The following is a 57,671-nucleotide window of genomic DNA, read 5'->3' on the forward strand; positions in this document are numbered from 1 at the left end:
AACTCGGTGGTCGCCACCGATTCTGCGCCGGCAGCCAGCACGCGGGCTGTCTCGTCGTCCAGGTCCGACGACCGGCGCGCAGCCAGCACGACATGTCTGCCGGGTGCCATCCGTACCGCGATCTCGAGACCGATGTCGCTGCGGCCGCCGAGGAGGAGAAGGGTTCCTGGCGCGGAAGGTTCGACCGAGTGGCGAGTCACGTGGTCAAGTGTCCTCGATTATCGTGACGGTCATGCCCGCTACCCCCTCCTCGCTCAATGCCGACGCCGGCACGTTCCTCACCGAGCGTCATCTCGCGACCCTGGCGACGAAGCGGCCGGACGGTACGCCGCACGTCGTCGCGGTGGGATTCACGTGGGACGCCGAGGCCGGACTGGCTCGGGTGATCACGCGGGAGGGGTCGCAGAAGGTTCGTAACGCCGAGCGCGGCGCGTACGGGGCCGTCACCCAGGTGGACGGCGCCCGGTGGCTGACGTTGGAGGGTCCGGCACGGATCCTGCGGGATGCCGACAGCGTGCGGGACGCCGAGAACCGCTACGCACAGCGGTACCGGACACCGCGGGAGAACCCGGAGCGAGTGGTCATCGAGATCACCGTGACCCGCGTGCTCGGGTCCCAGTCCCTGCGGGACTGAGTCAGTCCAGCAAGCGCGCCGCGGCGTCCTTGGCAGCTCGCGCCGTCTCGCCCGACCGGGTGATGGCCGCGGTGGTCTGCGCGCCCTCGGCGAGCAGCGCGATCTGCAGGCCCACGCCCGGTGGATGCCCCGATGCCACGGCCAGTTCGGTGACGTGGTCGATGAAGGCCAGCTTGTGCGTGCGTGCGGCGTCGGACACCGCGGGCATCGTCGCCCCCAGTTCACCGAACGAGTTGATGAACGCGCATCCGCGGAAGTCGTCCTCGGCGAACCAGTCGTCGAGGAAGTCGAAGATGGCAAGAATTTTCTCCCGCGGTGACTCGTGTGCCGCCTCTGCCTGGTCGATGCGGGTATTCCACACAGCGGTGCGGCCGTCCAGGACGCCGGCCACGATCGCCGCCTTGGACGGGAACTGGGCGTAGAGACGCTTCAGCGGCACGCCGGCGGCAGAGCGCAGTTCGTCCATGCCGACGCTCTGGATGCCGCGGGCATAGAACAACCTGTCGGCCGCCGTCAGGATGCGGGCGCGGTCGTCGGGTTCCATCGCTCCTCCGTTCGGTCGAACACTTGCGGTGAGAACCATCGTTCTCTACTGTAGGCGACACGAGCCGAGAACGATCGTTCTCGATTCGTGTCCCGTTCGATCACATCAGTCGAAAGGCGCCATAAGGCCATGGCTCACATCACAGTCGGTACCGAGAACAGCACACCCGTCGAGGTCTACTACGAGGACCACGGCACCGGACAACCCGTCGTCCTGATCCACGGCTACCCGCTCGACGGACACTCCTGGGAACGGCAGTCGGCCGCCCTTCTGGACGCCGGCTATCGCGTCGTCACCTACGACCGGCGCGGGTTCGGACAGTCGAGCAAGACCACCGAGGGGTACGACTACGACACCTTCGCCTCGGACCTGAACGAAGTCCTGGAAGCACTCGACCTCCGCGACGTCATCCTCGTCGGCTTCTCCATGGGCACAGGGGAACTGGCGCGCTACGCCGGCCGCTACGGCACCGATCGCGTCGCCAAGTTCGCCTTCCTCGCGTCGCTCGAACCGTTCCTGCTGCAGACCGACGACAACCCCACGGGCGTCCCGCAGTCCGTGTTCGACGGCATCGAGGAGGCTGCCAGGGGCGACCGCTTCGCATGGTTCGACGCGTTCTACAAGGACTTCTACAACTTGGACGACACTCTCGGCACGCGCATCAGCGAGGCCGCCGTCCGCAACAGCTGGAACGTCGCCGCATCGAGCGCCCCCGTCGCGGCATACGCGGTGGTCCCGACATGGCTCACCGACTTCCGCGCCGATGTGCAGACCGTCCGGGAGTCGGGCAAGCCGACGCTGATCCTGCACGGCACCGCGGACAACATCCTGCCGATCGACTCGACCGGTCGCCCGTTCCACGACGCCTTCCCCGAGGCGACCTACGTCGAGGTCGACGGTGCACCGCACGGCCTCCTGTGGACCCACTACCAGGAGGTCAACGCGGCGCTTCTCGACTTCGTGAAGTGAGGTCAGAAGCGGGACGCGTCGAGCAGTGACTCCGCGACCGAGGTGTCACCGAAGACGGTGACCACGTCGAGAGGTCGACGACGGCAGAGCACCAGCAACAGGTGCTCTGCCGTACCCCTCAGTGCCACATCGGCTTTCCCGTGCCCGCGTGTACTGGTGAGGCCGTCGGCGCCGAGGGTGAACGTCCATTCGAGGTCGTCGACATCCGTGCCGTGCACGTGCACGGTGCGCCCGATCGACGCGGGCGTCAGACGGTCGAGAAGCAACCGGTGCGGATACTGCACCTCCGTCAGCTCGGCCACGGCGTCCGCGGCCGCCTCGGGATCGATCGCGTCGGGCGCCGGTCCCCCGGCGGCGTGTACGGCGTCGGCGGCGTCGATCCGATGCACCGCGACCTCGTGTGCCTGCCGCCGGAGCCACCAGGCGGCCGTCCGGGCGCCCACGAAAGTCTCCACGGTCGACTCCGGATCGACCTGCTCGAACGTGGCGACGACAGCGTCCAGCGCCGCCCGATAGGCGGGAAGGCAGTCGGGGCCCTTCGGCAACGACTCGACCTGACTCTTCGCCACCGCGCCGGTGTCCGCGCCCGGCCCCGCCAGGATTACCGCGTTCGCCCACCGATGGACCTTGCCCGTGTGACGGACCACGTGCTCGACCGTCCATCCCGGCACGGTCGGCACGGGCGACGACAAGGCGTCCACCGGCATCGACGCCAGGCGGTCACCCTCGCGCCGCAGCGCGGCGAGCAGGTCGAGGCTCATCGGACCGGCAGCACGGTCAGACCGTGCGGACGCGTGTTGACCGACTCGCAGCCCTCCGGCGTCACGACGACGATGTCCTCGATGCGAGCGCCCCACTCGCCGGTGAAGTAGACCCCCGGCTCGATGCTGAAGGCCATCCCCACCTCGAGCGGAATGTCGTTGCCCGCCACAATGTATGGCTCCTCGTGCACCGACAGGCCGATGCCGTGCCCGGTGCGGTGCACGAAGACGTCGCCGTACCCGGCGTCCACCAGGATGTCGCGCGCCGCGGCGTCGATCGCCTCCGCGGTGACCCCGGGACGAACTGCATCGACGGCTGCCTGCTGTGCGCGTTCGAGGACCGCAACGGTCGCTGCGACGGCGTCCGTCGGCTCGCCGATGCTGTAGGTCCGCGTGGAGTCCGAGTTGTAGCCGGGCTCGACCGGACCGCCGATGTCGATGACCACCACGTCGCCCTCCTCGATGACGCGTTCGGACACCTCGTGGTGCGGATCGGCCCCGTGTGGGCCGGAGCCGACGATCACGAACGCCGCCTCGGTATGCCCCTCCTCGAGGATGGCGGCCGAGATGTCCGCTGCCACCTCGGCTTCCGTCCGTCCGGCCGCGAGGAACTCCCCCATCCGCGCGTGCACGCGATCGATCGCCGCACCCGCGGTGCGGAGTGCGCCGATCTCCGCGTCGTCCTTCGTCATACGCAGCTCGCGCAGAACCGGTGTCGCGAGGACGGGCAGTGCGCTCAGGGCGTCGGCGAGCGGGATCAGATGCAGCGCCGGCATCGCGTCCGTGACGGCTGTGCGTGCGGGGCTCGGAAGCAGCGAGGCCACCAGGCCGTGCGGGTTCACCCCGTCCACCCAGTCGCGCAGCTCGATCCCCAGTTCGGCGGCTGCCGAGTCCTTCAGCGCGGCCAGTTCGATGCGGGGCACGACGACAGACGCCGGCGTCCCATCGGCGGGAATCACCAGGCACGTCAACCGCTCGAACGACTCCGCGCGAGACCCGAGGAGGTAGCGCAGGTCCGGCCCGGGCGTGATGAGAAGGGCGTCGAGACCGGCCTCGGCGGCGAGAGCGGCCGCCCGGTCGAGTCGAGTGCGATACACGGAAGAGGGGAACCGAGAGGTCATACCGCCAGGCTATCGACCGGTGGCGACATCCGATGCGGCAGGATGTGGCGCATGACGGCCGAGAACAGCGACACGGTACTTCTCCTCGACGCGGCAAGCCTGTGGTTCCGCGCCTTTCACGGAGTGCCCGAGTCGATGACCTCGCCCGACGGCAGGCCTGTGAACGCCGTGCGCGGCTTCACCGACATGGTCGCCTCGTTGATCACCCGCACCGGAGCGACCCGACTCGCCGTCTGCCTCGACCTGGACTGGCGCCCGACGTTCCGTGTGGACCTGGTCCCGTCGTACAAGGCGCACCGCGTACTCGAGGTGTCCGACTCCGGTCCCGATGCCGAGGAGGCGCCCGACGCCCTCGGACCGCAGGTGACCCTGATCCTCGAGATTCTCGAGGCGGCGGGCATCGCGACAGCCGGAGCCGAGGGGCTCGAGGCGGACGACGTCCTGGGCACGCTCGCCGCCACGGAGCGGACCGACCCGGTGGTCGTGGTCAGCGGCGATCGCGATTTGCTGCAGGTGGTCTCGGACGACCCGGTGCCGGTGCGCGTCCTGTACGCAGGCCGGGGACTGGCCAAGGCCGAACTGTTCGGGCCCGCCGAAGTGGCGGAGCGCTACGGAGTACCGACCGACCGACCGGGCCCCGGTTATGCGGAACTGGCTCTCCTCCGCGGAGATTCGTCCGACGGTCTGCCTGGAGTCAAGGGAATCGGCGAGAAGACCGCGTCGTCACTCATGACGCGATTCGGCTCGCTCGAGGCGATCCTGGCAGCGGCGGACTCGGGCGACAAGGAGATGGCCGCCGGAGTACGCGCCAAGATCATGGCCTCACGCGACTACATCGAGGCGGCGCTCCCCGTCGTACGCGTGGTCACCGACGCGGACATCATGTTCTCGCGATCCGACGCCATCCCGCGCGAACCCGTCGACCTGCCTCGGCTGACTGCCATCGCCGAGGACCTCGGTGCGCAGAATTCGATCGGTCGACTGATCAAGGCCATGGCCCGATAGGACTTACTGGGGACGACCGACCTCGTACGTGCCCTGGTCGTCCTTCACTGTCACGGTGACTGACCGCGATTCGCCGTCGACCGTCAGGTCGCACGTGAAGGTGGCGCCGGTCTCGACCTTCTGGCCGGACGGGCACGACACGTCGGACACGTCGATCGCGCCGAACGACTGGGTGACGATCCTCGCGACGCCGTCCTGCACGGCCGAGTTGTCGAACGTGTCCCCGCCCAGTGTCGTCACGCCGTAGACCACACCCGCCGCGACGATGACCGCGATCACGACCCCGCCGACGATGAACGGCACCTTCGACGACTTGGCCGGCGGCGTGGCGTTCCACTGCTGATTGCCCTGCGGGTACCCCTGCTGCGGCTGCTGATATCCGTAGGGTTGCTGGCCGTACGGCTGTTGCCCGTACTGGGGCTGCTGGCCGTAGGGCTGTTGCCCGTACTGGGGCTGGCCGTACGGCTGTTGTCCGTACTGAGGCTGGCCGTACTGGGGTTGCTGACCCTGGGGTTGCTGACCCTGGGGTTGCTGACCATAGGCCTGCTGGCCGTAGGGATCCTGCCCGTACGCGTTCTGGCCACTGGGGTACTGACCGGCGGGGTACTGGCCACCGGGATACTGGCCAGCGGGGTACTGGCTGGTCTGGTCGGGGTCAGGGGACGAGGACCGTTCGTCGGGGTTGTACGGGCCGCTCATCGTCGCCTCCGGTGGTATCGGGTTGTCGAACTGGTTGTCGTGCAGGGTGTCGGAGACACGGTAGCCGCGTCGGACATGTTCATCATGCGGCATCCACGGCGACGACTCCGCGCCGTATGGCCGAGATCGCCTTCGTCGCTGTCGCAGTCACCTCGTCGTCGGGCGACGCCGACCGGATCTGGTCCAGCAGATCGATGACCTGGCGGCACCACCGGACGAAGTCGCCTCCCGACAACGCGCGGCCTTGCTGACCGGCAGCGAACAGCACGTCCTCGAGAGATTCCTTACGGGCCCACTTGTAGACGGCGAGCGCGAAGCCGGTGTCGGGCTCACGCGTGGGAGGCAGTTTCAACCGCATCTCGTCGGCGCGCAGGTCGTGCCACGCGGCCACCGTGCGGGAGAGCGCATGTCGGATGTTGCCGGTCGGGCCCTGTTCTGAACTCTCACCGTCCTGACGCGATTCGTACACCACCGTGGACACCACGGCGGCCAACTCCGCCGGTCCGAGTCCCCGCCAGATGCCCTCGGCCAGGCACTCGGCGACGAGCAGGTCCGACTCGGAGTAGATGCGACCGAGCTTCGAGCCCCGCTCGGTGACGGCGACGTCGCCGTCCGCCCCGGCCGCGAGATAGCCGCGTTCGGTCAGCAGTTCCAGGATGCGGTCGAACGTCCGCGCCAACGAGTTGGTCGTCGAGGCGACCTTCTGGCGCATCGACTCGGTGTCGCGTTCGACTCTGCTGTACTTCTCGGCCAGCCGTGCGAGGTGCTCTCGGTCCGGCCAGGTGTGGCACGGATGCGAGCGGACGGCGCGGCGTAGGACACCGAGTTCGCGATCGTCTCCGGCAGACGATTGGTGCCGACGGCCGCGTCCCGGCGGGGTGATGCCGGTTCCCCGCAGCGCCGACGCCAGATCGCGACGGGTGCGCGCGGTCCGGTGGTCGACGTGTCGTGGCAGACGCATGTGCCCCAACGCGGACACGGGTGTCGGGAAGTCCGCGGACGACACACGACCTGCCCACTTGTCCTCCGTGAGCACCAACGGTCGCGGGTCGACCGCATTCGCGTCCGTCTCCAACACGACCGCCAGGCCCGAACGGCGACCGGACGGTATCGAGATGACGTCGCCGCGGCGGAGCGAGACCAGTGAGGTGACCGCGTCGTTGCGACGGTCGCTACGGCCCTGACGTTCCAGTTCGCGTTCGCGGTCCTTCAATCGCGCACGCAGGTTCGTGTACTCCACGTACGGCGAGTCGGCGCCGCCGAGCTTGCTCAGCAGTTGCGTCCTGGTGGCCTCGTTCTTCTCGATACCTCGCACCAGACTCACGACCGACGCATCGGCCTGGTACTGGGCGAACGATCGCTCGAGCAACATGCGGGACGCGTCGACACCCATCCGATCGACCAGGTTGACCGCCATGTTGTAGGACGGCCGGAACGAACTGCGGAGCGGAAAGGTGCGAGTGGACGCCAGGCCGGCCACTTCGGTGGGCTCGACACCGGACTGCCACAGGACGACGGCGTGACCCTCGATGTCGATTCCTCGGCGGCCCGCCCTGCCGGTGAGCTGGGTGTACTCCCCCGCCGACAGGTTGGCGTGCGTCTCCCCGTTGAACTTGACCAGTCGTTCCAACACGACGGTGCGGGCAGGCATGTTGATGCCGAGGGCCAGCGTCTCGGTCGCGAACACCGCTCGCACGAGTCCTCGCACGAACAGTTCCTCGACGGTGTGGCGGAAGACGGGCAGCATGCCGGCGTGGTGTGCGGCAATGCCGCGCTCGAGCGCGTCCCGCCACTCCCAGTACCCCAGGACCTCGAGGTCACTGCGAGGAATCTCGGCGGTGTGTCGGTCGATCACCTCGCCGATCACCTGCGCCTGCTCCTCGGACGTCAGTCGCAGTCCCGATCGCAGACACTGGTTGACGGCACCGTCGCAGCCCGCGCGGCTGAAGATGAACGTGATGGCCGGAAGCAGGCCTTCCTCGTCCAGCAGCTTGATCACGTCGGGTCGAGGGATGGGTCGACTCTCGGGCCGGCCGGGTCGCCCGCCCCCACGCCCCGATCGGGGACCCCGCCCTCGCGGTGCCTCCCACGACCCCATCCGCTCGGCCTGGACGCGTTCCTTGACGTGGCGGACCAGATTCTTGTCCACGACGACTCCGCCGGGGGCCCCGTTGTTCGCCTCGACGTCGAACAGGTCGAATAGTCGGCGTCCGACGAGGATGTGCTGCCAGAGGGGAACGGGACGGGTCTCGTCGACCACCACGGTGGTGTTGCCGCGCACCGTCTCCATCCAGGCGCCGAACTCCTCGGCATTGCTCACGGTGGCCGACAGGCTCACCAACCGCACGTCCTCGGACAGATGCAGGATCACCTCTTCCCACACGGCCCCGCGGAACCGGTCGGCGAGATAGTGCACCTCGTCCATCACCACGTGCGAAAGACCGCGCAGCGCAGGCGATTCCGCGTACAGCATGTTGCGCAGCACCTCGGTCGTCATGATGACGATCGGGGCGTCGGAATTGATGCTCTGATCACCTGTCAACAAACCGACGTAGCCCTTGCCGTAGCGGGCGACCAGCTCGGCGTACTTCTGGTTGCTCAGGGCCTTGATGGGCGTCGTGTAGAAACACTTGGCGCCGCTGGTCAGCGCGAGATGGACGGCGAACTCACCGACGACGGTCTTGCCCGCGCCCGTGGGCGCGCACACCAGCACTCCGTGTCCGTCCTCGAGGGCGGTGCAGGCGCGTATCTGGAATGGGTCGAGCGGGAACGGCAGCGTCGACGCGAACTCCGCCAACTTGGGCCCGGTCGGTTCACGATGCCCGGAAATAGTGGCCACGTCTCCAGGTTAGTGCGTATCCCGGAGTTGCCGCCGCCAGGTCAGAGAGTGTCGGAGTAGTCGGTGCCCGCGTCGTGGCTGCCGACGGGTGCGGGACGCGCGACGGGGGTGGTCGTCGTGTCCAGCGGGGTGGCCTCGTCGTCGTCGACGTCGTCCCACTTCTCCGGGTCGCGCTTCGCGCGTCGGCGGTCGTTGACGCGGGCGACCTGGATGGCGACCTCGACCAGGATGCTCAGTGCCACGGCGAGCGCGGTCATCGAGAAGGGGTCACCGCCCGGAGTGACGACTGCCGCGAACGCGAACATCGCGAAGATGAGTCCGCGCCGCCACCCCCGCAGCTTCTCGTAGCGCAGCACTCCGACGGCGTTGAGAGCGACGATCAGCAAGGGAATCTCGAAGCTGACGCCGAAGATGATCAACAGATTGATGACGAAGCCGAAGTACTCGGCACCGCTGAGGGCGGTGATCTGGACGTTGTCACCGATGGTGAGAAGGAAGTGCAGCGCCTTCGCGACCACCACGTAGGCGAGAATCGCGCCGGCCACGAACAGGACGGCCGCGGCTGTCACGAACGCCACCGCGTATCGACGCTCGTTGCGGTACAGACCGGGGGTGATGAACGCCCAGATCTGGTACAGCCAGATGGGGCACGCCAACACCACACCGGCCGTGATGGCCACCTTGAACCGCAGCATGAACTGCTCGAACGGACCCGTTGCCAGCAATCGGCAGGAATCGTCCTGGGTCAGGTTCGCGCGGCTTTCCTGCGGAAGCGAGCAGTACGGACCGCGCAGCAGATCGCCGAGCGACTCGATCCCGAGAATCGAGTGCGAGTACCAGAAGAAGCCCACGACAGTGGTCAGCACGATGGCGAGCATCGACCAGAGCAACCGCGTGCGGAGCTCGTACAGATGGTCGATGAGCGACATGGTGCCGTCGGGGTTGACGCGACGCTTGCGCTGACGCGGATCGAACGGAATGCGCACGGTCACTCTCTGTGTAGATCAGCAGGAACGATCAGGCAGAGCGCGGGTGCTGCTCCTGCGTCGGATCGGCGACAGTCGGGTTCACGACGCCGGGGTTCGCGACAGTCGGGTTGGCGACAGTCGGGTTCGCGGGCAGCTGCGTCTGAGGTGCAGGCGCGGCCGAGGTTCCCTCGGACTTCTTGCCGTCGTTCTGCATCTCCTGCACCTCACTCTTGAAGATGCGCATGGAACGACCGAGACCGCGAGCTGCCTCGGGCAACTTCTTCGATCCGAACAGCAGCACGAGCACCACGATCAAGACGATCCAGTGCCAGGGTTGTAACGCACCCATTGAAAAACCTCCCAGTTTCGTTGGACCCGATGCTACCGGACCTACTGTCGTTCGCCGGGCTCCCGCAGCCGCTCGGAGCTGACGGTTTCCCGTCTGTTCACCCTCCGCTTCCCGAGGGTGTCCGTCAGATTTCCGCCGCTGCGCGGTAGACGTCCAGAGCATCACGCGCTCGAACGGTGACTTCCCGGACCAGCGCCGGCGGACCCAGCACCCGGACACCCGAGCCGAGGCCCAGCGCCAGACGGGACATCCAGTCGAGGGTGGCGAACCGCATCGACACCTCGATCGATCCGTCGGCCAGCTCCGACGTGCGATTCATCGGGTAGTAGTCCAGGATCCACACGTGATCGGGCGCAACGACCAACCGCGCGAGCGGAAGCGACGGATCGTCGTGGAACAGGTCGAGCGCGTCGCCGTCGTTCATGGCCCCGGCCGGAGGTGACGACGCATCCTCCCGTTCGGTGGCGGCGTCGATCCGGTCCAGTCGGAACAACCGCACACCTTCCGCGGCCCGACACCACGCCTGCAGATAACTCTGGTCGTCGACGAGCACGATGCGGATCGGATCCACCGTCCGCTCGGACACGACGTCGCGCGATGCGGAGTAGTACGTGATGTCCAGGGCGTGGCTGCGGGCGAGCGCGCCGCGCACCGTCGACACCGTGGGGCTTTCCGACGGCGGATCGACTGTCTCGTCCGACGGATCTCCGGATGCTGCGACACCGGCTGCCGCCTCGATCTTCGCGATAGCACGGTGCGCGGCCGACGGGTCCACCATGCCCGGCATCTCGACGAGAGAACGTAAGGCGATGAGAAGCGCGGTGGCCTCGGTCGACGTCAGACGCAGCGGACGGTCGATGCCCGCGGAGAACGTGACCTCGATGCTGTCCTCGGAGAAGGACAGGTCGATCAGGTCACCCGGCCCGTATCCGGGAAGGCCGCAGAGCCACAGCTGATTGAGATCGTCCATCAATTGCTTGGTGGTGACGCCCAGCTCCGCGGAGGCGTCGGCGGCACTGATGCCGGGATTGGCGATGAAGTAGGGCACGAGATTGAGCAGCCGCGCCAATCGCGACGACAGTCTGACGCTCATGCGAGTCCCCCCGTCGACAGCGAGCCGGCATCTGCCGGGGCACGGTGCGCCGTCACCGACAAGGTCGCGATCACGTCGTCGCGCAGTTCCTTCGGCGACAGGACGATGGCATCGGCGCCGTGTCCGGCCACCACACGGGCGATCCAGTCCCAGGAGCGGACGGGAATCCTGACGACCGAGCCACGCCGACCGGCCAGCAGCCGCGAGTCGACCTCGTCGCCCAGGCGTCGCAGTTCGAGCCCGCGGCTCTCCGACACCCAGACGTCCGCGGTGCCCGCCACGTCGCCGCGGTCTGCGGCGCGGGCGACGATGACCGCGAGATCCACGTCGTCGGGCTTCTTCACCGACCCGACGGGACCGAAAGCCGCCACGTCGTCACCGATGCGCGACAACCGGAAGGTACGCACGGCGTCGCGGTCGGTGTCGTGGCCGACGAGGTACCACCGTCCCGAGTAGGTCACGACGCCCCACGGCTCGACCGTCCGTTCACGGAACTGCGCCGTCGGACTCGCGCGGTGCGCGAAGCGGACCGATCGGCCGGCGTCGATGGCGGCGAGCAGCTTGCCCAGAGCGGGCTCCGACCCTCGGCTCCGCGACGGGATCGCGGTGACCGCGGCCGGCGAATTGTCGGTGTCGACCTGAACTCCCGCGGCCCGCAGCTTGAGCATCGCGCTCTGCGCAGCCGACGTCAGTTCCGGGGACTCCCACAACTGGACGGCGACCGCGACGGCGGCAGCCTCGTCGCTGGCCAGATCGATGTCCGGGAGTTCGTACCGATCACGGTTGATGCGGTAGCCCTCGACGGTGGAGAACCGCGAGATCTGTCCGGTCTCGAGCGGGACGCCCAGATCACGGAGCTCGTTCTTGTCGCGTTCGAACATGCGACTGAACGCTTCGTCGCTCGCCGAGTCCTCATAACCCGCCACGGACTCACGGATGCGTTCGGCGGTCAGGTATTGCCGCGTCGAGAGCAGGCAGATGACCAGATTCATCAACCGCTCGACTTTGGAGATCGCCACCGCACCAGCCTAGTGGCTCGCGGCGGTCGCTCCCCTGCGCATCGCCGGGCTGTGGACGAACGGCTCGACTGCGCCGGCCTGTGGACGGACCGGCGCTACATGGAGGCGATCAGTCGCTCCACGCGCTCGTCGACGGACCGGAAGGGGTCCTTGCACAGCACGGTCCGCTGCGCCTGGTCGTTCAACTTCAAGTGCACCCAGTCGACCGTGAAGTCACGACCCGCTGCCTGCGCCGCGGAGATGAACTCGCCGCGCAACTTCGCGCGTGTCGTCTGCGGCGGCGTCTCGACGGCCTCGTCGATCTGCTCATCCTCGGTAATCCTCTTGGCGAGTCCCTTGCGCTGCAGGATGTCGAACACGCCGCGGCCGCGCTTGATGTCGTGGTACGCCAGGTCCAGCTGGGCGATCTTCGGGTCCGACAGGTCCATCGAGTACTTGTCCTGGTACCGGTCGAACAGTTTCCGCTTGATCACCCAGTCGATCTCGGTGTCGACCTTTGCGAAGTCCTGAGCCTCGACGGCGTCGAGCGTGCGACCCCACAGGTCCACCACCTGCTCGACCTGAGGATCGGGCTCCCGGTTGCGCAGATGCTCGACTGCCCGCGAGTAGTACTCGCGCTGGATCTCGAGCGCACTGGCCTGGCGACCACCTGCGAGACGCACGGGACGTCGACCGGTCGAGTCGTGCGAGACCTCCCGGATGGCTCGAATGGGGTTGTCCAGAGCGAAGTCCCGGAACGAGACGCCCGCTTCGATCATCTCGAGGACCAGGGCCGCGGTGCCGACCTTGAGCATCGTGGTGGGTTCGGCCATGTTGGAGTCGCCCACGATCACGTGCAGGCGCCGGAACTTCTCGGCGTCGGCATGGGGCTCGTCGCGGGTGTTGATGATGGGCCTCGAGCGCGTGGTGGCCGAGGAGACACCTTCCCAGATGTGCTCGGCGCGCTGGGACAGGCAGAAGGTCGCAGCCTTCGGGGTCTGCAGAATCTTGCCGGCGCCGCAGATCAACTGGCGGGTGACCAGGAACGGGAGCAGGACGTCGGAAATGCGCGAGAACTCCCCTGCGCGGACCACGAGGTAGTTCTCATGGCAGCCGTAGGAGTTGCCCGCGGAGTCGGTGTTGTTCTTGAACAGGTAGATGTCCCCGCCGATACCTTCCTCGGCGAGGCGCTGCTCGGCGTCGATCAGAAGATCCTCGAGGACACGCTCGCCTGCCCGATCGTGGGTGACGAGCTGCAGGAGACTGTCGCACTCCGCGGTGGCGTACTCGGGGTGGGACCCGACGTCGAGGTACAGCCGTGCGCCGTTCCGCAGGAAGACGTTCGAGCTACGGCCCCAGGACACGACTCGCCGGAAGAGGTACCTGGCCACCTCGTCGGGGCTCAGTCGGCGATGTCCGTGGAACGTGCACGTCACACCGAACTCGGTCTCGATCCCCATGATTCGTCGCTGCACACTTCGACAGTACAACGGCTTCGAGTGCAGCATCGGCTGTCGCCCGTAGTGTTGCGCGGGTGAACCCCCGATCGCTGCGCGGCCGTACCCGTTCTCTCGATCTGGCGCTGGTGGACGCCAGTTTCGCGCGGCGGCCGTCGGTGGTCGATCCCGTTCTGCGCACCCTCACCGGGCTGGCCGACCACAGTGTTCTGTGGGCACTCGTCGGGGGCGCCCTGGCGGCGTCCGGTGGTCCGCGTCGACGCGGCGCGGTGCGCGGTCTCCTCGCCGTCGTCGGTGCCAGCTCGCTCGCCAACGGTGTTCTGAAGCCGCTGCTTCCCCGTGCTCGCCCCCTGGCGGCCGACGTCCCCGCGTTGCGACGGCTCCTCGCACCTCCCGTGTCGTCGTCCTTCCCGTCCGGGCACGCCGCGTCGGCGGCAGCGTTCGCCACCGGAGTCGCACTGGAGGCCCCGGTCGCGGGGCTCGTCGTCGCACCGTTGGCCGTCGCGGTGGCGTACTCGCGTGTGCACGTCGGCGTGCACTGGCCGTCGGACGTCGTCGCCGGTGCGGCGCTCGGCGCAGCGGTGGCCGTGTCCACCCGTCGCTGGTGGGCGGTGCGGTCGGCGGCGTCCGCCGAACTGGGCGCACCCGGATCGGCGCCCGCACTGCCCGCGGGTCGCGGCTTGCTGGTCATGGTCAATCCCGGTGCCGGAACGCACAATTCGGACGTGGTCGCGGACGTCGCGACAGCCCTGCCGGACGCCGAGTTCTTCGAGCCGGATCCGGATCGGGACTTCACCGAGCAGCTGACCGAGGCCGCCGAGCGGACGGGGAGCGTCGCGCTGGGAGCGTGCGGCGGAGACGGAACCGTCGCGGCCACCGTCGCCGCGGCGGTCCGGACCGGACTCCCGCTCGCGGTCTTCCCCGGCGGAACCCTCAACCACTTCGCCCGAGACGTCGGCGCGGTCGACGTGACCGTCACAGCCGACGCCGTCACTCACGGTGCGTCGTATCGCGTCGACGTCGGGAGTGTCAGCGTCGACGGCGCGGACGCCACCCTCTTCGTCAACACCGCCAGCATCGGCGGGTATCCGGATTCGGTGCGGCTGAGGGACAAGTGGAGCCCTCGCATCGGCAAGTGGCCCGCCGCCGCCGCGGCGATGATCGCGGTTCTGGCGGTCGCCGAACCGATGGATGTCGACATCGACGGCAGCCCGGATTCGGTGTGGATGCTGTTCGTCGGAAACGGTACGTACACCCCCGGCGACCAGATCCCCATGTCGCGACCGTCGATCGCGGGCGGTGTCCTGGACGTCCGCTATCTTCGCGCCCGGATGCGCTTCTCCCGCACTCGCTTGGCCATCGCTGCCCTGACGGGAACCCTGGGGTCGTCGCCGACCTACCGTCACCTGCGCGTGCCCGCCCTGTCGGTCGCCAACAAGGGCACGCCTGTCGCCGTCGCGGTCGACGGGGAGGTAGCGAGCGAAGGCCGGACCTTCGACTACCAGGCCCGGCCTTCGCTGCTCACGCTCTACGGTCCCGGTACGCCAGTCGTCGCCCGGGGCTGATCTCGTCGTTCTACTCGGCGCTCGGGAGCAACGCGTCGAGTGCACCGCCGGAGATGCGTCGGAAAGCACGCCGGGGGCGGGTCTGTTCCAGCACGGCCACTTCCAGGCTCGCCACTTCGAGAACCCGCTTCTCCGCAGGTTCCGCCGCTGCCCCGTTCGCCGGTGTCGCGGAGGTGGTGTCCTGCAGAGCGTCGACCGCCAACGCCACCGCTGCCTCGAGGCCGAGACCCGGCTGGTACTTCTCCTTCAGCGCCGTCGAGATGGGCTCCGTGGCCCCACCCATGACGACGAAATCACGTTCGTCGACGATCGAGCCGTCGTACGTGATCCGGTACAGCTGCGCCCCGGGGGCCTCACCGTAGTTCCCGACCTCGGCGACGCAGATCTCCACTTCGTACGGCTTGAGCTGCTCGGTGAAGATCGTGCCCAGCGTCTGCGCATATGCCTTGGCCAGCGAACGACCGGTGACGTCCGCCCGGTCGTAGGTGTAGCCCTTGGTGTCGGCGTGGACGATGCCGGCACGGCGGAGATTCTCGAACTCGTTGTACTTGCCCACCGCGGCGAAGCCGAGACGGTCGTACAGCTCGCTCACCTTGTGCAACGCGGACGACCGGTTCTCCGCGACGAAGAGCACACCGTCGGCGTAGGTCAGGACGACGACGCTGCGTCCGCGCGCGATGCCCTTACGGGCGAGTTCCGAACGGTCGCGCATGATCTGTTCGGCTGACGCGTAGTACGGTATGGTCATCGGCGCGGTCCCCCTTCTTCCGAACGGTCCTGCAGGACCGCGCGTGCCAGTGCCTCCGAGCGCTCGGAGGTGACGAAGTTCGCTCCCCCGGCACCGATGACGACCGCCGTCGGGTAGATCCCACGAGTCACGTCGGGACCGCCGGTGGCCGAGTCGTCGTCCGCGGCGTCGTACAGAGATTCGACGGCGACACGCAGCGCCTCGTCCTCGGTCATGCCGTCGCGGTAGAGCTTCTTCATCGCCGACTTCGCGAACAGCGAGCCCGATCCCACCGCGTGGTACCCGGCCCGTTCCTCGTACCGTCCGCCCACCACGTCGTACGAGACGATGCGGCCGGCCCGACGAGCATCCGCTGCATCGAGGTCGTATCCCACCAGGAGGGGAACGACGGCGAGACCTTGCATGGCCGCACCGAGATTGGCGCGCACCATCGACGAGAGCTTGTTCGCCTTGCCGTTGAACGTCAGCGAGACGCCCTCGATCTTCTCGTAGTGCTCGAGCTCGACGGCGAACAGCCGGACCAGCTCGATAGCCATCCCGGCCGTGCCGGCGATACCAGCGGCCGAGTAGTCGTCGGTGATGTAGACCTTGTCCACGTCACGGCTCGCGATCAGGTTGCCCATCGTCGCGCGTCGATCACCGGCGAGAATCACCCCGCCGTCGAAGGCGACAGCGACGATCGTCGTGCCGTGCGGTGCGATGTCGGACTGCATGGCGGCCTCCGCCGTCAGGGCGAGGTCCGAGCGGAATCTGTTCTCCGGCAACAGATGCGGCGCGTACGCACGCAGGTGGTCACTGAAGGACGAGAAGGGAGACCCGTACCGGAGGGACGTCTCGCTCTCGTAGGGACGGGAACCGGAATTGCCGTCCGTCACTGGCCACCCTTTTGCACGTAGGCGCGGACGAAGTCCTCCGCGTTCTCCTCGAGCACGTCGTCGATCTCGTCGAGAAGATCGTCCGTCTCCTCGGCAAGCTTCTCGCGGCGTTCCTGGCCGGATGCACCTTCGGCCGAACCTTCGTCGTCGTCTCCACCGCCGGAGCGTGTGGTCTGCTCTTGTGCCATAGCCGACCTCCTCGTACGTGCCGCGTGTTCTCTCGACACGCGGCGAAACTTCAGCCTACCGAGCGTGCGACCGTAGAGGGTGACAACCCACCGTGCGGTCGCTGAAGCGTCGGGTCAGGTGGTCAGCTGATCCACCAGTTCCGCTGCGGAGTCCACCGACTCGAGCAGCGCGCCGACGTGCGCCTTGCTGCCACGCAACGGCTCCAGCGTCGGGATGCGAACGAGGGAGTCACCTCCCAGATCGAAGATCACCGAATCCCAACTGGCGGCCGCGATGTCCCGACCGAACTTGCGCAGGCATTCGCCCCGGAAGTACGCGCGTGTGTCCGTCGGCGGGTTCGAGACGGCGTCGAGCACCTCCTGCTCGGACACCAACCGCTCCATCGAGCCGCGGGCGACGAGTCGGTTGTACAGACCCTTGTCCAGCCGGACGTCGGAATACTGGAGGTCGACCAGGTGCAGACGGGGCGCCGACCATCCCAGGTTCTCGCGGTTACGGAAACCCTCGAGCAGACGCAGCTTGGCGGGCCAGTCGAGCAGGTTGGCGCAGTCCATGGGGTCGCGCTCGAGCTTGTCCAGGATCATCGCCCACTTCTCGACGACGTCCGCGGCGCGCGGATCCTGCTCGCCCTGTCGATCGAGATGCGCCGACACCCGCTCGAGGTAGATGCGCTGCAAGGCCAGAGCCGTGAGCTCACGACCGTCGGCCAACGCCACGGTCCGTCGCAGCGTCGGATCGTGACTGATCTGATGGACGGCGGTGACGGGGCGAGCCAACTGCAGATCCGACAGATCCACTCCCGCTTCGACGATGTCGAGGACCAGCGCGGTGGTGCCCACCTTGAGGTACGTCGCCATCTCGGCCAGGTTCGCGTCACCGATGATCACGTGCAGCCGGCGGTACTTGTCGGCGTCGGCGTGGGGTTCGTCGCGGGTGTTGATGATGCCGCGCTTGAGGGTGGTCTCGAGACCGACCTCGACCTCGATGTAGTCCGCCCGCTGTGACAGCTGGAAGCCGGGCTCGTCTCCCGACTGACCGATGCCCACGCGCCCGGAACCGGTGAAGACCTGGCGGGACGCGAAGAACGGGGACAGCCCGGCGATGATCGCCGAGAACGGCGTTTCCCGCGACATCAGATAGTTCTCGTGCGTGCCGTACGACGCGCCCTTGCCGTCCACGTTGTTCTTGTACAACTGCAACTTCGGCGCACCGGGCACGCTGGAGGCGTGGCGTGCAGCGGCTTCCATGACGCGCTCGCCGGCCTTGTCCCAGATGACGGCATCCAACGGGTCCCGCACTTCGGGAGCCGAGTACTCCGGATGCGCATGGTCGACGTAGAGCCGCGCACCGTTGGTCAGGATCATGTTGGCCGCGCCGACCTCGTCGGCGTCGATGATGGGGGCGGGCCCGCTGAACCGGCCGAGGTCGAAACCTCGGGCGTCGCGCAGCGGCGACTCCACCTCGTAGTCCCACCGGGTCCGCTTCGCCCGAGGCACACCGGCAGCGGCGGCATAGGCCAGCACCGCCTGGGTGGACGTCAGGATCGGATTGGCGGAAGGTTCGGTCGGGGAGGAAATTCCGTACTCGACCTCGATGCCGATGATGCGCTGCATGATTTCGAGCCTATGCTATCGGCCCTGTGTGCCCCGATCGAGTGCGAACGCCGACGACTGCCTCCGACGACGAGATGGTCACCTTCTTCGACGAGAACGCGATCGTCGTCGGCTCCGCCCCACGCTCCACGGTCTATCGCGATGGGCTGTGGCACGCAAGTGCGGGAGTTCTGGTGCGGTCCACCGACGGTCGCCGCGTCTACGTGCATCGACGGACGGAGACCAAATCGGTGTTCGCCGGCATGCACGACTGTCTGGCGGGAGGCGTGGTCGACGCCGGCGAGACACCACACGACGCCGCGGTGCGGGAACTGTCGGAAGAGCTCGGCATCACCGGCGACGTCGTCGGTCCGCCCGTCGTCGGACGGTGGACGGGACGGTCGGGGTCCGCTTGCATCCGCTGCCATCTCTTCGCCTACGTGATTCACCACGACGGCCCGATGCACCACCAGCCGTCCGAGATCTCGGACGGCTGGTGGTGGACGGACTCTCGACTTCGAGAACATCTCGACGATCTCGAGTGGCCCTTCGTTCCGGACACTCGGGCGATCGTCGAGGAGCTACTGCGTCGGTGACACGGTCGACTACAGGTACTGACCCGTATTCGACTCGGTGTCGATGGAACGACTGGCGCTCGCGTTCTTCCCGGTGACGAGCGTGCGGATGTAGACGATCCGCTCGCCCTTTTTGCCCGAGATGCGTGCCCAGTCATCGGGATTGGTGGTGTTGGGCAGGTCCTCGTTCTCGGCGAACTCGTCGACGATGGAGTCGAAGAGGTGTCCGACGCGCAGACCCTTCGTGCCCGTGTCCAGAACGGCCTTGATCGCGTACTTCTTGGCGCGGTCGACGATGTTCTGGATCATGGCGCCCGAGTTGAAGTCCTTGAAGTAGAGAACTTCCTTGTCGCCGTTGGCGTACGTGACCTCGAGGAAACGGTTGTCGTCGCTCTCTGCGTACATGCGCTCGACGACCCGCTCGATCATCCCGCGGATGCACGCTGCACGGTCGCCGCCGAATTCGGCGAGATCGTCCGCGTTCACGGGCAACGAGTCGTCCAGGTACTTCGAGAAGATGTCCAGGGCGGACTCCGCATCCGGACGCTCGATCTTGATCTTCACGTCGAGACGTCCCGGCCGCAGGATCGCGGGGTCGATCATGTCCTCGCGATTGGATGCGCCGATGACGATGACGTTCTCGAGGCCCTCGACGCCGTCGATCTCCGCGAGGAGCTGCGGAACCACGGTGGTCTCGACGTCGGACGACACACCCGATCCACGTGTACGGAAGATCGAGTCCATCTCGTCGAAGAACACGATCACCGGGGTGCCCTCGGAGGCCTTCTCGCGCGCCCGCTGGAAGATCAGGCGGATGTGACGCTCGGTCTCACCGACGAACTTGTTCAGCAGTTCCGGGCCCTTGATGTTCAGGAAGTAGGACTTGGCGTCGCGAGCATCCTGACCGCGTGCCTCGGCGATCTTCTTCGCCAACGAGTTGGCCACGGCCTTGGCGATGAGCGTCTTGCCGCACCCGGGAGGACCGTAGAGCAGCACGCCTTTCGGAGGCCGCAACGAGTACTCGCGGAACAGATCCTTGTGCAGGAACGGCAGTTCCACGGCGTCGCGGATCTGCTCGATCTGCCGGCCCAGTCCGCCGATGTCCTCGTAGCCCACATCCGGGACCTCTTCGAGAACCAGGTCCTCGACCTCGGCCTTGGGGATGCGCTCGAAGGCGTAACCGGCCTTGGTGTCGACCAGAAGCGAGTCGCCGGGACGCAGACGACGGGACGGGCCGTCCGGATCCTCCGGTGCCTCGTCGTCGGCCATCTCCTGCAGGGGCTTGGCCAACCACACGACGCGTTCCTCGTCGGCGTGTCCGACCACCAGTGCGCGGCGACCGTCCTCCAAGATCTCACGCAGCGAGCTGATCTCACCGACGCGCTCGAACTCGCACGCCTCGACGATGGTCAGCGCTTCGTTGAGGCGCACCGTCTGACCCGGACGCAGAGCGCTCGAATCGACGTTCGGCGAGGACGTCAGTCGCATCTTGCGGCCGGAGGTGAAGACGTCGACGGTCTCGTCCTCGTAGACGTGGACCAGGACGCCGTAGCCGCTGGGCGGCGCACCGAGCCGGTCGACCTCCTCGCGGAGTGCGATCAGCTGTTGGCGTGCTTCCTTCAGCGTCTCCATGAGCTTGGTGTTGCGGATGGACAGCGTGTCGACCCGCGTCTCCAGATCACGGACGTCCGATGTTCCGGACGATCCGCTGCGCGCGGCGTCGAGCTTGCGGCGAAGTGCAGTCGCCTCGGCGCGTACCGCGTCGAGTTCTGCCAGTAGCGACGTGCGGTCGGTGTCGGCAGTGTTGTCCGGCGTGTCTGTAGGGCTCATGTAGGACTCCTCCCAAAGCGATTTCTCAACGCTACCGGGCGAAACGCAAACGTGTGTGACGTCCGTGCTCAGAGGCTACGAGGAGGGTCCGACAACGTCCGGATGAACGGCCGGTGTCAGGCGGGTTCCACCGGCGTCTTGCCCGCTCGGCGCTGGGGTTTGGGCGTGACCGTTCCCTCCGCGAGCCGCCGCGCGCTGACGAGGAAAGCGGTGTGACCTTGCATCCGGTGCTCCGGGCGCACCGCGAGACCGACGACGTGCCAGCCGCGGACGATCGATTCCCATGACCGCGGCTCGGTCCAGCACTCCTGCGCACGCAGAGCCTCGACCACCTTGGAGAGCTGAGTGACCGTCGCCACATAGACGATCAGAACGCCACCCGGGACGAGCGCCCCTGCAATGGACTCGAGCGCGTCCCACGGTGCGAGCATGTCCAGGACCACCCGGTCGACCATTCCCTCGTGGCGTGCGACGTCGAAGTTCGCGACGTCGCCGATCACCAGATCCCAGTTGTCGGGTCGCCCGCCGAAAAAGGTCTCCACGTTGCGCACCGCGTGCTCGGCATGGTCGTCGCGCACCTCGTACGAGATGACGCGCCCCTCCGGGCCCACCGCCCGCAGCAGCGAACAGGTCAGAGCGCCCGACCCCGCGCCGGCCTCGAGGACCCGTGCGCCGGGGAAGACGTCGCCTTCGTGCACGATCTGCGCGGCGTCCTTGGGGTAGATGACCTGCGCCCCACGGGGCATCGACAGCACGTAGTCCACCAGCAACGGCCGCAGAGCGAGGTACGGAGTGCCGTTGACCGACTTCACCACGCTGCCCTCGTCGACACCGATGAGGTCGTCGTGACGGATGCCGCCGCGGTGGGTGTGGAACTCTTTCGCCGCGTCCAGGACCACCGTGTAGTGACGGCCCTTGCCGTCGGTCAGCTGGACGCGATCGCCGACGCGGAACGGTCCGCTCGCACGGGGCGACGGGTCGGAATCGGTCGGTTCCACGGTGGTCCTCGTTCCTGCACAGGTGTGTGCACGCCACGCGACGTGCCCAGGGAACTGTAGGGCAGATGCAGGCGCGTCCCGGAATTCGGGCATGTCGCGAATCCGGAATGTCGGGGGGCGGGCATAGTGTCGCCGACGTGAGCATCTCCACCGAACACCGTCCCTCCGTCGAACCCGCTGCTGCGACCGGCGACTCACGTCCGCGTCGACGCCCGGCACTGTCTCCGTCCCGTGCCGCCGACTACAAGCAGTGCCCGCTGCTCTACCGCTTCCGGGCGATCGATCGGCTGCCGGCACCACCGTCGAAGGCGCAGTTGCGGGGCACACTGGTCCATTCCGCTCTGGAGAATCTGTACGGCCTGCCCGCAGCGGATCGGGTCACGGCCCGCGCGCTCGCCCTGGTGGACGATGCGTGGGCCGAGATGCTCTCGACGCACGAGTTCGCGTCGGGGCTGGTCGCGGACGAGGACCGCGCCGGCTTCCTCGCCGAGGCGCAGGCTCTCGTCGCGTCCTACTACACGCTGGAGGATCCGACGCGCTTCGATCCGGAGTCCTGCGAGCAACTCGTCGAGACCGAACTGGACGACGGGGTGCTGCTGCGCGGCTACATCGACCGCATCGATGTCGCGCCGACAGGACAGGTCCGCGTCGTCGACTACAAGACGGGGCGTGCTCCGCGCGAGATCGCCGAGGCCAAGTCGCTGTTCCAGATGAAGTTCTACGCGGTGGTCCTGCGCCGCACGCGCGGGATCGTGCCCGCCCAGCTCAGGCTTCTGTTCCTGAAGGACGGTCAGATTCTGACGTACTCGCCGGACGAGGACGAGTTGCGCCGCTTCGAGCGCACTCTCTCCGCCATCTGGACAGCCATCCGCGCAGCCGGGGAGACGGGCGACTTCCGGCCCAAGCCCGGAAAGCTGTGCGGGTGGTGCGACTTCCAGGCTTTGTGCCCGTCGTTCGGCGGCACCCCGCCCGAGTACCCGGGGTGGCCGAGCGAGCCGGTGGAGGTCACCGCGTGAACGAGGACGCACTCTTCGTCCGTGTCGTCGACGGCGCGGAGCGCTTCCGCGCCACCCGGCTCACCACCAGCGTGTGGGCGGAGACGATGCAGCACGGCGCTCCCCCGTCGGCACTGCTGGCGCGTGCGCTCGAGCAGTGCTCGCCGACGCCGGGCACGCGTCTGGCGCGGGTCACCATGGAAATTCTCGGACCGGTTCCTGTCGGCGAGATAACCGTGTCCGCCCGCGTCGAACGCCCCGGTCGTCGGGTCAGCATGCTGTCGGCCGAGCTGGTCGCGGACCTGCCGGACGGGTCCACACGGGCGGTCGCGCGCGCCACAGCCTGGCGAGTGGCCATGACCGACACGTCCGCGGCGGGACAGACCCTCGACCCGCCGCTGGTTCCCGGCCCGGACAAGTCCGAGGCGGGCTGGGCCTTCCCGGATCATTGGCACGGCGGTTTCCTCGACAGCCTGGAGTTCCGGGGTGCCCAGCCGGTGACGGACACCGAACCCGGGCGTGTGTGGGCACGCCCGAAGTACCCCGTGGTGGCGGGAGAGTCGACGTCGCCGATCGTGAGACTTTTCGCCGTGGCCGACATCGCCAACGGCGTCGCAGCGCTCCTCGACCCGACCGAATGGACGTTCCTCAACACCGACCTGACGGTGCAGATCGTGCGGGAGCCCGTCGGCGAATGGGTGGGCGTGCAGGCCCGTACGGCGATCGGCGACGACGGTATCGGTCTGTGCACCTCGACCTTGTACGACGCGACGGGAGCGGTGGGCCGCACGTTCCAGACGCTCGAGGTGCGCGCCCGACGCTGAGCGGAACTAGAACGCTCGGCAGGACCTGATGTCGGACGCCAGGATCGCCTTGGCACCGAGGTCGGCGAGTTCGTCCATGACGGCGTTGTGGCCCTTGCGGGGAACCATCGCGCGGATCGCGACCCAGGCTTCGTCGGCCAACGGCGACAGCGTCGGCGACTCGAGGCCGGGCGTGATCTTGACGGCATCGTCGAGAATCGTTCGCGGGCAGTCGTAGTCGAGCATCAAGTACTGCTGAGCGAAGACCACGCCCTGAACACGTGCGATCAGTTGGTTGCGTGCCTTGTCGTCGGTGGGCGAACCCTCCCGTTCGATCAACACACCTTCCGAGTCGCACAGCGACTCACCGAAGGCCACCAGATTGTGCTGTCGCAGAGTGCGTCCCGAACCCACCACGTCGGCTATCGCGTCGGCGACACCGAGCTGGATCGAGATCTCGACGGCGCCGTCCAAACGGATCACGGTGGCCTCGAGGCCACGCGCTGCGAGGTCACGACGAACCAGGTTGGGGTACGAGGTGGCGATGCGGAGGCCCGCCAGATCCTCCGGCGTCCATTCCTTGCCCGCGGGCGCGGCGTAGCGGAACGAGCTGTTGCCGAAGCCCAGAGCGAGGCGTTCCGCCACGGGGGCGCCGGAATCGAGCGCGAGATCCCGACCGGTGATGCCGAGATCGAGTTCACCCGACCCGACATAGATCGCGATGTCCTTGGGGCGGAGGAAGAAGAATTCGACGTTGTTCGACGGGTCGAGCACGGTGAGGTCCCGCGAATCCGCACGGCGGCGGTAGCCGGCTTCGCTCAGGATTTCACCGGCGAGTTCGGACAGGGAACCTTTGTTGGGCACTGCTACGCGAAGCATGATCTACATCCTGTGGTGAGAGAGGTGGGTGAGGAACGCGGACGTGCTCACAGATGTCGGTAGACATCCTCGAGCGACAGGTTCTTGCCCACCATCAACACCTGGACCCAGTACAGGAGCTGCGAGATCTCCTCGGCGAGAGCGTCGTCGCTCTCGTGCTCGGCGGCGATCCACACTTCGCCGGCCTCTTCGAGGATCTTCTTGCCCTGCTGATGCACTCCCGCGTCCAGCGCGGCGACGGTGCCGGAGCCCTCAGGCCTGGTGGCAGCGCGATCGGTGAGCTCGGCGAACAGGGACTCGAAGTTCTTCACGGGTCATGATTGTTCCACGGCGGCGCCGACCCACCGCCATCAGTGTCCTCGAGCGCGCGCAGACCTCAGGTCGTCCAGGGTCAGCCCTTCGAGCGTCGTCCGGAAGGTCCTACCCGGACCCTCGGGCACCCGGACCTCCGACGGCACTACCACGACCGCGCACCCGGCAGCGATCGCCGATTCGGTACCCGTCGGCGAGTCCTCGACGGCCACGCACGACCCCGCGTCCACGCCCAGCATGTGGGCACCCCGCCGATACGGATCCGGAGCGGGCTTCGCATGCTCGACCTCGTCGCCGCACACCGTGGCGTCGAAGCGGTGCCGCCCGAGCGTCTCGAGTGCGATCTCCGTCAGCATGCGCTCGGTGTTGGTCACCAACGCGCACCCCAGACCGGCCGACTTCACCAGATCCAGCGCTGCCTCGGCACCCGGGCGCCACGGCAGCCCCTCACCGAACAGCTCGACCACACGAGTGTTCAGCCACTGCGCCGCCTCCGCCAGATTCTCCGGCGTCGCCTCACGACCGACATGGGCGAACACCTTCGCCAGGGCACCCATCATGGAGTTGCCCAGAGTGGATTCGCGCACCTCCGGCGTCAGCTCACGGCCGAACGACGCCGACAGCTCGTACACCGCGATGTCCCAGAGGCGCTCCGAGTCCAACAGCGTCCCGTCCATGTCGAACAAGACGGCCTTGAGCTCAGACATTGAAGTACTTCGCCTCCGGGTGGTGCAGAACGAAGGCATCCGTGGACTGCTCCGGATGCAACTGCAACTCGTCGGACAGGTCCACTCCGATGCGCTGCGGCTCCAGCATCGCGACCAGCTTGATGCGGTCCTCGAGGTCGGGGCACGCACCGTAGCCGAACGAGTAGCGGGCACCGCGATACTCGAGCTTGAAGTACCCCTCGACGTTCGACGGATCCTGGTCCACCAGCGACCGGCCGTCGGGAAGGACGAGCTCTTCACGCACGCGACGGTGCCAGTACTCGGCCAGGGCTTCCGTGAGCTGGACGCCGATGCCGTGCACCTCCAGGTAGTCGCGGTACGCATCCGCCTTGAACAGCTCGTTGGCGAAGTCCGCGATGGGCTGACCCATCGTCACCAGGTTCATCGGGAGCACGTCGACGACGCCGGTCTCCCGAGCGAGGTCGCGGGAGCGCACGAAGTCGGCGATGCACAGGAACCTGCCGCGGTCCTGACGCGGGAAGGTGAAGCGGAAACGTTCCGCCGCATCGGGTTCGGGAGATTCCAGCACGACGACGTCGTCACCTTCGGACACCGCCGGGAAGTACCCGTAGACCAACGCGGCGTGCGCCAGGATGCCGTCCGTGCTCAGACGGTCCAGCCAGTACCGCAGCCGCGGCCGGCCTTCGGTCTCCACCAGATCCTCGTACGTGGCGCCCTCCCCCGCGCGGGCTCCGCGCAGTCCCCACTGGCCGAGGAAGAGTGCACGCTCGTCGAGCAGACCCGAGTACTCGGACAGCGAGATCCCCTTGACGATGCGGCTGCCCCAGAACGGCGGCGACGGCAGTTCCTTCTCGACGGAGACGTCGGACCGCTCGGGGATGACCACGGGTGCTTCGGCGGCCTTGCGCTTCTCCGCGATGCGACGCGAACGCTCGTGCCGTTCCTTACGCTCGGCGGTCTTCTGCTTCGCGGCGAGCGCTTCCTCGCTGTTCTCCGCCGGTGCCACACCACGCTTGGTGTTCATGATGGTGTCCATCAGGCGCAGACCCTCGAAGGCGTCACGTGCATACGACACGTCGCCGTCGTAGACCTCGGCCAGGTCGTTCTCGACGTACGAGCGCGTGAGTGCTGCGCCTCCCAGCATCACCGGGAACTGCTCCGAGACGCCCTTGGCGTTCATCTCGAGCAGGTTCTCCTTCATGACCACCGTCGACTTCACCAGCAGACCGGACATCCCGATGACGTCCGCTCGCTTGTCGACGGCGGCGTCGAGGATCGCCGAGATGGGCTGCTTGATGCCGAGGTTGACCACCTCGTAACCGTTGTTGCTCAGAATGATGTCGACGAGGTTCTTGCCGATGTCGTGGACGTCGCCCTTGACGGTGGCCAGGACGATGCGCCCCTTGCCGTCCTCGTCCGACGCTTCCATGTGCGGCTCGAGGTGTGCCACAGCAGCTTTCATGACCTCGGCGGACTGCAGGACGAACGGCAACTGCATCTGTCCGGATCCGAACAGCTCACCGACGGTCTTCATACCGGACAGCAGGGTCTCGTTGATGATCGCGAGCGGCGGCTTCTCCGTCATCGCCTCGTCGAGATCGTCGCCGAGGCCGGCGCGCTCGCCGTCCACGATGCGACGCTCGAGCCGGTCGAACAGCGGCAGTCCGGCCAGTTCCTGCGCACGTGTCTCGCGAGCCGATGCCGCCGAGACACCCTCGAACAGTGCCATCAGCGCCTGCAGCGGGTCGTATCCCTCGCGGCGGCGGTCGTAGACGAGGTCGAGGGCGACCTGGCGCTGCTCCTCGGGGATGCGTGCCATCGGCAGAATCTTCGAGGCGTGGACGATGGCCGTGTCCAGACCGGCCTGCGTGCACTCGTGCAGGAACACCGAGTTGAGCACCTGCCGTGCCGCAGGGTTGAGCCCGAACGAGATGTTCGAGATGCCCAGGGTGAAGTGGACCTCGGGATGACTCTCGTGCAGCCGGCGGATGGCTTCGATGGTCTCGATGCCGTCGCGGCGGACCTCCTCCTGACCGGTGGAGATGGGGAAGGTGAGCGTGTCCAGGATGATGTCCGACTCCGGGAGTCCCCAGTTGTCCCGGATGTCGGCGATGAGGCGCTCGGCGATGCGCACCTTCCAGTCGGCGGTGCGGGCCTGGCCCTCCTCGTCGATGGTCAAGGCCACGACAGCGGCACCGTGCCGCTTGACCAGTGTCATGATGCGCTGGAACCGCGACTCCGGGCCGTCGCCGTCCTCGTAGTTGACGGAGTTGACCGCGCTACGGCCGCCGAGATGTTCGAGGCCTGCTTCGAGCACGGCCGGCTCGGTGGAGTCGAGCATGATCGGCAGTGTCGAGGACGTGGCCAACCGTGATGCCAGGGCGGACATGTCCGCGGCGCCGTCGCGGCCGACGTAGTCGACGTTGAGGTCGAGCATGTGGGCGCCGTCGCGTGTCTGGTCCTTCGCGATGTCGAGGCACTTCTGATAGTCCTCGGACAGCATGGCGTCGCGGAACGCCTTGGAGCCGTTGGAGTTGGTGCGCTCACCGATCATCATGATGCTGGCGTCCTGCTCGAACGGCACGGCCGCGTAGAGGGACGACACGCCTCGCTCGGGCTTCGGGTTGCGCACACCCTTGCGCGCATCGTGCACGGCGTCGGCGACCTGGCGGATGTGCTCCGGCGTGGTGCCGCAGCAGCCGCCGACGAGCGCGAGCCCGAATTCGGTAACGAAGCCGCTCAGTGCCTCAGCCAGCTCTTCCGGACCCAGCGGGTACTCCGCGCCGTGAGCTCCGAGCTGCGGCAGTCCTGCATTGGGCATGACCGAGATCGGCAGTGTGGAGTGCTTGCTCAGATGGCGGAGGTGCTCGCTCATCTCGGCAGGACCCGTGGCGCAGTTCAGGCCGATCAGGTCCACCCCGAGCGGCTCGATCGCCGTCAGAGCTGCGCCGATCTCGCTTCCCAGGAGCATGGTGCCCGTGGTCTCGACCGTGACGTGGGTGATGATCGGGATCCGGATGCCGAGCTGCTCCATCGCGGCCTGGCTGCCGAGGATGGCTGCCTTGACCTGCAGCAGGTCCTGGCACGTCTCGATCAACACCGCGTCGGCGCCGCCGTCGATCATCCCGAGCGCTGCCTCGGCATACGCGTCGCGCAGTGCGCGGAACGGTGCGTGCCCGAGCGTCGGGAGCTTGGTTCCGGGGCCCATGGATCCGAGAACGAAACGGCCCATGCCGTCGCGACCGGGTCCCATCTCGTCGGCGACCTCACGGGCCAGAACAGTGCCTTTGTACGACAGTTCACGGATGCGGTCCGAGATGTCGTAGTCCGCCAGGTTGGGCAGGTTGCAGCCGAACGTGTTGGTCTCGACCGCGTCGGCGCCCGCCTCGAAATATGCGCGATGTATGTGACGGAGCACATCGGGGCGGGTGTCGTTGAGAATTTCGTTGCAGCCCTCGAGACCGTTGAAGTCGTCCAAGGTCAGGTCCGCTGCCTGCAGCATTGTTCCCATGGCACCGTCTCCGATGACAACGCGCTGAGAGAGCGCATCGAGCAGGCGTGAACGGAATTCGACTGGCATGTGCTCAACAGTAGTGGTCGGTCCCGACACCTCTGGTCGTAGGCTGGGTGGGTGAGTGCGCCAGAAACGCCCCAGGGCGATTCCCCCGTGGTTCGAGACCCCAGTGAGATCGAGGAAACGGTCGATTCCGAGCTGGGCGAGATCCTCCCTACCCTGCGCGCCCCGATTCTCGTCGCCGCCTTCGAAGGGTGGAACGACGCGGGTGACGCCGCGAGCGGTGCCGTCGAGCATCTCGAGCTCATCTGGGACGCGACACCTCTGGCGGAGCTGGACTCCGAGGACTACTACGACTACCAGGTGAACCGGCCCACCGTGCGCCAGGTCGACGGTGTCACCCGCGAGATCGAGTGGCCGTCGACGCGGTTGTCGGTGTGCTCCCCTCCCGGCAGCGACCGCGACGTGGTTCTCCTGCGCGGTATCGAGCCCAACATGCGCTGGCGGAGCTTCTGCGACGACCTGCTCGAGTTCATCGACCAGCTCGGCGTCGAAACGGTCGTCATTCTCGGCGCGCTGCTCGCCGACACACCGCACACCAGGCCCGTTCCGGTGACCGGCACCGCGTACAGCACCGAGTCGGCGGAGCAGTTCAACCTCGAGCAGACCCGGTACGAGGGGCCGACCGGCATCACCGGAGTGCTTCAGGACGAATGCGTCAAGGCAGGCATCCCGGCCGTGTCTCTGTGGGCAGCGGTTCCGCACTACGTCTCGCAGCCGCCCAACCCGAAGGCCACCGTCGCCCTGCTGCAGCGCGTCGAGGACGTCCTCGACATCGAGGTGCCTCTCGGCGAACTTCCTTCCTTGGCCGAGGACTGGGAGGAGTCGGTCACCGAGATGACCAAGGACGACGACGAGATCGCCGAGTACGTCCGCACTCTCGAAGAGCGCGGCGACGCCGAGGTCGACATGTCCGAGGCCGTCTCCAAGGTGGACGGTGACGCGCTGGCCGCCGAGTTCGAGCGCTACCTGCGCCGACGGGGTCCCGGAAGCTTCGGGTTGTGACGCGCGCTCGTCACCGGTGAGCTCGCGACTAGCACGGCTCCGCATCGGCGCTCTGTACGCCGGCGGCTTCCTCGGCCCGTTCGGCGGCGGAGTGGTGTCGTCGATGCTGCCCGAGATGGGGGCAGACCTGGGTGTGTCCACCGGGTCGGCGGCATCCACCCTCAGTGCGTACCTGTTCCCGTTCGCGCTGGCCATGCTCGTGTCGGGCACCCTCGGCGCGCGGTGGGGCCGCGTGCGCACCGTGCGCCTCGCCTACCTTCTCTACGTCGTCTCCTCGCTCCTGTGCGCGGTCGCGCCCACGCTCGACCTGCTGCTGGGTGCGCGCGCTCTGCAAGGCATCGGCAATTCCTTCACGACGCCGTTGCTCCTCGCGTCACTGGCGGCCGTGACTCCGCGCGAGCGCCTGGGACGGGTTCTCGGCACGTTCGGCGCCCTGCAGGCAGCAGGTCAGACCAGCGCTCCGCTGGTCGGTGGCCTCGCCGCGGAGTTCGACTGGCGGTACGCGTTCGTCGTGCTGGCCGTCGTCGCTGCGATCCTCGGATTCGTCGGACTTCCCCCGGCGACATCGCCGTCCACCCCCGGCGGTCGTCCCGAACGCCTCCGCGACGCCCTCACCGTCCCGGTCCTGCGCGTGGCGGTGGTCGCGCTCCTCGGCTGGGGCGCCCTGGGAGGCCTCAACTTCCTCGTCGCCTTCCGCGCCGAGGACACGTTCGGCCTGTCCTCCACCCAGCGCGGACTGCTGCTGACCGTGTTCGGCGTCGCCGGAATCCTGGTGGCACGGCGCGTCGGTGGACTGATCGACCGCATCGGGCCACGTCGGGCGATCGTGGGTGCCGCTCCGGTCGGCGCGGTCCTCGTCGCCCTCGCCGGCACCATGCCCAGCCTGGTGGTCGTCGGCCTCGTCTGGGCGGCAGCGGGTGTCGCGAGCCAGTTCATCCTGGTCGGCGTCAACGCCGCTGTCCTCGGCTCGTCGGGGGCGAACCGCGGCGGCGCCGTCTCGGTCGTCCAGTCGTTCCGGTTCTCGGGGGCGGCCTTCGCTCCGCTCGCGCTGACCCCGCTGTACGGGGTGCACCCGACGCTGGCGTTCGTCATCCCCGCCGTCCTGTTGGCAGTCGTCGCGCCGCTGGTGATGACCGGGCCGAAGACCTGACAGCGCGCCGGTCGCGCTCGAGAGTGAATGATGACGCCGCCGTAACACGAGCGCAGCAGTGCCGTCACCGCGTGCACGGACAGTCGTCCCATGGCCAGCACTCCGAAGTTCATCCAAGGCGTCTTTCCCTTCGTCGGGCACGGCCTGGGCAAGTCCGAGCTTCTCGACGCCGCGACGGCGTACACCGTTCCGTCGGGCCTGACCGCCCAGCCGCTGTACTTCCGTGGCGGTAACTCCTCCGACGAACTGGTCGTCGTCACGCTCACGCGCGACGGAGAGTCGATGCGCGTGTTCCCGATGGGCGCGAAGGCGAGCGTCAACGTTCCGCTGCGCGTCGTCGAGGACGTCGATCCGGACTCGGTTCTCGAACTCACCGTCGCCGCACCCGACGGCTGCAGCGGCGAGGTCGTCGTCGACTTCGGAATGATGATCTTCTGATGTCGCCTGCAGCAGAACGGCACCGACTGCTCGTCGTCGGCAACGGAATGGCCGGGGCTCGCACCGTCGAGGAGATCCTCGGCCGCGACCCCGAGAAGTTCGACGTCACGATGATCGGCGACGAGCCGTACGGCAACTACAACCGGATCATGCTCTCGCACGTGCTCTCGGGTGAGTCGTCCATCGACGACGACGATCTGATGCTCAACCCCATGGCCTGGTACCGGGAGAACGGCGTCACCCTCCACGTCGGTGACCGGGCGGTCGCGCTGGACCGATTCGCCAAGAACGTGACATGCGAGAGCGGGCGAGTCGTCCCGTACGACACCGTGATCATCGCGACCGGGAGCACGACGTTCTTCCCCAACATGGACGGACTGCGTGAGGCCGACGGCCGACTGGCGCGTGGCGTCTTCGGTTTCCGGACGATCGAGGACACCAACGGGATGCTGCAGATGGCGTCCTCCCGCGACGGGATCCGGGCCGTCGTCATCGGTGGCGGACTGCTGGGGCTCGAAGCCGCCTACGGTCTGCGCACGCAGGGCATCGATGTGGACGTCGTGCACTCCCCCGGACACCTGATGAACCAGCAGCTCGACGAACGCGGTGGACGCGTGCTGCGCAACAAGATCGAGGACCTCGGCGTCGGCGTCTACACGTCGAAGCGCACCACGGCGGTGCTGCGGGGCGACAGCGGCGCCGTCACCGGGGTCGCGTTCAACGACGGTTCCACCCTGCCCGCGGACATGATCGTCGTGACGGCCGGCATCCGCCCCAACGTCGACCTCGCACGGCGTGCCGGACTGGTGATCGAGCGCGGCATCGTCGTCGACGACCAGATGCGGTGCGAGGACGAGGGCGCGATCCACGCGGTCGGAGAATGCTGCCAGCACCGCGGTGAGGTGTACGGCCTCGTGGCTCCCCTGTGGGAGCAGGCGTCGGTCCTGGCCGACGTGCTGACCGGCGCGAATCCGGCTGCGGCATATCATGGTTCGCGGCTGACGACGAAGCTCAAGGTCGCGGGCGTCGACGTCGCCGCGATGGGCGTCAAGGGCCCCGAGCGGGACACCGACGAGTTCGTGCAGTTCTACGAACCTCGGAGCGGCACCTACAAGTCGGTGGTCGTGCGCGACAACAAGCTGATCGGCGCGATGCTGCTGGGCGACATCAGCAAGGTGAGCTTCCTGACCCAGGCGTTCGACGAGAAGGTGCCGCTGCCCGACGAGCGCATCAGCATGCTCTTCGACATGGGCACACCCAGCGCCGAGACCGGCGCGGCCGAGCTGTCCGACGACGTGCAGGTGTGCAACTGCAACGGGGTCACCAAGGGCGACATCGTCGCCTGCGTGCACGGCGGGGCCACCACCGTCTCCGAGGTCGTGGGAAAGACCCGTGCGGGCAAAGGCTGCGGGTCGTGCAAGGGCCTGGTCGCGGACATCGTCGCCTGCGCTGCCGGCGGAGCGCTGACGGTCGATCCCGCGGCCGACTGGTACGTCCCCTGCATCCCGATGTCCAAGCCCGAGCTCATCGAGGCCGTCCGCTCGCAGAACCTCCGATCCGTCTCCGCAGTGTTCGATGCGCTGGCCGATGCCGAGGATGCGACAGCGAAGATGCCGCTGGCCTCGTTGCTGCGCGTGGTCTGGGGACCCGACTGGGTCGACGAGCGTGGCGCGCTGTTCATCAACGACCGCGTACACGCCAACATCCAGCGCGACGGCACCTTCTCCGTCGTCCCACAGATGAAGGGCGGCGTGACCACCCCGGACCAGCTGCGGAAGATCGCGGACGTCGCGGACAAGTACGGGGTCCCCCTGGTCAAGGTCACCGGTGGTCAGCGCATCGACCTGCTCGGCATCAAGAAAGAAGATCTGCCGAAGGTGTGGGGCGATCTCGACATGCCGTCCGGGTACGCCTACGGCAAGAGCATGCGCACCGTGAAGACGTGTGTCGGTAGCGATTTCTGCCGATTCGGGCTGGGCGATTCGACAGCACTCGGCATCGCGATCGAGGAGCGATTCCAGGGCCTCGAAACTCCCGCGAAGCTCAAGTTGGCCGTAGCCGGATGCCCCCGCAACTGCTCCGAGGCGCTCTGCAAGGACTTCGGTGCAGTGGCCGTCGGCGATGGCCGGTGGGAGATCTACATCGGCGGGGCGGCCGGCGCACACATCCGCAAGGGCGACGTCCTCGCGACCGTCGACTCCCCCGAGGAGGTCCTCACCCTCGCGGGCCGGTTCATCCAGTACTACCGCGAGGAGGCCAAGTGGCTCGAGCGGACCTACGCCTTCGTGCCGCGGGTCGGCCTCGAAACGCTGCAGCGACTGCTCGTCGACGATGCCGAGGGCCTCTGTGCAGGACTCGACGAGCGCATCCAGATCTCCATCGACGGCTACACCGATCCGTGGAAGGAACGTGCGGCGCCGCGGTCACCCGCCCAGTTCGCACCCTCCCTCCCCCTGCTCCCGCTGCCTCAGGTGCCGGTTCGACCCCGACCGGCCTCCGGCCTTCCCGCAATCCGATGACGACAGCACAGGCGACCGTCGTGGGGACCGTCGACGATCTCACCCCCGGCGAAGGCCGTACGTACGTCGTCGACGGGCGACAGATCGCTGTCTTCCTCCTGACCGACGGGACGGTGCGCGCGATGGACGCGGTGTGCCCACATCGCGGCGGGCCGCTGGCGGACGGGCAGATCGACGGAGCAGTCGTCGTGTGTCCCCTGCACCAGTACCAGTTCTCCCTGGACACCGGCCGGTGCACCACCGAGGGCATCGGAACGGTCGCGACCTACAGTGCCGACGTCGTCGACGGGCAGGTGGCTGTCCGACTGTCCTGACCGCCTACCCTGTTGCAGTGACCGAATCCGCCGACTCCTACGTGGTGGACGACAGGCTCCGGCTCTTCTCGTTCGCCACAGCCGAGAAACGTGCCGACTACCTGCGGGTTCTTCGAGCGTTCGACCATGCCCGCGCCGGATACGTCGTGCTCCTGCACGCCGGTGAGGTGTCCGACATCCTGGCCCGCACCGAGGGCGCCGACGTTCTCACCGGTGTGGAGATCAGCCCGCTGCTCGAACAGCTGCACACCTGGGGAGTGCTCGAACGGAGCTACGACGGCACGCGCGCGGCGACCCTCGCCGAGTACCGCAACCGGCATTACGTCTACCAGTTCGGACAGGTCGGATATCAGGCATACCGCGCAGTCGAGGACGTGCTCGCGGCTCGTCCCGAGGACGCCTCGTTGTCGCGGCTGGTCCTGCCGGAGTTGCTCGGAGACCTCGCCGAGCTGGCTGCGGCGAACAGCGCCGGCGATGCCGATCTGGTCTACCGCAAGCTGAACCGGTTGGACACGGCGCTGGGCGACATGGCCACTCGCGCCGCGCACTTCTACCTCTCACTCGGTGACCTGGTGCGGACGACGGATGTCACCCCGGAATCGTTCCTCGCGCACAAGGACGCTCTGCTCTCGCATATGCGCGAGTTCAGCCTCGACCTGGCTCGTTTCGGACCCAAGCTCACGGCGGCGATCGAGAAGGTGGACGCCACCGGGCTCGAGGCCCTGCTAGATCGCGCCGCTGCGAGCGACGAGAGAGTGTTCCTGACCCCCGACGAGCGGCGCGCCGACTGGGCGGGGCGGTGGACGGGACTCGTTCACTGGTTCAGCTCGACAGACGGTGATCCGACCGAGTCGGATCGACTCCGCGAGGGCACGATGAGTGCCATCGCCGCCGTCCTGTCGTTGCTGCGCCGCGTCACCGAGACCCGCAAGGGCGGGGTCAGTCGCGAGTCCCAGCTGCGACATCTGGCCGGGTGGTTCGCGTCCGCACCCACCGAGGACGCCGCCCACGCCCTGTTCGGTGCCGTGTTCGGGTTGGGGAGACCACGCCACCTCTCGATGGTCCACCCCGACGACGACATCGTTCCCGTGTCCCGGTCGTGGTGGGACGCACCGCCGGTGGAGATCTCGCGCACGCTGGCGGAGACCGGTCGACCGCCCGCGGCCGGTGCACCGGCGCGAGTGCAGCGCAACGATTCCGGTGTACGACGCCTCCGCGAACAGCAGTTGAGTGTGCAGAGGCGGCGAGCCGACGCTGCCCGGTCCCTGGCCGATCACGGTGTGTACGACCGCGACCTGACCGGTGAGGAAACGGACGTGCTGCTCGGCCTGCTCAATGCTGCACTGACTGCCCGTGTTCCCGTGTCCGGTCGCGTCGGCTCCTCCACCGGCTCCGAGGGCGGCGTGACCCTGACTCTCGCTCCGCACGAGCGGTCCACCGTCGTCCGCACGGAACGTGGACTGCTGCACCTCGATAGACTGTCCCTGACCATCGGTACGCGGCGATGAGGGCGCGGACGATCCCGAGCCTCGCGCTCGACTCGTACCAGCGTGCTGCGCGAACAGTGTTGTCCCACCACCTGATCACCCGCACGTATCCCGACCGCATCGCGCTACCGCTGGTCCGCCGCTGGGCGACGGAGTTGCGGGAGGACATGCTGGAGATGTTCGGGTACCGACTCGAGGTCACCGAGACCACGGCTCGGCTCTACCCGGTGCTGGACCGCCTGGACCCGACCCAACCTGCTCGCACCGCGTCCGACCGGGTCTTCGACCGCCGCCGGTACTCGTTCCTCGCGTTGTCCCTCGCTGCCCTGGGCCGCGCCGGTGACCAGATCACGTTGTCGGAGTTGGCAGATCACGTTGCCGCCGAAGCCGGCCGCGTCGTCGGCGTGGACCTGGACACCGAGCGTGCCGCCGATCGCGACGCCTTCGTCGATGCCGTCGGTTGGCTGTCCGCCCGCGGCGCCATCACCCTGGCCGACGGAGACGCCGGTGGCTGGGCGAGCAATCCCGACGCCGGCGAAGCCCTGTACGACATCGATCGATCCGTCGTCGTCGCGTTGTTCCGACCACCGCGCGCCGTCCAGCATCTGCGCAGCGCCGCAGGGCTTCTGGCCGACCCGACGGACGACTCTCGACGGGCCAGGCGGGCGTTGGTCGAACGGCCCGTGGTCTACCTGACCGACGCAACACTCGACCCCGCATCGATCGACGACGTGCGCCTGCTGACCGGGCTCGCGGTGGAACGTCGCGCCGAAGGAGTGGCCCTGATCGACACGTCGGGCCGACTGTCGGACACCAGATTCCCGTCCACGGGCACCGTCGCACAGGTCGCTCTGCTCCTGGCCGGCGAGATCGCCGACCGCGTGCTCGACCCCGACGTCGAGGACGGACGCACCGTCGAGGCGCCTGCCGACCGCACCGCGGAACTGATCGACGCCCTCGACTCCGCCATCCCCGACGGTAGCGTCTTCGATTCTCTCGCAGACGATCTCGCCGACGACGAGTCCGAGGACGACGCGGACGACATCGAGCCCGGCCGGCATCCGTTCCTCGCCGACGAGTGGATAGACGACACGGTCGGAGCGCTCGTCGACGCGTACGGCCGTACCTTCGCCGCCCAGTGGCAGTCCGACCGTCTCGGAGTTCGCCGAGCGGCAGTCCGACTCCTCACCGACCTGTCGCTCGTCGCGCCGGTCCGCGGTGGAATCGTCGCCCTCCCTGCCCTGGCTCGCTATCGGGGCGTCGTCGTCACGGTCCGCGAGCACGCCACGATCCAACTTTTCCCACCGTCCGGCATCGGGCAGTCCGAGTTCCAGGAGTTCACCCCGTGACGTCGAGTACCAGGTTCAAGCCCACGCGCGCCGGAATCGTCAACCTGTGGGACTACCGCGATCAGGAATTCTCGTTCGCCGACGGCCGCCTCGTGCTCCGCGGACCCAACGGATCGGGCAAGACCAAGGCGCTCGAGGTGCTCTTCCCCTTCGTCCTCGACGGCCGTATCGAACCCCGTCGACTCAACCCGTTCGCCGGCGAGGAGCGGACGATGAAGTCCAACCTCCTGTACCGGGGCCAGGATTCGGCGCACTCGTACGTGTGGATGGAGTTCGCCCGAGGTGACCGTGACGACCCTGAAGCGGTCACTGTCGGTATCGGCATGCGCGCCACCAAGTCCGCGGACAAGGTCACGCGCTGGTATTTCGTCGCGGAGGGGCGCGTCGGGGTCGACTTCTCCCTGTTCGGCGCCGACGACCGCCCGCTGACCAAGAAGCAGCTCGCAGAACTCATCGGCACCGACGCCATCGTCGACCGCCCGGTGGACTACCGGGCCGCGATCGACGCCCGCATGTTCGGACTGGGCGCGGAACGCTACGACCAGTTGATCACCCTCATCCTGACCTTGCGCCGCCCGCAGCTGGCCAAGAATCTGGACCCGAAGGGATTGTCGCGCGCGCTGTCGGACGGCCTGCGCCCTCTCGACGAACACCTCGTCCTGGAGGCGGCACGGTCGTTCAGCGACATGGAGGAGGTCGGCCGCGCCCTCGAGGGCCTGGTGCAGGCGGATCTCGCCTCGAAGCGTTTCGTCGGCGTCTACTCCACCTACCTCGGCGTCCAGGCGAAGACCGACGTCGACCAGGTCACGCGTCGGCTCGAGGCTGTCGACCACGCCACCGTCGCGCTGTTCGCCGCGAAGGAGTTACGGGAGCGGCGTCGAATCGAGCGGGTGGAGGCGGAGACGAGGTTCGAGGCAGCCGAGCGCGCACTCGATCTCGCAGTCGCCGATCAGCAGACCCTGCAACGGTCGACGGCGTACGAGGGCAAGCAACAACTCGACGATCTGGCCGACGCGGTGCGCAAGCTCGAGGTGTCCACCGGGCAGCAACGGGACAAGGCGAGCAAGGCACTCGAATCGGTCGATGTCCGGCGTCGTGAATCCGAGGCTGCGGCAGCGTCGTTGCGTGAGGCCACCGCCGCCATCTCCCGCGCCGAGGACGAACTTCTGGCAGCCGCCGAAGACGCCGGCATCGCCTGGACGCCGCTCCCCCACGACGCTCGAACGGATCAGATCACCGCGGCCGTGCGCGGTCATGCGGAGGAACGGGACGGCGACGTCCGCGCCGTGCGTGCAGCGCTGGCGGTCGTCGACCGCGCCACTACCGAACGCACGCGAACCGAACGCGCAGCGTCGCGTGCCCACGAGTCGCACGATGCGTCGTCGGCGGCGGTTCACGAGGCGGAGGCAGCCGTCGAGATCGCCCGATCGACGTACGCGGAATCGTTGCGGGCGTGGTGGTCACAGCATTCGGCACGACTCGGCGTCCCCGGACTGATCGAATCGGTGACCGACGCGGTCGCGACCGTCGGGCAGGACGACGCTCCGTCACCGGCCGAGGTGCTGAGCGACGGTGTGCGCGATCTTCTCGACACCGTGCGTGATCGACGATCAGCAGCCCTGCAGACGCGTGACGACGCCGCGGGCACCATCGCGGACCTGACGGCCGAACGAGCGTCGATCGCAGCCGAACACGACGATGCTCCGGCGCCGCCGGCGACTCGGACCGGTGACAGGTCCGGGCTCTCGGGCGCCCCGTTCTGGACGCTCGTGCGGTTCGCCGACGACGTCCCGGCCGACGAGGCAGCGGGCGTCGAGGCGGCGCTCGAAGCCTCCGGGATGCTCGATGCGTGGGTCGCCGAAACCGTTCCGGCGGGCAGGGAGTCGGAACAGTTCCTCGTTCCGGCCGATGCCGTCGACGGACCGTCGCTGGCGGACGTCCTGCTCGTCGAAACCGACATCTCTGTTCCGCATGATCTGGTGCAGCGCATCCTCACGTCCGTGTCTTTGACTGCGGACGGCGACGGGGTCCGCGTCGGACGCGACGGAACCTTCCGACACGGCGTCGTCCTCGGTCGCCACCACAAGCCGACCGCCGAATACATCGGTGCAACGGCTCGCGCCTCACGTCGCGCTGCGCGCATCGCCGAGATCGATGCGGCTCTCGAGGCGGCCGAATCGCGCCGTGACGACGCCGAACGCATCGCCGAGGACGCCCGCGCGCATATCGACGGTATCCGCGCCGCGGTCGGCGCGATGCCCCGTGCATCGGCCGTCACCTCGGCGTTGCGCACCGTCTCGTCCGCTGCGGGCGCACTGCGCTCGACCGCGGACGCCGCGACCGCAGCCGACCGGGAACTCGATCGTGCCGTGGCTGACCTGACCGCTGCCGAGCGCCGCCTTCGTAGCGATGCCGTGGCCCGTCGTGCGCCGTACACCCCTCGCGACCTCGATGCACTTGCCGCTGCGATCCGGCACTTCGAGAACACCGGGTCGTCGATACTGCGCTACCGGGGCGACTCCGATCGGTCCGCCGAGCGCGACCGTGAGGCGTCCGGTCGCCTCGACGAGGCGCAGATCCTCGCGGAGGAATACGCCGAGGAAGCGGCGATCGCCGAGACGGAGTACGAGCAGCAGTTCACCAAGCTGGAGACCTTGCGGGACGCGCTGGGTGCGGGAGCCGACAAGATCGACGCCGAACTCGACGCGGTACGCCGACGCATCGAGGCCTGCAAGACGGAGCAGCGGGCGGCGACCAAGGCCGACCGTGAATCAGGGGAAGCGATCGGCAAGGCAGAGGGTGCCCACGAGACCGCCGTCGCCGGGTTGACGACGGCGCTCACCGAAGCCCTGTCCGATGCGGGCCGGCTGGCACCGTACGCACACCGTGATCTGCTGACCGTCCTCGGCGCGGCCCGCGACTGCACATGGCCGGCGAGTGATGCGGCATGGTCCACCGTCGAGCAACTCCTGTACCGCATCGACTCGGCTGCAGGCCCCGACGATGCTCCGGACGTGCTGCCGGTCGAAGTCCGCCGTCTGCACCTCGAGCTGAGCACCGCAACCGAGCGGGTGAAGGCCGGCGACGCGTCGCGGCGGTCCACACGGAGCGCACTGACGGCCGCGCTCCAGGAGTTCGACGCCCAGCTCGCGGCATCCGGTCAGGACTTCCGCCTCAGCTGGGACGCAGCGGACGGCGTGACGGTCGTGCGAGTACAGGACGAGCAGGGACATGCGACCATCGCCGACTTCGCCGACCGCATCGATGCGGCGCGACGGGACCAGGAAACCCTGCTCACCGACGCCGAGCGCCGCATCCTCGAAGATGCCCTGCTCACCGGTCTCGCTCAGCAGATCCACGAGCGCACCGTCGATGCCCGCGAACTGATCGCGCGCATGGGGTCGGAGATGAAGCAGCGGCGGATGTCCTCGGGCAACACAATCGGAGTGCACTGGGTCCTGGCCGACACTCTCGACGACAGCACCCGCGCGGTGTCGAAGTTGCTCGAGCGCGACGCGTCGGCTCTGGGACCGGACGAGCTCGCCGAGATGCGCATGCACTTCGCCGCGCAGATCCGGACCGCTCGTGAACAGCACCCGGAGCGCTCGTACCCCGAGATCCTGTCGACCGCACTGGATTACCGGCAGTGGCGTGTCTTCGCGTTCACCCTCATCGGCTCGGACGGCACGGAGGACCGACTGACCGTGGCACGCCACAGCGCACTGTCGGGCGGCGAACAGTCCGTCTCGCTGCACCTTCCGCTCTTCGCGGCAGCGCACGTGATGCTGTCGTCGGCCGATCCGCACTCCCCCCGGCTGCTCGCTCTCGACGAGGCCTTCGCCGGCGTCGACGACAACGGTCGCAGCGAACTCCTCGGTCTCAGCGTGCAATTCGACCTCGACCTCTTCATGACCGGCTACGACCTGTGGATCACCTACGGCGACGTTCCCGGCTGCGCGCACTACGACCTGGCGCACTCCACCGCCGAGAACACCGTCAGCGCAGCCCTTCTCGTCTGGGAGAACGGGGAGCTGCTCGCCGAGCACGACGGCAGCGACCTGGCCGCGGCACTCGGGTCGCCGCTCACCCGACGCGTGACGGCGCCGGCGGTGGGTGGGCTGGACTTCGCGGAGGTGTAGGTGGCGTCAGCGGTCAGCACCACGGCGCAGTCGATCAGGGTCTGCTCCCGGTGGTGACCGGTAGCCCCAGCACCTCGTCGCAGGCACCCTGCGTGCGTCCGCGGAGAGTCAGCCACCCCGGCGGCCGCAGTCTCGCGGAGGCGTCGACAAGGGCCTCGACGGTCGTCGGCTCGTCGGTCCACCCGTACAACCTGGCGGCAGTCCGGTGGCTCAGCACCGCGTCGGGGCGCCACAGGGTCACGGCCATGCAGCGGTCGAACCAGGTGGGCTCGTCCTGGCAGAAGACTCCGGGTAGGACGCGGTGGAAGCGTCGGCGAATCGTCGTGGCCGACATACCGGCAGCCATCAAATCCGAGAGCGAGGAGACCCGTGGCGTCAGCATGTCCTGAACGCTGGCTCGTCGGAGTTCGGCGGCGAATACCGCAACCTGCGGCGATCGTCGACCCGGGGATCAACGATCTATCTGTGGATGCGGTGTTTCTGCTCCCCTCGCGGCCGGATTCGGCAGACACCCGCTCGAACGCGCGCCGAGAGGAGCAGAAACACCACCGAGCGAGCTAGAGCGTCACACCCAGCAACGCATCCACTGCCAACGCGACCAACCCCGGCGCTCCGGAGTCGGATCCGCCGAGCGACAGGGCGTCTCGAGCCCACGCGTCGAGGGCGTCGAGGGCCTTGGCGGAGTCCAGATCGTCGGCGAGGTGCTGGCGTACGCGGGCGATGGTGTCGTCCGCGGACGGGCCCGACTCGAGCGCGACGGCCCTGCGCCACAGGGCGAGTCGATCCTGCGCGTCGGAGAGGATCTGATCGGTCCACGTGCGGTCCTGCCGGTAGTGACCGGCGAGGAGGCCCAGGCGGATGGCACCGGGATCGACACCGGCAGCCGTCAGCTTGGACACCAGGACGAGGTTGCCGAGCGACTTCGACATCTTTTCGCCGTCGAGACCGATCATGCCCGTGTGCACGTAGTGGCGCGCGAATCGTTCTGCACCGGTGAGGGATTCGGCGTGCGCAGCCGAGAACTCGTGGTGCGGGAAGATGAGGTCGCTGCCGCCGCCCTGCACGTCGAACCCGGAGCCGATGCGGTTCAAGGCGATAGCGGCACATTCGATGTGCCAACCGGGGCGACCGGGGCCGAACGGCGACGGCCACGACGGCTCACCGGGACGCTCGGCCTTCCAGATCAGCGCGTCCAGAGGGTCGCGCTTACCGGGGCGGTCGGGATCTCCGCCGCGTTCGGCGAAGAACGTGTCCATGGTGGCGCGGTCGTAGCCGGACTCGTACCCGAACTGCTCGGTGGCGTCGGCGCGGAAGTACACGTCGGGGTACTCGGCATCGTCGACGACGTAGGCGGCGCCGGAGGCCACCAGCTTCTCCACCAGCTCGACCACCTCGGTCACCGATTCGACGGCGCCGATGTAGTCACGGGGCGGGATGACGCGCAGAGCAGTCATGTCGGACCGGAACAGATCCGTCTCACGCTGCCCGAGCGACACCCAGTCCTCGCCGTCACGCGCCGCACGCTCGAAGAGCGGATCGTCGACGTCGGTGACGTTCTGGACGTAGTGCACGTCGTGTCCGGCATCGCGCCACACACGGTTGATCAGGTCGAACGTCAGGTACGTGGCCGCGTGACCGAGGTGCGTGGCGTCGTACGGCGTGATGCCGCAGACGTACATGGTGGCGGTCGAGCCGGGCGACACCGGCCGGACGGCACGATCGGCCGTATCGAACAGGCGGAGCGGCGGGCCCTCGCCCGGCACGCTGGGAACGTCCACTTCGGGCCACGACTGCATGCCGCCAGACTATCCGGTGCCGCTCACCGGTTCCCCGCGTGCCCGGTCAGAACGCAGGCCACGGAATGGGGCGACTGGACGAGGGCGCCGGCATGACGGGATCGGCGAGGATCCCGGCCACGCGGGCGGCGAGTGCCGCGATCTCGACATCGGTGATGTGGGGCGCCAGACGATCACCGAGATCGCCGCGCAGCTCGCGGGACAGCTCGACCAGATCGGCGACGAGGGCTGCGTCGATGGGCCGACCTGCCCACCCCCACAGGACGGTCCTCAACTTGTTCTGGCTGTGCATCGCGATGCCGTGATCGACGCCGTAGACGCTCCCGTCCGGGGACTCGAGAACGTGGCCGCCCTTGCGGTCGGCGTTGTTGATCACGACGTCGAGCACGGCCATCCGGTTCAGCCGCGGATCGTCCGCGTGGACCAGCGCGACCTCGTCGCCGTTGTCGTCGTACGCACGGAGCACCGGGATGTAGCTCGACGGGACCAGGTCCGGGCGGCACAGGTCGACGAGGTCGATGCCCTCACCCTTCTCGGGGAGCCGCTCGACGGTGTCGATCCAGCGTTGCACCATGCCGGGTCCGATGGGGCCGTCGCGCAGTACCGTCGTCGGCACCACGTCCCAGCCGAGGGCGTCGGAGATCATGTACGACGACACCTCCCGCCCGGCAAGGGTGCCGTCCGGGAAGTCCCACAACGGTTGCTCGCCGCGAACCGGTTTGTAGACACACCGGAGAGGCACGTCGGACTCGGCTCGCGGAATCTCGCACACCAGCGTCGCGTTGCTCGCCTGCACCACTCGGCCGACGATGGTCATCTCCCCGTCCGCGAGGAGAGCGGCGTCGTCGGCGGTCCACGTGGTGGCGCCGTCGCCGGACGTCAGGACTCGTCCCCGAACTCGGTGGTATCGGTGCCGAGCGTGATTCCCCGCCGGTACCCGTTGGTGCGGACACACATGTGGCCCCCGGGTGCGAGCGGTTCACCGCACAGTGGACACGGCGGTCGGCCTGCCGCGATCACACGTTCGCTGCGGGCCGCGAACTCGCGAGCCTGCTCCGGGCTGAGGAAGACGCGAACGGCGTCAGGCCCCTCGTCGGTGTCGTCGAGAACGACCGATTCGTCGAGCTCGGTCTCCGTGACGGCCAGCAGTTCGACGACGACGGCACCCGCGTCGGCATCCCAGCCGAGCCCCATGGTGCCGACGCGGAACTCCGCGTCGACGGGCATGACGAGCGGGTCGATGTCCGTCGGGTCCGCTTCCTCGGGCGGAACGTCGGTGCCGAAACGCCGCGCCACCTCGTCGAGAAGCAACCCGACACGATCGGCCAGGACCTGGACCTGCTGCTTCTCCAAGGCTACGGACACCACTCGGGCATCGTGGACGGCCTGGAGGAAGAAGGAACGGTCGCCGGGCTCACCCACTGTTCCGGCGACGAACCGGTCGGGGGTGCGAAAGACGTGAATCGCGCGTGGCATGCATGCACCTCCTGAGATCGCGCCGCACGAACTACAGCGGCTGTTGAGTCCATTATCCGCGTGCTGTCTACCTACCGGTGGAACCACCGGGCACGGCATCCGATTCCGAGGCCTCGGTTTTGTCCGCGTCGGTCTTGTCGTCGTCGGACGGCGGCTTCGGCACGAATTGCGACAGATCCCCGCCCAGGTCGCCGACCCGGTGCACGAACGGCCTGGTCTCGGTGTACCGAACGATACTGATCGACGCGGGATCGACCACGATGCGTTGGAACTGGTCGAGGTGCGAGCCGAGCGCATCGGCGAGGATCGACTTGATGACGTCGCCGTGCGAGCACGCCACCCAGACGACGTCCGCTCCGTTCTCGGCGGCGAGTCGCGCGTCGTGGTCACGGATCGCGCGGACGGCACGGGTCTGGACGTCGGCCAGCCCTTCGCCCGACGGGAACACCGCGGCCGACGGGTGCTGCTGGACGACCTTCCACAGCGGCTCACCGAGCAGGTCCTTGATGGGCTTGCCGGTCCAGTCGCCGTAGTCGACCTCGAGCAGGCGGTCCTCGACCACGGGCTCGAGGCCGAGGGCTGCGGCCAGCGGAGCCACCGTCTGCTCGCACCGCAGCAGCGGCGATCGCACGATCGCGCCGATGGTCAGGCCCTCCAACCGCGTGACGACGCGGTCGGCTTGCTGCCGACCGAGATCGTCCAGCTCGACGCCCTCCGATCGGCCAGCGAGGGTGCCGGCCGTGTTGGACGTGGAACGTCCGTGGCGCAGGAGGATGACGGTCATGAGTCCAGCCTAGTGTCAGTTGGCTGCGACGACGCCCGTCGCCAGGAGGCCGAGAACCGCTGCGCCGACCGCGATGCGGTATCCGACGAACCAGTAGAGCGAATGGTTCTCGACGAACCGCAGCAGCCACGCGATGGAGGCGTAGCCCAACGCGAAGGCCACCAGAGTGGCGACGATCAACTGGGCTCCCGATGCCTGCAGTCCTTCTCCGGCCGGTTCGAACGCGTCGGGAAGCGAGAAGAGGCCGGAGGCCGTCACGGCGGGAATGGCCAGCAGGAAGGAGAAGCGGACGGCCGCGGCGCGGGTGAGTCCCATGAACAGTCCCGCGCTGGTGGTGGCGCCCGAGCGAGAGACACCGGGGATCAGGGCGAGGCACTGCGCGGCGCCCATGACCAGGCCGTCACGGGTGGTGAGCTTCTCGATCGGTCGGGCCTGGCGACCGACCTTCTCCGCGATCGCGATGACCACGGCGAACACGATGAGCAGCGTCGCCGTGATCCACAGATTGCGGGCGCCGGTGCGGATGGCGTCCTTGAACAGGAACCCGAGGACGCCGATCGGGATGGTCGCGAAGATCACGTACCACCCCATCCGGTAGTCGAGGGTGTCCCGCTGCGTCTTGTCCGCGATACCGCGGAACCACGCCGCGATGATCCGACCGATGTCGCGCGCGAAGTAGAGGAGCACGGCGGCTTCGGTGCCCAGCTGCGTCACGGCCGTGAACGACGCGCCGGCGTCGTCACCGAAGAACACCTCGGACACGATGCGCAGATGCGCGGACGACGACACGGGCAGGAATTCGGTCAGTCCCTGCACGGCACCCAGGACCAGTGCCTGGACCCAGGACATGGACTCGGCGATCATCGTGCACCGGCCCGGAGCGAGGAGTCGAGCCGGGCGATGCCAAATCGCACATGGTTTCCTGTCGCAGTCACGAGGGACGACCGTACTAGGGTCGTGCCTCGACCATCGTGTCGGCAGGACATGACACGACCGAAAAACGGCGAAACGGATGCGTTGCCCTCATGAAGCACAGAACGGTCGGGACCAGTGGGTTGCGCGTGTCACGGCTCGGGCTCGGGACCGGCGAGTGGGGTCGCGGCGTGGACGGTGACGACGCGGCCGCTCAGCTGACGGCGTTCGCCGAGGCGGGCGGAAGTCTCGTCGACACGTCGGCGGCCTACGGCGACGGCCGCGCCATGCGCGTTCTCTCCGAACTCCTCGACGACGTCGTTCCCCGCGAGAACCTCGTCCTCAGTGTCGACGCAGGGGTGTCCCGTCCGGACGAGACCGGGCGCTGGACCGTCGACTGCTCCCGCCGAGCTCTCCTGCGCGAACTGGATCGCACGCTGCGTGACCTCGGCACGGACCACCTCGACCTGTGGAGTGTCGGCGCGTGGGATCCGCAGACGCCGCTCGAGGAGGTCACGGCCACCGTGGACTACGCGGTGACCTCGGGTCGGGTGCGCTACGCGGGTGTGCGGGGCTTCACCGCGTGGCAGGTGGCGACCGCTGCATCACAGACGCCGATCGTCGCCGCGCAGGCGGAGTACTCGCTGATGGCCCGCGGCATCGAGGACGACCTGCTTCCGGCTGCCGAACACCACGGTGTCGGTGTGATCGCGGTGGCGGCGCTGGCGGGCGGAGTGCTCACCGGCAAGTACCGGGACGGCGTTCCGGCCGATTCGCGAGGTGCCGACGATCAGCGGGTGCGCTCGTTGATGCCCTTCCTGGGTGACGACGCCGCGAAGGTCGTCGAGGCCGTCATCACTGCCGCCGACGGGCTCGGGACGTCCCCGCTGGCCGTCGCGGTGGCCTGGGCGCGTGACCGTCCCGGCATTGCCTCGACCGTCGTCGGAACGCGCAACATCGGTCAGCTCACGGGCGTGCTCGCGGCCGAGGACGTCGAACTACCGACGGCGATCACCTCGGCGCTCGACGACGTCAGCTCCTGATCAGGACCCGCCGAGTCGTCCCCACAGCGACCGGATGAGTGTCGTGTCCGGGGAATGGGTCGGATCGACCGGTCGGGCCGTCGGCGCAAGATCGCGCACGGCCGCGACGATGGACCGTTCGTCGCAGAGATCGACGTCGGTGACGTCCGTCTCGGCGACCGCCTCGAGGTCGGTCGAACTGGGTACGGCGTCGACCATGTCGGCCCGGTACACCTCCAGGTGGAGCGTCTTGCCGCGCACGCGGAACGCGAAGTTCCGGCCGTCCGCCGTGGTTCCGAAACCGTGGGCATGGGCACCCGGGGACACGTCGTCCACGGTGAAGTCCCCCTGTGAGTCGTTCATCACGATCGATGCTCCTGACACCTGCGTCATGGTCCTCTCGGACGGTACTGAACTGTGATCGCGGTATCCCCCGCCATCCCCCGTGATTCCCCCACCCCGGTCGGGTGATCGGATAGGAACCGGCGCAGCCGACCCCGCGCCGACGATCGGAGAACCATGCCCCTCGCGCGCCCCCGTCGCGTCAGCCGTACCCGTTTCCTCGCCGTCACCCTTGCGGTAGTGACGACGGTCACAGTCGGGTGTTCGTCGAACGACGATCCGGAACAACTGAACACGCGTGAGCCCGAGACCGCCGCCGTGTCTCCGGACGCGGTGGTGACCCCCGCCGGCGTGGTCGCCGATCCCCGATTCGGCCCTGCGGGCACGGTCGATGCTCTGACCGTCGAGCCGTCCACGCGCACCGTCGCCGTGCTCACCGACGACGGCACCACGCTGACACTGGCCGATCCGGCCGGCGACGGCTCGCCCCGCATCGTGCGCCTGTCCGCGGCGGGCACATCGGTCTCGCCCGGTCGGGACGGCGAGGTCCTCGTCACCACACCGGACGGGATCGTCCGGGTGAACGTCGAGTCCGGCGAGAGCACGGACGTTCCGGTCGACGGCGGGGCGGCGTCGGCCATCGTGTGGGACGACGGTTACGCCGTCGGAACACTCACGGGCACCGTGGTCATCCTCTCCGCCGACGGATCGGTGGACTCGACCGTCCCCGGTCAGGCATCGGTGGACGCCCTGGTGCGCGCCGGGGACGAACTGGTGTCGCTGGACACCCGCCAGACGTCGGTGACGGCCGTCGACGTCGACGCGGAGCGACTCGGCGAGGCACTGCGAGCCGGTGACGGTGCGACCAGGATGACGGGCTGCGCGAACGGCGCGATCGTCGTCGCCGACACCACCGACGACGAACTGCTGATCTTCACCGGGGACGACCTGATCATGCGTCAGCGCTTCCCCGTACCGGGATCGCCGTTCGCCGTCGCGTGCAGCGACGACGGCACCGTCTGGATCACCGCGACGGCACTGAACGAGGTGATCGGCTTCGACATCTCGTCAGGAATGCCCGTCGAGTCGGCACGGTTCCCTACGGTGCGCCAGCCCGATTCGCTCGCCGTCGATTCGCAGAGCGGCGATCTTTTCGTAGGCTCGAACACTGGTGCCGGAGTCCAGGTGATTCCGACTCGTACGTAACCCTGATGAGAGTGGGACAGGTGAACCGACACAACCGGGCGCTGCCCGTGGGCTGGGAGACCCAGTCCGACGACTGGGAGTACGTCCCCATCAAACTTCCCCCGGACGTCACGCGCGTCACGGCATCGATGCGATTGGCGATCTCGGCCGAATTCGGCGGCTGGGAACTCTCCCGCGTCCGTCTCTACACCGATGGAAGTCGACGAGTACTTCTCAAGCGACGCAAGACGACTCAGCACATCCCGGAACCGGGAATGTGACCTCGAGATGAAAAGGTGACCCGGTTGTGAGCCCTTACCGGCTGTTGTTGCGCACGATGTTCCTGCTGCCTCCCGAGCGCATCCACCATCTCGCCTTCGCGGCGATGGTGTGGGTGACGCGGTTCGCTCCCCTGCGCGCTCTGGTGGCACGAGTACTCGCGGTGCGCGATCCGGCCCTGGTGACGACCGCCTTCGGTGTCACCTTCCCGACGCCCGTCGGGCTGGCCGCCGGATTCGACAAGAACGGTCACGGTGTCGACGCGTGGGGTCCGCTCGGCTTCGGGTTCGCCGAGGTCGGCACCGTCACCGCGCAGGCCCAACCGGGCAATCCGCAGCCGCGACTGTTCCGCCTGCCGGACGATCGCGGTCTGCTCAACCGCATGGGGTTCAACAACCCGGGCGCACATGCCGTCGCGGACAGGCTCCGCCGCCGGCGGGGCGACATCCCGATCGGGGCCAACATCGGCAAGACGAAGATCGTGGCCGCGGCCGACGCCGCTGTCGACTACTCCACCAGTGCACGGTTGCTGGGACCGTTGTCCGACTTCGTCGTCGTGAACGTCAGTTCACCGAACACGCCCGGCCTCCGCGACCTCCAGGCGGTCGAGTCACTGCGTCCTCTTCTCGCCGCCGTGGCCGGTGCCGTGTCCGTCCCGGTTCTGGTCAAGATCGCGCCGGACCTGTCCGACGAGGACGTCGACGCTGTCGCCGATCTCGCGCTCGAACTGGGATCGGCCGGCATCGTCGCGACCAACACGACCATCGGCCGCGAGGGGTTGTCGACACCCGGTGCGGCAGACCTCGGCCCCGGTGGGGTGTCCGGCCCGTATGTCGCGGACCGGTCGCTCGCGGTGCTGCGTCGACTCCGCACACGAGTCGGCGACAACATGACGCTGATCTCCGTCGGCGGGATCGAGACTGCAGACGACGCGTGGGAGCGCATCCTCGCCGGGGCCACCCTGGTGCAGGGGTACACCGGATTCGTCTACGGAGGGCCGTTCTGGGCCCGCCGCATCGCCGTGGGTCTCGCCCGGCGAGCACGGGCCGCCGGGTTCGCATCCGTTGCCGACGCTGTCGGCAGCGGCGCGAACGACCGGCGGCCCGCGTGAGGAACTACTGCTCGTAGGTTCCGACGATCACGGCGCGCGCGATGGCGTGCGAGAAGAGGTTGAAGCCGAGGTATGCCGGCGACGCCGTCTCGTCGATCTCGAGCTTCTCTACGTCGACCGCGTGCACGGCCACGAAGTAGCGGTGCGGCCCGTGGCCCTGCGGGGGTGCTGCACCGATGTAGCGAGCCTGACCGGCGTCGTTCTTCAAGGTGATCGCCAGGTTCGGCAGTCCCGTCGAATCGTCGTCCCCGGCACCGGCGACCAGGGTGGTCGTGGTCACCGGGATGTTCGCGACGGCCCAGTGCCAGAAGCCGGAGGCCGTCGGCGCGTCGGGGTCGTAGACGGTGACGACGAAGCTCTTGGTCTCCTCCGGGAAGCCCGACCACGACAGATGCGGGGAGTTGTCGTGACCGCCGGCGCCCATGATCCCGCTGGCCTGGTCGTCGTGCAGCGGCTGACCGTCGGTGAAACTGTCGGACGTCAGGTCGAACGAGGGCAGAGTGGGGAGGTCGGCGTACGGATCGTGCGGCATGAGGGGTCCTTTTCGGGATCGGTGGAGCAGGCTGCTGGTCAGCTATGCATCAGGAAGTGTTCGAAGACCTTCGTCCCGAAGATCAACGACTCGACGGGTACCCGTTCGTCGACGCCGTGGAACAGCGCCGCGAAGTCGAGTTCCGGGGGCAGTTTGAGGGGCGCGAATCCGAAGCACCGGATGCCCAGTTTCGCGAAGGCCTTCGCATCGGTTCCTCCCGAGAGCATGTACGGGACGGTGCGGCCGTTCTCGTCGAACGCCAGGATCGCGTCGTTCATCGCGTCGACCAGATGACCGTCGAACGTGGTCTCGTACGGCTCGAGGTCCGTGATCCAGGACCGTTCGACGTGGGGTCCGATGAGAGCGTCGACCTCGCGTTCGAACTCGGCCTTACGGCCCGGCAGGACCCGGCAGTCGATGGTGGCCGACGCGGTCTGCGGGATGACGTTGGCCTTGTATCCGGCCGAGAGCATGGTCGGGTTGGCGGTGTCGCGCAGCGTGGCACCGACGATGCGCGCGATGCTGCCGAGCTTGGCCAGGGTGCCGTCGATGTCCGGCGACGCGGGATCGAACTCGAGGCCGGTCTCCGAGCTGACCGCGGCGAGGAACTCGGTCACCGAGTCGGTCATGACGAGGGGGAACTGATGATTACCCAGTGCCGCAACGGCTTCCGCGAGGTAGGTGACCGCGTTCTCCTCGTGCAGGAACGACCCGTGTCCGGCGCGGGCCTTCGCCGTGAGACGCATCCAGGCCAGGCCCTTCTCGGCCGTCTCGACGAGGTAGAGCCGTCGCTCGTCGCCCTCCGGTGTCGCGACGGTCAGGGAGAACCCGCCGACCTCGCCCACTGCTTCGGTGACTCCGTCGAACAGGTCCGGGCGGTTCTCGACGAGCCAGTGCGACCCGTACTTGCCGCCCGCTTCCTCGTCGGCGAGGAACGCGAAGACCAGGTCGCGCGGCGGAACGGTGCCGGTGGACTTGAACTGGCGAGCCAACGCCAGGGCCATGCCGACCATGTCCTTCATGTCGACGGCGCCGCGGCCCCACAGGTAGCCGTCCTCCACGGCACCCGAGAACGGGTGAACGCTCCAGTCGGCAGGTTCGGCGGGAACGACGTCGAGGTGGCCGTGCACCAGCAGGGCGCCGCGGGAGCTGTCCGCGCCCGACAGCCGTGCGAAGACGTTGCCGCGGCCGGGCGCCCCGGATTCGACGTACTCGGTCTCGTACCCGACGGCCTCGAGCTGCGAGGCCACCCATTCGGCGCACTCGCGCTCCCCCACCGTGGTCTCGAGCTCACCGGTGTTCGACGTGTCGAATCGGATGAGCGAGGCGACGAGGTCGACGACCTCCTCCACCGCCACGGTGGCGCCGTTCGGTGCAGCGTCGGGCAACTGTTCTCCGTGTGTAGGCACAGCTCGTTCCTACCATTCGAGCGCGTCCGGCGCGCCTCCGACGTGCGGTTTTGGTCCACAGCCGCGCATCGGCTAGATTTAGCGACCGCACCGAGAACATGGGTGCGGCGCGGTCACGAGCACCATGTGACGCGTGATGTCCGAGTGGCGGAATGGCAGACGCGCTAGCTTGAGGTGCTAGTGTCCTATTAACGGACGTGGGGGTTCAAGTCCCCCCTCGGACACCGAAAACGACAGCCCCGATTCCTCCCGGAGTCGGGGCTTTGTCATGTGACGGTCCTTCTGCGAAGGGTGAGGAAGAGATGACGGGCATCGACCCCGACGAGTTGGCAGCCTGCATCCGCGTTCTCGACCGCGCCGCCGCTCTCGACGAGAACCACCCCGATTCCGTCGCGGTGCGGCGAGCCACCGCCGGCCTCTTCAAGGCCGTCAAGAAGCGTCGACGGCTCGACTCGCGCGCGAGGGTGGCCGAGGCGGACCGCGCCGTCGTGGCCGCCACGGCAACCGGCTCCCCCGAACGGATCGACGACGAGACCGCAGGTCTGGCGTTGACATCGGCCACCACCAGCGACAGCGCGGGCACGTTGCAGCGCGCTCGACCCTGCTACATCTGCAAGCAGCGCTACACCGTCGTCGACGCGTTCTACCACCAGCTCTGCCCCGCGTGCGCAGCCCTGAACCATCAGAAGCGCGATGCGCGAACGGATCTCACCGGTCGCCGGGCGGTGCTCACCGGCGGTCGCGCCAAGATCGGCATGTACATCGCCCTGCGTCTGTTGCGCGACGGCGCCCACCTCACTATCACCACCCGCTTCCCCGCCGATGCTGTCCGCCGCTTCTCGTCCATGCACGACAGCCACGACTGGATGCATCGGCTGTCCGTGGTCGGTATCGATCTGCGCGACCCTGCCCAGGTGGTGGCCTTCGCCGATGCGGTGGCCGCCGAGGGCCCGCTGGACATCCTGATCAACAACGCCGCGCAGACGGTCAAGCGGTCCGCCGGTTCCTACACCGCCCTCGAGGACGGTGAGCACGGCGTCGATCTCGCCGCGCTCGGGGTGCGCACGTTCGGCGCCACGAGCGATGCCCACCCGGCCGCGCTGGTCGGGGCTTTCGGCGAGACCGACGGAGAGAGCGTCGCCCTCGACACCGCTGTCATGGCGAACATGGGGCCGTCGCAGGTGACCTCCATGGCGCTGGTCGCCGGTTCGTCCTCCCTGCAGCGCATGGCTGCCGGTACGGCGATCGACGCCGGCGGACTCGTTCCGGACGAGGCCCCCACCAACAGTTGGGTGCACACCGTCGATCAGGTCGACCCGGTGGAACTGCTCGAGGTGCAGCTGTGCAACTCCGTCGCGCCGTTCATCCTGGTCTCCCGACTGCGTTCCGCGCTGGCTGCGTCGTCGTACCGCAGGGCCTACATCGTCAACGTCTCGGCAATGGAAGGGCAGTTCGGGCGCGGCTACAAGGGTCCCGGCCACCCGCACACGAACATGGCCAAGGCGGCGCTCAACATGCTGACCCGCACCAGCGCGAACGAGATGATGGACGACGGCATCTCGATGAGCGCGGTGGACACGGGGTGGATCACCGACGAGCGTCCGCACCCCACCAAGATCCGTCTGGCCGACGAAGGGTTCCACGCTCCGCTCGATCTGGTGGACGGCGCCGCGCGTGTGTACGACCCGATCGTCCAGGGCGAGCTGGGTCTGGATCTGCACGGCAAGTTCCTGAAGGACTACGCAGCCTCACCCTGGTGATCCGTCACATGGTGTGATGAGAGAATGGGCGACGAGGTCGAGCAGCGCACGTTCAGCCGTCAGGACCGGCAGCGGTTCCGGCACAAGGTGCAGGAGTGTCTGGACGCGTTGGCATCGATGCTCGCGGACGACAGCTTCCAGGTCGACGAACCCCGGCTGGGCATGGAGATCGAACTCAACCTCGTCGACGAGGACATGCAGCCGGCCATGGCGAACGCGGCCGTCCTCGAAGCCATCGCCGACCCGGATTTCCAGACCGAGCTGGGTCAGTTCAACATCGAGATAAACGTCGCCCCGGAGCCACTCGCGGGCGACCGCATGCACCAGCTCGAAATGGGGCTGCGCGAATCCCTGAACACCGCGGATGCTCGCGCGAAGGAATCGGGCTGCGCTCTGGCCATGATCGGCATGCTGCCGACCCTGACCTCCGAGCACTTCGCTCACCAGTGGCTCTCCAGCAACCCTCGGTACGACCTGCTGAACCAGCAGATCTTCGCGGCACGCGGCGAGGACATCGAACTCTCGATCACGGGTGTGCCGCTCCCGGGCGGCACCGACGTCGAGTCGTTGAAGGAGTTCTCGGACACCATTCTTCCCGAGGCGGCGTGCACGTCGGTCCAGCTCCATCTGCAGGTCGCTCCGGCGGAATTCCCGGCCCATTGGAACGCGGCCCAGGCGCTCGCGGGTGTCCAGGTGGCACTCGCCGCGAACTCCCCGTTCCTGGGTAGCAAAGCGCTATGGCACGAGACGCGTATCCCTCTGTTCGAGCAGGCCACCGACACCCGTCCGCCGGAACTGATCAATCAGGGAGTGCGGCCGCGTGTCTGGATGGGTGAACGGTGGATCACCTCGATCTTCGACCTGTTCGAGGAGAACTCCCGCTACTTCCCCGCGCTGCTCCCGGTGGTCTCCGACGAGGATCCGATGGCGGAGCTGGCGGCCGGTCGCACCCCGGCCCTGACGGAGCTGCGGATGCACAACGGCACGGTCTACCGGTGGAACCGGCCGATCTACGACACCTCGAACGGCGAACACCACATCCGACTCGAGAACCGTGTTCTGCCCGCCGGCCCGTCCGTGCTCGACGTCATGGCCGATGCCGCCCTGTACTACGGGGCACTGCGCGCACTCGTCGACGCCGACCGGCCGGTGTGGACCCAGATGTCGTTCGATGCCGCCGTGGAGAATCTCCACTCGGCGGCGCGCAGCGGGTTCGACTCGCGCCTGTACTGGCCCGAGGTCGGATGGATCTCCCCGCAGGAACTCGTCCTGCGTCGCCTGCTTCCGATGGCGGAGGTGGGACTGGCGTCGTACGGGGTGGACACCGAGGTCCGCGACCGGTACCTCGGCGTCATCGAGGGCAGATGTCTGCGTCGGCAATCGGGGTCCGTGTGGCAACGCAACGCCGTCGTGGCCCGTGAGCGGGCGGGCGAGAGTCGGGAACGGGCCGTCGCCGGCATGCTGTCCGATTACCTGGAGCTGATGCACGAGGGCGAACCGGTGCACACCTGGTCCTGGTGACCGGCTTGTAGGGTCGGGGAATGACCGACACATCGCATACGAGCACGCACGATCGCGAACTCGACGTCGTCGTCTACGGCGCAACAGGATTCGTCGGAGCGCTGACGGCGGAGTACCTCGCGAACCACGCTCCCGCCGACGCCAGGATCGCTCTGGCGGGGCGTTCGCGGCAGAAGTTGGAGTCGACCAGGTCCGGCCTCCCGGCGCGAGCAGCCGACTGGGAGCTCGTCGTGGCCGACGCCGACGACGAGGCCGCTCTGACGGAGATGGCCTCGCGCACGCAGGTCGTCATCACCACCGTGGGCCCCTACGCGAAGTTCGGACGCACCTTGGCGCACGTGTGCGCGGCCGGCGGAACCGACTACGTCGACCTCACCGGCGAGGTACTGTTCGCCCGCCTCAGTGCCGACGAGAACCACGAGCTGGCTCGCACGACGGGTGCCCGCATCGTGCACTCCTGCGGGTTCGACTCGGTGCCCTCCGATCTGGGCGTGCACGCGCTGTACTCGAAGGTCAATGGCGACGGCGCCGGCGATCTGACCGACACCACGCTGGTGGTCACGTCGATGAGCGGCGGTGTCAGCGGCGGCACCATCGACTCCCTCCGCGGCCAGATCGACGAGATCACGAAGGACCGTGCTGCCGCGAAGATGGCGGCGAGCCCGTACTCGCTGAGCCCGGACCGGTCGATCGAACCCGACCTCGGCCGTCAGAACGACATGCCCCTCAAGAAGGGGTCCGACATCCACCCGTCGCTGAAGGGCTGGAAGGCGCCGTTCGTCATGGCGTCCTACAACACCCGCGTGGTGCGGCGGTCGAATGCGCTCCGCGGCTACGCGTACGGCAAGAACTTCCGCTACAGCGAGGTCATGAGCGTGGGCTCGTCTCCCGCGTCGCCGGTGATCGCCGGTGCGGTGCTGGCGGGTCTCGGCGCCTTCGTGGCCGGTATGGCGTTCAAGCCCACTCGGTTCCTGCTGGACAAGGTGCTCCCCAAGCCGGGTGACGGCCCGAGCGAGAAGACCCGCCAGAAGGGTCACTTCACCATCGACATCTACACCACGACCAGCACCGACGAGCACTACGTGTCGCGGGTCAAGGCCAAGGGCGACCCCGGATACGCCGCGACGGCGATGATGCTCGGCGAGTCCGCCCTCGCGTTGGCGCTCGACCGCGACGCATTGCCGTCCCTCGGCGGCGGCGTGCTGACACCGGCGTCGGGAATCGGTGACGCGCTGGTGGACCGACTGCGCGGGGCAGGCATGGAGATCACCGCACGCAAGGTGTGACCGCGATGTCGCTCGTCGGTCGGTACCAGGCCGATCTCGGTCTCGAACCGATCGGCGAGATCGCCGTCACTCCGGTGTCCGGCGGCGTGCTCGCCTCGACCCTGCCCGTCGCCGAGCTCGCCACCGGATCCGTAGCCGCGCTGTGCACGGCGGTGGACCGCTACCGGAGCGTCGTCGGGCTCGAGTCGCGCGCCTGGTCGATCTCCGGTGACCGGGTGGCGGCATCGTTCGCGGGCGACCGACTCCTACGTGTCGACGGTCGCGCCGTTCCCGGCTTCGCCGAGTTGTCCGGGTTCTTCCGCGCGGCCGACGGGTGGGTCCGCACGCACGCCAACTACGACCACCACCGTCGACGCCTGCTGTCGGTTCTGGGCTTGCCGGATCCGTCCGATCGCGACAGCGTGGCTGCCGCGGTGGCGCGCGCACCGGCGTTCGAACTCGAGCAGCGCGCTGCGGACGCCGGCGCTCTGGTGGTGGCGGTACGCACGGAGGCCGATTGGTTCGGGACTCCAGCGGGCAGATTCTCGCGGACCGGCCCCCTGGTCGCCTCGACCGTCAGGCCCGATGGTGCACCGTCCCCGATCGACCCGTCCACCGACACACGACGTCCCCTCGCCGGACTGCGTGTCCTGGACTTCACGCGGGTCATCGCAGGCCCCGTGGCGACGCGGGACCTGGCACTGCTGGGCGCATCGGTCCTGCGGGTCGACTCCCCCGCGCTCCCGGAAATCGTCTCGCAGCACCTCGATACCGGGGCCGGCAAGTTCTCGACGTTGCTCGACGTGCTGACCGAG

At 67.9% G+C, this 57,671-nt stretch carries 52 protein-coding genes, 1 tRNA gene and 1 pseudogene (1 of these 54 running past the window's edge); 24 read left to right on the top strand and 30 right to left on the bottom strand.

The features are described from left to right. A pseudogene (locus RU01_RS00005) lies at positions 1–200 on the bottom strand (oxidoreductase); the annotation flags it as partial. Between the two features lie 32 nt (positions 201–232). Between RU01_RS00005 and RU01_RS00010 the strand changes: the two are divergent. Beyond that, the gene (locus RU01_RS00010) at positions 233–634 is read left to right on the top strand and encodes a PPOX class F420-dependent oxidoreductase (RefSeq protein WP_042572510.1); all 402 of its coding nucleotides are present in this window, start codon (positions 233–235) and stop codon (positions 632–634) included. A 1-nt stretch (position 635) separates the two neighbouring features. On the opposite strand, the gene RU01_RS00015 is transcribed toward RU01_RS00010, so the two are convergent. Beyond that, positions 636–1,178: a TetR/AcrR family transcriptional regulator gene (locus RU01_RS00015; protein WP_082042765.1), complete on the bottom strand. Its 543-nt coding sequence runs from the start codon at positions 1,176–1,178 to the stop codon at positions 636–638. 129 nt (positions 1,179–1,307) lie between these two features. Here RU01_RS00015 and RU01_RS00020 point away from each other — a divergent pair, with 129 nt between their 5' ends. Then, positions 1,308–2,147: an alpha/beta fold hydrolase gene (locus tag RU01_RS00020; protein ID WP_042572466.1), complete on the top strand. Its 840-nt coding sequence runs from the start codon at positions 1,308–1,310 to the stop codon at positions 2,145–2,147. 2 nt (positions 2,148–2,149) lie between these two features. Here the strand turns inward: RU01_RS00020 and RU01_RS00025 are convergent, their stop codons facing one another. Both RU01_RS00025 and RU01_RS00030 read right to left on the bottom strand, forming a co-directional pair. Then, entirely contained in the window at positions 2,150–2,908 is a 759-nt protein-coding gene (locus tag RU01_RS00025; protein WP_042572467.1) for a maleylpyruvate isomerase family mycothiol-dependent enzyme, read from the bottom strand. Beyond that, positions 2,905–4,029 carry a M24 family metallopeptidase gene (locus RU01_RS00030; protein WP_042572468.1) on the bottom strand — a complete coding sequence of 375 codons (1,125 nt, stop codon included), beginning with the start codon at positions 4,027–4,029 and terminating at the stop codon, positions 2,905–2,907. The genes RU01_RS00025 and RU01_RS00030 overlap by 4 nt, the downstream gene beginning before the upstream one ends. A 42-nt stretch (positions 4,030–4,071) precedes the next feature. Between RU01_RS00030 and RU01_RS00035 the strand changes: the two genes are divergently transcribed. Next, positions 4,072–5,034: a 5'-3' exonuclease gene (locus RU01_RS00035; protein WP_042572469.1), complete on the top strand. Its 963-nt coding sequence runs from the start codon at positions 4,072–4,074 to the stop codon at positions 5,032–5,034. 3 nt (positions 5,035–5,037) lie between these two features. On the opposite strand, the gene RU01_RS00040 is transcribed toward RU01_RS00035, so the two are convergent. The 7 genes from RU01_RS00040 to pafA form a co-directional block, all read right to left on the bottom strand. After that, positions 5,038–5,826 (bottom strand): DUF4333 domain-containing protein, encoded by a 789-nt coding sequence (locus RU01_RS00040; RefSeq protein WP_231568539.1) that lies wholly within the window; start codon positions 5,824–5,826, stop codon positions 5,038–5,040. Continuing rightward, the gene (locus tag RU01_RS00045; protein WP_442970419.1) at positions 5,816–8,572 is read right to left on the bottom strand and encodes a DEAD/DEAH box helicase; all 2,757 of its coding nucleotides are present in this window, start codon (positions 8,570–8,572) and stop codon (positions 5,816–5,818) included. The genes RU01_RS00040 and RU01_RS00045 overlap by 11 nt, the downstream gene beginning before the upstream one ends. Positions 8,573–8,613: 41 nt before the next feature. Then, on the bottom strand, positions 8,614–9,558 hold the full coding sequence (gene tatC, locus RU01_RS00050) for a twin-arginine translocase subunit TatC (protein ID WP_042572513.1): 945 nt from the start codon (positions 9,556–9,558) through the stop codon (positions 8,614–8,616). 31 nt (positions 9,559–9,589) lie between these two features. Further along, complete coding sequence (tatA, locus tag RU01_RS00055) at positions 9,590–9,889, bottom strand: Sec-independent protein translocase subunit TatA (RefSeq protein WP_042572470.1); 300 nt, start codon at positions 9,887–9,889, stop codon at positions 9,590–9,592. A gap of 124 nt (positions 9,890–10,013) precedes the next feature. Beyond that, entirely contained in the window at positions 10,014–10,982 is a 969-nt protein-coding gene (locus tag RU01_RS00060; RefSeq protein WP_042572471.1) for a helix-turn-helix transcriptional regulator, read from the bottom strand. Next, entirely contained in the window at positions 10,979–12,001 is a 1,023-nt protein-coding gene (locus RU01_RS00065) for a helix-turn-helix transcriptional regulator (RefSeq protein ID WP_042572472.1), read from the bottom strand. Before RU01_RS00065 ends, RU01_RS00060 begins: the two co-directional genes overlap by 4 nt. Positions 12,002–12,096: 95 nt before the next feature. Further along, a complete protein-coding gene (gene pafA / locus RU01_RS00070; RefSeq protein WP_197074639.1) occupies positions 12,097–13,455 on the bottom strand; it encodes a Pup--protein ligase in 1,359 nt (452 codons plus the stop codon). 59 nt (positions 13,456–13,514) lie between these two features. Here pafA and RU01_RS00075 point away from each other — a divergent pair, with 59 nt between their 5' ends. After that, positions 13,515–15,002, top strand: coding sequence for a bifunctional phosphatase PAP2/diacylglycerol kinase family protein (locus tag RU01_RS00075; protein WP_231568540.1), 1,488 nt, complete (start codon positions 13,515–13,517; stop codon positions 15,000–15,002). 10 nt (positions 15,003–15,012) lie between these two features. Here the strand turns inward: RU01_RS00075 and prcA are convergent, their stop codons facing one another. The 4 genes from prcA to dop form a co-directional block, all read right to left on the bottom strand. Then, positions 15,013–15,750, bottom strand: a complete 738-nt coding sequence (prcA, locus tag RU01_RS00080; RefSeq protein WP_042572474.1) for a proteasome subunit alpha — start codon at positions 15,748–15,750, stop codon at positions 15,013–15,015. After that, positions 15,747–16,625 carry a proteasome subunit beta gene (gene prcB, locus RU01_RS00085; RefSeq protein WP_042572475.1) on the bottom strand — a complete coding sequence of 293 codons (879 nt, stop codon included), beginning with the start codon at positions 16,623–16,625 and terminating at the stop codon, positions 15,747–15,749. The genes prcA and prcB overlap by 4 nt, the downstream gene beginning before the upstream one ends. Further along, complete coding sequence (locus tag RU01_RS00090) at positions 16,622–16,813, bottom strand: ubiquitin-like protein Pup (RefSeq protein WP_042572476.1); 192 nt, start codon at positions 16,811–16,813, stop codon at positions 16,622–16,624. Before RU01_RS00090 ends, prcB begins: the two co-directional genes overlap by 4 nt. 114 nt (positions 16,814–16,927) lie before the next feature. Next, entirely contained in the window at positions 16,928–18,427 is a 1,500-nt protein-coding gene (gene dop, locus RU01_RS00095; RefSeq protein ID WP_042572477.1) for a depupylase/deamidase Dop, read from the bottom strand. 74 nt (positions 18,428–18,501) lie between these two features. On the opposite strand from dop, the gene RU01_RS00100 reads away from it, so the two are divergent. Further along, positions 18,502–19,002, top strand: a complete 501-nt coding sequence (locus tag RU01_RS00100; protein WP_042572515.1) for an NUDIX hydrolase — start codon at positions 18,502–18,504, stop codon at positions 19,000–19,002. Between the two features lie 9 nt (positions 19,003–19,011). Here RU01_RS00100 and arc read toward each other — a convergent pair whose 3' ends face one another. Together arc and RU01_RS00110 are read right to left on the bottom strand one after the other, a co-directional pair. Continuing rightward, the gene (arc, locus tag RU01_RS00105; protein ID WP_042572478.1) at positions 19,012–20,811 is read right to left on the bottom strand and encodes a proteasome ATPase; all 1,800 of its coding nucleotides are present in this window, start codon (positions 20,809–20,811) and stop codon (positions 19,012–19,014) included. A gap of 116 nt (positions 20,812–20,927) precedes the next feature. Further along, positions 20,928–21,809: a tRNA (adenine-N1)-methyltransferase gene (locus RU01_RS00110; protein ID WP_042572479.1), complete on the bottom strand. Its 882-nt coding sequence runs from the start codon at positions 21,807–21,809 to the stop codon at positions 20,928–20,930. Between the two features lie 143 nt (positions 21,810–21,952). On the opposite strand from RU01_RS00110, the gene RU01_RS00115 reads away from it, so the two are divergent. Then, entirely contained in the window at positions 21,953–22,825 is an 873-nt protein-coding gene (locus tag RU01_RS00115; RefSeq protein ID WP_231568542.1) for a RecB family exonuclease, read from the top strand. Then, the gene (locus RU01_RS00120) at positions 22,822–23,628 is read left to right on the top strand and encodes a thioesterase family protein (protein ID WP_042572516.1); all 807 of its coding nucleotides are present in this window, start codon (positions 22,822–22,824) and stop codon (positions 23,626–23,628) included. Before RU01_RS00115 ends, RU01_RS00120 begins: the two co-directional genes overlap by 4 nt. A 6-nt stretch (positions 23,629–23,634) precedes the next feature. On the opposite strand, the gene hisG is transcribed toward RU01_RS00120, so the two are convergent. Genes hisG through metH form a run of 4 tightly spaced genes read right to left on the bottom strand, consistent with a single transcriptional unit; the run spans position 23,635 to position 29,067 of the window. After that, positions 23,635–24,486 carry an ATP phosphoribosyltransferase gene (gene hisG, locus RU01_RS00125; protein WP_042572481.1) on the bottom strand — a complete coding sequence of 284 codons (852 nt, stop codon included), beginning with the start codon at positions 24,484–24,486 and terminating at the stop codon, positions 23,635–23,637. Between the two features lie 47 nt (positions 24,487–24,533). Then, positions 24,534–24,797, bottom strand: coding sequence for a phosphoribosyl-ATP diphosphatase (locus tag RU01_RS00130; protein WP_042572482.1), 264 nt, complete (start codon positions 24,795–24,797; stop codon positions 24,534–24,536). A 39-nt stretch (positions 24,798–24,836) separates the two neighbouring features. Beyond that, a complete protein-coding gene (locus RU01_RS00135; RefSeq protein ID WP_156148719.1) occupies positions 24,837–25,505 on the bottom strand; it encodes an HAD family hydrolase in 669 nt (222 codons plus the stop codon). Beyond that, positions 25,498–29,067 (bottom strand): methionine synthase, encoded by a 3,570-nt coding sequence (metH, locus tag RU01_RS00140; RefSeq protein WP_042572484.1) that lies wholly within the window; start codon positions 29,065–29,067, stop codon positions 25,498–25,500. The genes RU01_RS00135 and metH overlap by 8 nt, the downstream gene beginning before the upstream one ends. A gap of 87 nt (positions 29,068–29,154) precedes the next feature. On the opposite strand from metH, the gene RU01_RS00145 reads away from it, so the two are divergent. The 8 genes from RU01_RS00145 to RU01_RS00180 all read left to right on the top strand — a co-directional run bounded on the left by RU01_RS00145 (position 29,155) and on the right by RU01_RS00180 (position 41,462). Beyond that, positions 29,155–30,066 (top strand): PAC2 family protein, encoded by a 912-nt coding sequence (locus RU01_RS00145; RefSeq protein WP_042572485.1) that lies wholly within the window; start codon positions 29,155–29,157, stop codon positions 30,064–30,066. A 16-nt stretch (positions 30,067–30,082) separates the two neighbouring features. Further along, the gene (locus RU01_RS00150; protein ID WP_042572486.1) at positions 30,083–31,216 is read left to right on the top strand and encodes an MFS transporter; all 1,134 of its coding nucleotides are present in this window, start codon (positions 30,083–30,085) and stop codon (positions 31,214–31,216) included. A 90-nt stretch (positions 31,217–31,306) separates the two neighbouring features. After that, complete coding sequence (locus RU01_RS00155; RefSeq protein ID WP_042572487.1) at positions 31,307–31,654, top strand: hypothetical protein; 348 nt, start codon at positions 31,307–31,309, stop codon at positions 31,652–31,654. Next, on the top strand, positions 31,654–34,173 hold the full coding sequence (gene nirB / locus RU01_RS00160) for a nitrite reductase large subunit NirB (RefSeq protein ID WP_042572488.1): 2,520 nt from the start codon (positions 31,654–31,656) through the stop codon (positions 34,171–34,173). The genes RU01_RS00155 and nirB overlap by 1 nt, the downstream gene beginning before the upstream one ends. After that, positions 34,170–34,487 carry a Rieske (2Fe-2S) protein gene (locus RU01_RS00165; protein ID WP_042572489.1) on the top strand — a complete coding sequence of 106 codons (318 nt, stop codon included), beginning with the start codon at positions 34,170–34,172 and terminating at the stop codon, positions 34,485–34,487. Before nirB ends, RU01_RS00165 begins: the two co-directional genes overlap by 4 nt. A 17-nt stretch (positions 34,488–34,504) precedes the next feature. Next, complete coding sequence (locus RU01_RS00170; protein ID WP_231568541.1) at positions 34,505–35,995, top strand: TIGR02677 family protein; 1,491 nt, start codon at positions 34,505–34,507, stop codon at positions 35,993–35,995. Further along, entirely contained in the window at positions 35,992–37,323 is a 1,332-nt protein-coding gene (locus RU01_RS00175) for a DUF2398 family protein (RefSeq protein WP_042572490.1), read from the top strand. Before RU01_RS00170 ends, RU01_RS00175 begins: the two co-directional genes overlap by 4 nt. Further along, positions 37,320–41,462, top strand: coding sequence for a TIGR02680 family protein (locus RU01_RS00180; RefSeq protein ID WP_042572491.1), 4,143 nt, complete (start codon positions 37,320–37,322; stop codon positions 41,460–41,462). The genes RU01_RS00175 and RU01_RS00180 overlap by 4 nt, the downstream gene beginning before the upstream one ends. Positions 41,463–41,496: 34 nt before the next feature. On the opposite strand, the gene RU01_RS00185 is transcribed toward RU01_RS00180, so the two are convergent. The 6 genes from RU01_RS00185 to RU01_RS00210 all read right to left on the bottom strand — a co-directional run bounded on the left by RU01_RS00185 (position 41,497) and on the right by RU01_RS00210 (position 46,379). Continuing rightward, a complete protein-coding gene (locus tag RU01_RS00185) occupies positions 41,497–41,844 on the bottom strand; it encodes a hypothetical protein (RefSeq protein ID WP_052493051.1) in 348 nt (115 codons plus the stop codon). 175 nt (positions 41,845–42,019) lie between these two features. Next, complete coding sequence (gene mshC, locus RU01_RS00190) at positions 42,020–43,258, bottom strand: cysteine--1-D-myo-inosityl 2-amino-2-deoxy-alpha-D-glucopyranoside ligase (protein WP_042572492.1); 1,239 nt, start codon at positions 43,256–43,258, stop codon at positions 42,020–42,022. Positions 43,259–43,304: 46 nt separating this feature from the next. After that, entirely contained in the window at positions 43,305–44,141 is an 837-nt protein-coding gene (locus RU01_RS00195) for an SCO1664 family protein (protein WP_268793344.1), read from the bottom strand. Beyond that, positions 44,138–44,734, bottom strand: a complete 597-nt coding sequence (locus tag RU01_RS00200) for a DUF3090 domain-containing protein (RefSeq protein WP_042572494.1) — start codon at positions 44,732–44,734, stop codon at positions 44,138–44,140. Before RU01_RS00200 ends, RU01_RS00195 begins: the two co-directional genes overlap by 4 nt. A gap of 67 nt (positions 44,735–44,801) precedes the next feature. Then, positions 44,802–45,518 (bottom strand): histidine phosphatase family protein, encoded by a 717-nt coding sequence (locus RU01_RS00205; protein ID WP_042572495.1) that lies wholly within the window; start codon positions 45,516–45,518, stop codon positions 44,802–44,804. A 15-nt stretch (positions 45,519–45,533) separates the two neighbouring features. Continuing rightward, positions 45,534–46,379 carry an undecaprenyl-diphosphate phosphatase gene (locus RU01_RS00210; RefSeq protein ID WP_197074641.1) on the bottom strand — a complete coding sequence of 282 codons (846 nt, stop codon included), beginning with the start codon at positions 46,377–46,379 and terminating at the stop codon, positions 45,534–45,536. A gap of 164 nt (positions 46,380–46,543) precedes the next feature. Here RU01_RS00210 and RU01_RS00215 point away from each other — a divergent pair, with 164 nt between their 5' ends. After that, positions 46,544–47,473: an aldo/keto reductase gene (locus tag RU01_RS00215; RefSeq protein ID WP_042572496.1), complete on the top strand. Its 930-nt coding sequence runs from the start codon at positions 46,544–46,546 to the stop codon at positions 47,471–47,473. Here the strand turns inward: RU01_RS00215 and RU01_RS00220 are convergent, their stop codons facing one another. After that, positions 47,474–47,815, bottom strand: coding sequence for a hypothetical protein (locus RU01_RS00220; protein ID WP_042572519.1), 342 nt, complete (start codon positions 47,813–47,815; stop codon positions 47,474–47,476). It abuts the gene before it with no gap. Positions 47,816–48,034: 219 nt separating this feature from the next. On the opposite strand from RU01_RS00220, the gene RU01_RS00225 reads away from it, so the two are divergent. From RU01_RS00225 to RU01_RS00235, 3 genes are read left to right on the top strand one after another with little or no spacing between them, the layout of a single operon-like run. Further along, a complete protein-coding gene (locus RU01_RS00225) occupies positions 48,035–49,000 on the top strand; it encodes a hypothetical protein (RefSeq protein ID WP_052493052.1) in 966 nt (321 codons plus the stop codon). Between the two features lie 20 nt (positions 49,001–49,020). Continuing rightward, positions 49,021–49,260: a DUF5703 family protein gene (locus tag RU01_RS00230; RefSeq protein WP_156148720.1), complete on the top strand. Its 240-nt coding sequence runs from the start codon at positions 49,021–49,023 to the stop codon at positions 49,258–49,260. Between the two features lie 26 nt (positions 49,261–49,286). Next, a complete protein-coding gene (locus RU01_RS00235) occupies positions 49,287–50,369 on the top strand; it encodes a quinone-dependent dihydroorotate dehydrogenase (protein WP_269430080.1) in 1,083 nt (360 codons plus the stop codon). A 4-nt stretch (positions 50,370–50,373) separates the two neighbouring features. On the opposite strand, the gene RU01_RS00240 is transcribed toward RU01_RS00235, so the two are convergent. Both RU01_RS00240 and RU01_RS00245 read right to left on the bottom strand, forming a co-directional pair. Then, entirely contained in the window at positions 50,374–50,901 is a 528-nt protein-coding gene (locus RU01_RS00240; RefSeq protein WP_042572499.1) for a YbhB/YbcL family Raf kinase inhibitor-like protein, read from the bottom strand. 38 nt (positions 50,902–50,939) lie between these two features. Continuing rightward, positions 50,940–52,253 carry a M20/M25/M40 family metallo-hydrolase gene (locus RU01_RS00245; RefSeq protein ID WP_042572521.1) on the bottom strand — a complete coding sequence of 438 codons (1,314 nt, stop codon included), beginning with the start codon at positions 52,251–52,253 and terminating at the stop codon, positions 50,940–50,942. 195 nt (positions 52,254–52,448) lie between these two features. Here RU01_RS00245 and RU01_RS00250 point away from each other — a divergent pair. From RU01_RS00250 to RU01_RS00270, 5 genes are all read left to right on the top strand, one after another. After that, positions 52,449–52,534, top strand: a tRNA-Leu gene (locus RU01_RS00250). A gap of 78 nt (positions 52,535–52,612) precedes the next feature. After that, positions 52,613–54,070, top strand: a complete 1,458-nt coding sequence (locus RU01_RS00255; RefSeq protein WP_042572500.1) for an SDR family NAD(P)-dependent oxidoreductase — start codon at positions 52,613–52,615, stop codon at positions 54,068–54,070. Positions 54,071–54,094: 24 nt separating this feature from the next. Then, the gene (locus tag RU01_RS00260) at positions 54,095–55,591 is read left to right on the top strand and encodes a glutamate-cysteine ligase family protein (RefSeq protein ID WP_042572501.1); all 1,497 of its coding nucleotides are present in this window, start codon (positions 54,095–54,097) and stop codon (positions 55,589–55,591) included. A gap of 20 nt (positions 55,592–55,611) precedes the next feature. Next, positions 55,612–56,877, top strand: a complete 1,266-nt coding sequence (locus RU01_RS00265; RefSeq protein WP_042572502.1) for a saccharopine dehydrogenase family protein — start codon at positions 55,612–55,614, stop codon at positions 56,875–56,877. A 5-nt stretch (positions 56,878–56,882) separates the two neighbouring features. After that, on the top strand, positions 56,883–57,671 hold the 5' portion of the coding sequence (locus tag RU01_RS00270; RefSeq protein WP_042572522.1) for a CoA transferase. The gene runs 555 nt beyond the window's last position; only the first 789 of its 1,344 coding nucleotides appear in the window; its start codon is at positions 56,883–56,885; the stop codon falls past the right edge of the window.

The organism is Rhodococcus sp. MEB064 (assembly GCF_000834565.1).
Classification (GTDB): domain Bacteria; phylum Actinomycetota; class Actinomycetes; order Mycobacteriales; family Mycobacteriaceae; genus Rhodococcoides.

Bases quoted from the DNA above. Each gene is read 5' to 3' on its own strand.
- RU01_RS00200 (WP_042572494.1), bottom strand. From the start codon at position 44,734: ATGCCACGCGCGATTCACGTCTTTCGCACCCCCGACCGGTTCGTCGCC.
- tatA (WP_042572470.1), bottom strand. From the start codon at position 9,889: ATGGGTGCGTTACAACCCTGGCACTGGATCGTCTTGATCGTGGTGCTC.
- RU01_RS00220 (WP_042572519.1), bottom strand. From the start codon at position 47,815: ATGAACGACTCACAGGGGGACTTCACCGTGGACGACGTGTCCCCGGGT.
- RU01_RS00155 (WP_042572487.1), top strand. From the start codon at position 31,307: ATGGCCAGCACTCCGAAGTTCATCCAAGGCGTCTTTCCCTTCGTCGGG.
- RU01_RS00135 (WP_156148719.1), bottom strand. From the start codon at position 25,505: ATGTCTGAGCTCAAGGCCGTCTTGTTCGACATGGACGGGACGCTGTTG.
- RU01_RS00205 (WP_042572495.1), bottom strand. From the start codon at position 45,518: ATGACCGTCATCCTCCTGCGCCACGGACGTTCCACGTCCAACACGGCC.
- nirB (WP_042572488.1), top strand. From the start codon at position 31,654: ATGTCGCCTGCAGCAGAACGGCACCGACTGCTCGTCGTCGGCAACGGA.
- mshC (WP_042572492.1), bottom strand. From the start codon at position 43,258: ATGCAGTCGTGGCCCGAAGTGGACGTTCCCAGCGTGCCGGGCGAGGGC.
- metH (WP_042572484.1), bottom strand. From the start codon at position 29,067: ATGCCAGTCGAATTCCGTTCACGCCTGCTCGATGCGCTCTCTCAGCGC.
- RU01_RS00020 (WP_042572466.1), top strand. From the start codon at position 1,308: ATGGCTCACATCACAGTCGGTACCGAGAACAGCACACCCGTCGAGGTC.
- prcA (WP_042572474.1), bottom strand. From the start codon at position 15,750: ATGACCATACCGTACTACGCGTCAGCCGAACAGATCATGCGCGACCGT.
- RU01_RS00265 (WP_042572502.1), top strand. From the start codon at position 55,612: ATGACCGACACATCGCATACGAGCACGCACGATCGCGAACTCGACGTC.
- RU01_RS00090 (WP_042572476.1), bottom strand. From the start codon at position 16,813: ATGGCACAAGAGCAGACCACACGCTCCGGCGGTGGAGACGACGACGAA.
- arc (WP_042572478.1), bottom strand. From the start codon at position 20,811: ATGAGCCCTACAGACACGCCGGACAACACTGCCGACACCGACCGCACG.
- RU01_RS00040 (WP_231568539.1), bottom strand. From the start codon at position 5,826: ATGCCGCATGATGAACATGTCCGACGCGGCTACCGTGTCTCCGACACC.
- RU01_RS00100 (WP_042572515.1), top strand. From the start codon at position 18,502: ATGGTCACCTTCTTCGACGAGAACGCGATCGTCGTCGGCTCCGCCCCA.
- RU01_RS00260 (WP_042572501.1), top strand. From the start codon at position 54,095: ATGGGCGACGAGGTCGAGCAGCGCACGTTCAGCCGTCAGGACCGGCAG.
- RU01_RS00030 (WP_042572468.1), bottom strand. From the start codon at position 4,029: ATGACCTCTCGGTTCCCCTCTTCCGTGTATCGCACTCGACTCGACCGG.
- RU01_RS00035 (WP_042572469.1), top strand. From the start codon at position 4,072: ATGTGGCGCATGACGGCCGAGAACAGCGACACGGTACTTCTCCTCGAC.
- RU01_RS00025 (WP_042572467.1), bottom strand. From the start codon at position 2,908: ATGAGCCTCGACCTGCTCGCCGCGCTGCGGCGCGAGGGTGACCGCCTG.
- RU01_RS00240 (WP_042572499.1), bottom strand. From the start codon at position 50,901: ATGCCGCACGATCCGTACGCCGACCTCCCCACTCTGCCCTCGTTCGAC.
- RU01_RS00255 (WP_042572500.1), top strand. From the start codon at position 52,613: ATGACGGGCATCGACCCCGACGAGTTGGCAGCCTGCATCCGCGTTCTC.
- RU01_RS00175 (WP_042572490.1), top strand. From the start codon at position 35,992: ATGAGGGCGCGGACGATCCCGAGCCTCGCGCTCGACTCGTACCAGCGT.
- RU01_RS00010 (WP_042572510.1), top strand. From the start codon at position 233: ATGCCCGCTACCCCCTCCTCGCTCAATGCCGACGCCGGCACGTTCCTC.
- RU01_RS00185 (WP_052493051.1), bottom strand. From the start codon at position 41,844: ATGCTGACGCCACGGGTCTCCTCGCTCTCGGATTTGATGGCTGCCGGT.
- RU01_RS00060 (WP_042572471.1), bottom strand. From the start codon at position 10,982: ATGAGCGTCAGACTGTCGTCGCGATTGGCGCGGCTGCTCAATCTCGTG.
- RU01_RS00215 (WP_042572496.1), top strand. From the start codon at position 46,544: ATGAAGCACAGAACGGTCGGGACCAGTGGGTTGCGCGTGTCACGGCTC.
- RU01_RS00165 (WP_042572489.1), top strand. From the start codon at position 34,170: ATGACGACAGCACAGGCGACCGTCGTGGGGACCGTCGACGATCTCACC.
- RU01_RS00015 (WP_082042765.1), bottom strand. From the start codon at position 1,178: ATGGAACCCGACGACCGCGCCCGCATCCTGACGGCGGCCGACAGGTTG.
- dop (WP_042572477.1), bottom strand. From the start codon at position 18,427: ATGCAGCGCATCATCGGCATCGAGGTCGAGTACGGAATTTCCTCCCCG.
- hisG (WP_042572481.1), bottom strand. From the start codon at position 24,486: ATGCTTCGCGTAGCAGTGCCCAACAAAGGTTCCCTGTCCGAACTCGCC.